The organism is Planomonospora alba (assembly GCF_039534085.1).
GTDB classification, from domain to species: Bacteria; Actinomycetota; Actinomycetes; order Streptosporangiales; family Streptosporangiaceae; genus Planomonospora_B; species Planomonospora_B alba.
In genome coordinates this window covers 113,541-154,108 of record NZ_BAAAUT010000010.1, presented here as the reverse complement: position 1 = coordinate 154,108, position 40,568 = coordinate 113,541, and the positions used below count along the sequence as shown (strand labels likewise).

At 73.3% G+C, this 40,568-nt stretch carries 35 protein-coding genes, 1 tRNA gene and 1 pseudogene (1 of these 37 only partly in view); 23 read left to right on the top strand and 14 right to left on the bottom strand.

Features of this window, described 5'->3' with window-relative positions:
• Positions 1 to 209: pseudogene (locus ABD823_RS08380) on the top strand (phospholipid carrier-dependent glycosyltransferase); the annotation flags it as partial.
• On the opposite strand, the gene ABD823_RS08375 reads toward ABD823_RS08380, so the two are convergent.
• Positions 184 to 1,692 carry a hypothetical protein gene (locus tag ABD823_RS08375; RefSeq protein WP_344857513.1) on the bottom strand — a complete coding sequence of 503 codons (1,509 nt, stop codon included), beginning with the start codon at positions 1,690 to 1,692 and terminating at the stop codon, positions 184 to 186. The pseudogene ABD823_RS08380 and the gene ABD823_RS08375 sit on opposite strands and share 26 nt — an antisense overlap.
• A gap of 100 nt (positions 1,693 to 1,792) precedes the next feature.
• On the opposite strand from ABD823_RS08375, the gene ABD823_RS08370 reads away from it, so the two are divergent.
• Both ABD823_RS08370 and metG read left to right on the top strand, forming a co-directional pair.
• On the top strand, positions 1,793 to 3,073 hold the full coding sequence (locus ABD823_RS08370) for a glycosyltransferase family 2 protein (protein ID WP_344857511.1): 1,281 nt from the start codon (positions 1,793 to 1,795) through the stop codon (positions 3,071 to 3,073).
• 87 nt (positions 3,074 to 3,160) lie between these two features.
• The gene (metG, locus tag ABD823_RS08365) at positions 3,161 to 4,939 is read left to right on the top strand and encodes a methionine--tRNA ligase (RefSeq protein WP_344857509.1); all 1,779 of its coding nucleotides are present in this window, start codon (positions 3,161 to 3,163) and stop codon (positions 4,937 to 4,939) included.
• A 78-nt stretch (positions 4,940 to 5,017) separates the two neighbouring features.
• On the opposite strand, the gene ABD823_RS08360 is transcribed toward metG, so the two are convergent.
• Positions 5,018 to 5,605, bottom strand: a complete 588-nt coding sequence (locus tag ABD823_RS08360; RefSeq protein ID WP_344857507.1) for a TetR/AcrR family transcriptional regulator — start codon at positions 5,603 to 5,605, stop codon at positions 5,018 to 5,020.
• A gap of 101 nt (positions 5,606 to 5,706) precedes the next feature.
• Here ABD823_RS08360 and ABD823_RS08355 point away from each other — a divergent pair, with 101 nt between their 5' ends.
• Positions 5,707 to 5,919, top strand: a complete 213-nt coding sequence (locus ABD823_RS08355; protein ID WP_344857505.1) for a hypothetical protein — start codon at positions 5,707 to 5,709, stop codon at positions 5,917 to 5,919.
• 95 nt (positions 5,920 to 6,014) lie between these two features.
• Positions 6,015 to 6,869 carry a TatD family hydrolase gene (locus tag ABD823_RS08350; protein ID WP_344857503.1) on the top strand — a complete coding sequence of 285 codons (855 nt, stop codon included), beginning with the start codon at positions 6,015 to 6,017 and terminating at the stop codon, positions 6,867 to 6,869.
• 121 nt (positions 6,870 to 6,990) lie between these two features.
• Here ABD823_RS08350 and ABD823_RS08345 read toward each other — a convergent pair whose 3' ends face one another.
• A complete protein-coding gene (locus tag ABD823_RS08345) occupies positions 6,991 to 8,499 on the bottom strand; it encodes a hypothetical protein (protein WP_344857501.1) in 1,509 nt (502 codons plus the stop codon).
• Complete coding sequence (locus tag ABD823_RS08340; protein WP_344857499.1) at positions 8,496 to 10,145, bottom strand: serine/threonine-protein kinase; 1,650 nt, start codon at positions 10,143 to 10,145, stop codon at positions 8,496 to 8,498. The genes ABD823_RS08345 and ABD823_RS08340 overlap by 4 nt, the downstream gene beginning before the upstream one ends.
• A 236-nt stretch (positions 10,146 to 10,381) precedes the next feature.
• Between ABD823_RS08340 and rsmA the strand changes: the two genes are divergently transcribed.
• The 3 genes from rsmA (at position 10,382) to ABD823_RS08325 (ending at position 14,069) form a co-directional block, all read left to right on the top strand.
• Positions 10,382 to 11,227, top strand: coding sequence for a 16S rRNA (adenine(1518)-N(6)/adenine(1519)-N(6))-dimethyltransferase RsmA (gene rsmA / locus ABD823_RS08335; RefSeq protein WP_344857497.1), 846 nt, complete (start codon positions 10,382 to 10,384; stop codon positions 11,225 to 11,227).
• Between the two features lie 83 nt (positions 11,228 to 11,310).
• The gene (locus ABD823_RS08330; RefSeq protein ID WP_344857495.1) at positions 11,311 to 12,213 is read left to right on the top strand and encodes a 4-(cytidine 5'-diphospho)-2-C-methyl-D-erythritol kinase; all 903 of its coding nucleotides are present in this window, start codon (positions 11,311 to 11,313) and stop codon (positions 12,211 to 12,213) included.
• A gap of 47 nt (positions 12,214 to 12,260) precedes the next feature.
• Positions 12,261 to 14,069 carry an ABC-F family ATP-binding cassette domain-containing protein gene (locus tag ABD823_RS08325; protein WP_344857493.1) on the top strand — a complete coding sequence of 603 codons (1,809 nt, stop codon included), beginning with the start codon at positions 12,261 to 12,263 and terminating at the stop codon, positions 14,067 to 14,069.
• Positions 14,070 to 14,157: 88 nt separating this feature from the next.
• Here the strand turns inward: ABD823_RS08325 and ABD823_RS08320 are convergent, their stop codons facing one another.
• Positions 14,158 to 14,688 carry a MarR family winged helix-turn-helix transcriptional regulator gene (locus ABD823_RS08320; RefSeq protein ID WP_344857491.1) on the bottom strand — a complete coding sequence of 177 codons (531 nt, stop codon included), beginning with the start codon at positions 14,686 to 14,688 and terminating at the stop codon, positions 14,158 to 14,160.
• 57 nt (positions 14,689 to 14,745) lie between these two features.
• Between ABD823_RS08320 and ABD823_RS08315 the strand changes: the two genes are divergently transcribed.
• Complete coding sequence (locus ABD823_RS08315) at positions 14,746 to 15,525, top strand: trans-aconitate 2-methyltransferase (RefSeq protein WP_344857489.1); 780 nt, start codon at positions 14,746 to 14,748, stop codon at positions 15,523 to 15,525.
• A gap of 64 nt (positions 15,526 to 15,589) precedes the next feature.
• Complete coding sequence (locus ABD823_RS08310) at positions 15,590 to 17,071, top strand: CYTH and CHAD domain-containing protein (RefSeq protein ID WP_344857525.1); 1,482 nt, start codon at positions 15,590 to 15,592, stop codon at positions 17,069 to 17,071.
• Positions 17,072 to 17,150: 79 nt separating this feature from the next.
• Here the strand turns inward: ABD823_RS08310 and ABD823_RS08305 are convergent, their stop codons facing one another.
• From ABD823_RS08305 to ABD823_RS08290, 4 genes are all read right to left on the bottom strand, one after another.
• Positions 17,151 to 18,029 carry an NUDIX hydrolase gene (locus ABD823_RS08305; RefSeq protein WP_344857487.1) on the bottom strand — a complete coding sequence of 293 codons (879 nt, stop codon included), beginning with the start codon at positions 18,027 to 18,029 and terminating at the stop codon, positions 17,151 to 17,153.
• Positions 18,022 to 20,085, bottom strand: coding sequence for an RNA degradosome polyphosphate kinase (locus ABD823_RS08300; RefSeq protein ID WP_344857485.1), 2,064 nt, complete (start codon positions 20,083 to 20,085; stop codon positions 18,022 to 18,024). Before ABD823_RS08300 ends, ABD823_RS08305 begins: the two co-directional genes overlap by 8 nt.
• A 158-nt stretch (positions 20,086 to 20,243) precedes the next feature.
• Positions 20,244 to 21,278: a TetR family transcriptional regulator gene (locus ABD823_RS08295; RefSeq protein ID WP_425566580.1), complete on the bottom strand. Its 1,035-nt coding sequence runs from the start codon at positions 21,276 to 21,278 to the stop codon at positions 20,244 to 20,246.
• A gap of 124 nt (positions 21,279 to 21,402) precedes the next feature.
• Positions 21,403 to 22,344: an acyl-CoA desaturase gene (locus ABD823_RS08290; RefSeq protein ID WP_344857481.1), complete on the bottom strand. Its 942-nt coding sequence runs from the start codon at positions 22,342 to 22,344 to the stop codon at positions 21,403 to 21,405.
• A gap of 292 nt (positions 22,345 to 22,636) precedes the next feature.
• Here ABD823_RS08290 and ABD823_RS08285 point away from each other — a divergent pair, with 292 nt between their 5' ends.
• The 13 genes from ABD823_RS08285 to ABD823_RS08225 all read left to right on the top strand — a co-directional run bounded on the left by ABD823_RS08285 (position 22,637) and on the right by ABD823_RS08225 (position 35,399).
• Positions 22,637 to 23,602, top strand: a complete 966-nt coding sequence (locus ABD823_RS08285) for a helix-turn-helix domain-containing protein (RefSeq protein ID WP_344857479.1) — start codon at positions 22,637 to 22,639, stop codon at positions 23,600 to 23,602.
• A gap of 50 nt (positions 23,603 to 23,652) precedes the next feature.
• Positions 23,653 to 23,725 (top strand) — tRNA-Gln (locus ABD823_RS08280).
• Positions 23,726 to 23,889: 164 nt separating this feature from the next.
• A complete protein-coding gene (gene glmU / locus ABD823_RS08275; RefSeq protein WP_344857477.1) occupies positions 23,890 to 25,344 on the top strand; it encodes a bifunctional UDP-N-acetylglucosamine diphosphorylase/glucosamine-1-phosphate N-acetyltransferase GlmU in 1,455 nt (484 codons plus the stop codon).
• On the top strand, positions 25,341 to 26,318 hold the full coding sequence (locus ABD823_RS08270) for a ribose-phosphate diphosphokinase (RefSeq protein WP_344857475.1): 978 nt from the start codon (positions 25,341 to 25,343) through the stop codon (positions 26,316 to 26,318). The genes glmU and ABD823_RS08270 overlap by 4 nt, the downstream gene beginning before the upstream one ends.
• Before the next feature lie 208 nt (positions 26,319 to 26,526).
• The gene (locus ABD823_RS08265) at positions 26,527 to 27,150 is read left to right on the top strand and encodes a 50S ribosomal protein L25/general stress protein Ctc (protein WP_344857473.1); all 624 of its coding nucleotides are present in this window, start codon (positions 26,527 to 26,529) and stop codon (positions 27,148 to 27,150) included.
• 55 nt (positions 27,151 to 27,205) lie between these two features.
• On the top strand, positions 27,206 to 27,820 hold the full coding sequence (gene pth, locus ABD823_RS08260) for an aminoacyl-tRNA hydrolase (protein WP_344857471.1): 615 nt from the start codon (positions 27,206 to 27,208) through the stop codon (positions 27,818 to 27,820).
• Between the two features lie 128 nt (positions 27,821 to 27,948).
• Positions 27,949 to 29,385, top strand: a complete 1,437-nt coding sequence (locus ABD823_RS08255; RefSeq protein WP_344857523.1) for a sugar transferase — start codon at positions 27,949 to 27,951, stop codon at positions 29,383 to 29,385.
• A complete protein-coding gene (locus ABD823_RS08250) occupies positions 29,385 to 30,149 on the top strand; it encodes a 3'(2'),5'-bisphosphate nucleotidase CysQ (protein WP_344857469.1) in 765 nt (254 codons plus the stop codon). The genes ABD823_RS08255 and ABD823_RS08250 overlap by 1 nt, the downstream gene beginning before the upstream one ends.
• Positions 30,150 to 30,182: 33 nt before the next feature.
• Entirely contained in the window at positions 30,183 to 31,097 is a 915-nt protein-coding gene (cysD, locus tag ABD823_RS08245) for a sulfate adenylyltransferase subunit CysD (RefSeq protein ID WP_344857467.1), read from the top strand.
• Positions 31,098 to 31,200: 103 nt separating this feature from the next.
• The gene (gene cysN / locus ABD823_RS08240) at positions 31,201 to 32,463 is read left to right on the top strand and encodes a sulfate adenylyltransferase subunit CysN (RefSeq protein ID WP_344857465.1); all 1,263 of its coding nucleotides are present in this window, start codon (positions 31,201 to 31,203) and stop codon (positions 32,461 to 32,463) included.
• Positions 32,464 to 32,575: 112 nt separating this feature from the next.
• Entirely contained in the window at positions 32,576 to 33,538 is a 963-nt protein-coding gene (locus tag ABD823_RS08235; RefSeq protein WP_344857463.1) for a sulfotransferase, read from the top strand.
• Positions 33,535 to 34,479, top strand: coding sequence for a glycosyltransferase family 2 protein (locus ABD823_RS08230; RefSeq protein WP_344857461.1), 945 nt, complete (start codon positions 33,535 to 33,537; stop codon positions 34,477 to 34,479). Before ABD823_RS08235 ends, ABD823_RS08230 begins: the two co-directional genes overlap by 4 nt.
• Before the next feature lie 50 nt (positions 34,480 to 34,529).
• Positions 34,530 to 35,399 (top strand): WecB/TagA/CpsF family glycosyltransferase, encoded by an 870-nt coding sequence (locus tag ABD823_RS08225; protein ID WP_344857459.1) that lies wholly within the window; start codon positions 34,530 to 34,532, stop codon positions 35,397 to 35,399.
• A gap of 147 nt (positions 35,400 to 35,546) precedes the next feature.
• Here the strand turns inward: ABD823_RS08225 and ABD823_RS08220 are convergent, their stop codons facing one another.
• The 5 genes in view from ABD823_RS08220 to ABD823_RS08200 are tightly spaced (each overlapping or abutting the next) and all read right to left on the bottom strand, a layout consistent with a single transcriptional unit that may run on beyond the window.
• Positions 35,547 to 36,488, bottom strand: coding sequence for a sulfotransferase (locus ABD823_RS08220; protein WP_344857457.1), 942 nt, complete (start codon positions 36,486 to 36,488; stop codon positions 35,547 to 35,549).
• On the bottom strand, positions 36,476 to 37,333 hold the full coding sequence (locus tag ABD823_RS08215) for a sulfotransferase family protein (RefSeq protein ID WP_344857455.1): 858 nt from the start codon (positions 37,331 to 37,333) through the stop codon (positions 36,476 to 36,478). The genes ABD823_RS08220 and ABD823_RS08215 overlap by 13 nt, the downstream gene beginning before the upstream one ends.
• Positions 37,330 to 38,295: a hypothetical protein gene (locus ABD823_RS08210; RefSeq protein WP_344857453.1), complete on the bottom strand. Its 966-nt coding sequence runs from the start codon at positions 38,293 to 38,295 to the stop codon at positions 37,330 to 37,332. The genes ABD823_RS08215 and ABD823_RS08210 overlap by 4 nt, the downstream gene beginning before the upstream one ends.
• A complete protein-coding gene (locus ABD823_RS08205; RefSeq protein ID WP_344857451.1) occupies positions 38,292 to 39,587 on the bottom strand; it encodes an O-antigen ligase family protein in 1,296 nt (431 codons plus the stop codon). The genes ABD823_RS08210 and ABD823_RS08205 overlap by 4 nt, the downstream gene beginning before the upstream one ends.
• Positions 39,584 to 40,568: the 3' portion of a Wzz/FepE/Etk N-terminal domain-containing protein gene (locus ABD823_RS08200; RefSeq protein ID WP_344857449.1), read on the bottom strand. The gene runs 539 nt beyond the window's last position; only the last 985 of its 1,524 coding nucleotides appear in the window; its start codon lies beyond the right edge, outside the window — the gene reads right to left on this strand; the stop codon is at positions 39,584 to 39,586. The genes ABD823_RS08205 and ABD823_RS08200 overlap by 4 nt, the downstream gene beginning before the upstream one ends.

The window sequence follows — 40,568 nt, the reverse complement described above, 5'->3', positions numbered from 1 at the left end:
TGCTGGCCATCACCCTGGCCGCCGGACTCGTCATCGGCCCCGCCACCGCCCCGCCCAACCGCAGGGCGCTCGGGGCCGCGCTGGTCGGCACCTTCACGCTGCTGGCCCTGGCCAACCTCTGGTGGCTGTATCCGGTGCTCACCGCGGAGAACATCCCCTACTCCGACTGGTACGCCCGCATGCTCACCCGCCGCTGGTACGAGCCCTGAGCCTGACCCCGCGGCGCAGCGAGATCGCCGCGGCGAGGCAGGCCAGCGGCACCGCGGGCAGCAGGTAGCGGTAGTCGAACTCGGCGGTCGCCGCGGGGGCCAGGATGAGGCCGAAGGCCGCCAGCCACGGCAGCAGCACCGGCCCGCCGAGCGTGCGCCAGCGCACCGCCACCCCGGCCAGGCCGATCAGCAGCAGCACGCCGAGCACGGTGCCGGGAAGCCGGACGATCCGCTGGTAGCCCTGCATGAAGGCGGCCCACGGGTCGTGCACGTCGGTGCCGATCACGCTCGGCTTGCCGCGGATCTGCGCAGTCGGCAGATCCGGGTCGTAGATCAGCGCGTCCCGGTCGGTGGTGCTGCCCTTGGGGGAGGACCAGGCGGGCAGCACCTTGTTCTCCGGGAGGAACTCGTACTGCCGGTAGGTGTTGGCGTCCGGGAAGCGCGGCCGGTCCCAGCGGAAGGCGCGGAAGAAGTCGCGGACCACGATGGCCAGGAAGTCGCCGGGCTGGGAGAGGATGGCCCGCTTGGCGAACTCCCCGGCGGTGGCGTTCATCTCCGGGGTGAAGGTCGTGCCCACCCCGAAGGCGTGGAAGCGCTGGCCGTTCTGCGCCCACCACAGGTACTTCTGCCCGGAGAAGGAGCGCTTGTCCGGCGGGTCGCTGATGCACAGCAGCGCCAGCTCCAGCTCCTTGCGCGGGTCGACCTCCATCTCGTTGCAGTCGGCGAACAGCGCGGTCCGCATGTAGAGGATCGCGCCGTCGCTGTTGGTCATCGCGAAGTTGCCGTGCGCCGAGGAGAACCAGGCCATGTAGCCGGCGACCGGGAGCGCGCACGCCGTCACCATGGCCGCGATCGGCTTCCACCCGGTCCGCTTGACCAGCAGGTAGACCGCGACCAGGGCGAGGATCGGCAGTCCGATCGACCGGGTCAGCGCGGTGAGCGCGAGCAGCAGGCCGACCACCGCACCCAGCCACCAGGGCATCCTGCGGTGCCACAGCACCAGCGTGATGACGCCCACGACCAGCAGCATGAACATGGTGTCGGACATGATCATGTGTTCGAGCTGGATCTGGTAGGCGTCGAACAGCACCGGCACCGTGGCCAGCGCCGCGCCCCAGCCGGGCAGGGCGAACCTGCACCGCAGCAGCGCGTAGACGAGCACGCCGACGCCCAGGCCCATCAGGTGCTGGCTGAAGGCCACCAGGGCGAAGCTGTGGAACGGCCGCAGCGCCAGCAGCCAGAAGGAATAACCGTTCGGGCGCAGGGCACTGGGCCTGTCGGGGTTGACCGCCCCGGAGACGTACTCGTAGGAGTCGTTGAACCACAGCGCCGGGCCGTACCCGAGCATGGTGACCATGCGCAGGAGGAACGCCGCCGCCAGGACGGCGGCGAACACGCGGTGGCGGCGCAGGAACGCCCGCAGGCGCGCGCGCACACCGGCCGGGGCCGTGTCCAGGCGTGGAGGATCCGCGACGGTCACCATGCATAACAGAATGCCAGCCCTTCGAGGGACCCGGCGCGGGCACCCGGAGGAGCGGGCATCATGGTTGGATTGCCTGTGCCGTGACGGAAGGGTTCGAGACGTGGAACTGACCGTGGTCATGCCGTGCCTCAACGAGGCGGAGACCGTGGAGACCTGCGTGCGCAAGGCCCTGGCCTGCATGCGGGAGCACGGGATCGACGGAGAGGTGCTCATCGCCGACAACGGCAGCACCGACGGTTCGCAGCAGCTGGCGCGCGACGCCGGGGCGCGGGTCGTGCACGTGGACGCCAAGGGGTACGGCAACGCCCTCATGGGGGGCATCCGCGCCGCCCGCGGCACCTACGTCATCATGGGGGACGCCGACGACTCCTACGACTTCACCGCGCTGATGCCGTTCGTGGAGCAGTTGCGCGACGGCGCCGACCTGGTGATGGGCAACCGCTTCAAGGGCGGGATCGCGCCGGGCGCGATGCCCCCGCTCCACCGCTACCTCGGCAACCCGGTGCTGTCCTTCATCGGCCGGCTGTTCTTCCCCAGCGCCATCGGCGACTTCCACTGCGGCCTGCGCGGCTTCCGGCGCGACTCCATCCTCAGGCTCGGCCTGCAGACCGGCGGCATGGAGTTCGCCAGCGAGATGGTGGTCCGCTCCACGCTCGCCGGCCTGGACGTGCGGGAGGTGCCGACCACGCTCTCACCGGACGGGCGCAGCCGGCCCCCGCACCTGCGCTCCTGGCGCGATGGCTGGCGCCACCTGCGCTTCCTGCTGCTGTACAGCCCGCGCTGGCTGTTCTTCATCCCCGGCCTGGTGATGATGATCCTCGGCCTGGCCCTGGGCACCGCCCTGACCTTCGGCCCGATCTACATCGGCAGGATCGGCTTCGACGTCACCACCCTGGTCGGCGCCTCGGCCATGGTCGTGATCGGCTTCCAGGCGGTGCTGTTCGCCCTATTCACCAAGGTCTACGCCGCCGAGGAGGGATTCCTGCCCGAGGACAGGCGGGTGCGCAAGCTCGTCGACATCGTCTCCCTGGAGAAGGGCCTGGTCGCCGGCGGCGCGCTGGCCCTGGCCGGCGTGGCCGGGCTGGCGGCCTCCCTGATCCACTGGCAGACGCACAGCTTCGGCCAGCTGATCCCCTCGCAGTCGCTGCGCATCGCGGTGCCCGCGGCCACCGCGCTGATCATGAGCTTCCAGACCATCTTCGCGGCGCTGTTCATCAGCATCCTGGGCATCCGCCGCACCAAGGAGACGCCGATCGACGTGGCGGCCTCCGCCGCGGAGGAGGCCGCCGAGGCGGTCAGCCGCCAGGACGCCGAGGCGCTCCAGGACGCCGGGGCGGCGGCCGTCCCGGTGGAGAACACCGCGGGCAACGGCCAGGCGTGACCCGGCGGGCGGGCGCACGGCCCGCCCGCCGGGCACCGGGCCAGAACGGGGCGGAAGATTCACAAGACAGGCTCTAGGCTGGTAACCATGTCCCAGCACATCCTGACCGCAGTTGCCTGGCCGTACGCCAACGGCCCCCGCCACATCGGGCACGTCTCCGGCTTCGGCGTGCCGTCCGACGTCTTCAGCCGTTACCAGCGAATGGCGGGCAACAAGGTCCTGATGGTCAGCGGGACCGACGAGCACGGCACCCCCATCCAGGTCCAGGCCGACAAGGAGGGCCTGGGCGTCCGCGAGGTCGCCGACCGCTACAACCGGCTGATCGCCGAGGACCTGACGGCCCTGGGCCTGTCCTACGACCTGTTCACCCGGACCACCACGGCCAACCACTACGCGGTGGCGCAGGAGATCTTCAAGGGTCTGTACGCCAACGGCTACATCTTCCCCAAGACCACGATGGGGGCGATCTCGCCGTCGACCGGCCGGACCCTGCCCGACCGCTACATCGAGGGCACCTGCCCGATCTGCTCCTACGACGGGGCCCGCGGCGACCAGTGCGACAACTGCGGCAACCAGCTCGACCCGATCGAGCTGATCAACCCGGTCAGCAGGATCAACGGCGAGAAGCCGGTCTTCGTGGAGACCGAGCACTTCATGCTGGACCTGCCCGCCTTCGCCGAGGTCCTCGGCACCTGGCTGCAGTCCAAGCAGGGCGAGTGGCGGCCGAACGTGCTGAAGTTCTCGCTGAACCTCCTGGGCGACCTGCAGCCGCGCGCGATCACCCGCGACCTCGACTGGGGCGTGCCGATCCCGCTGGAGGGCTGGGAGGACCAGCCGAACAAGCGGCTGTACGTCTGGTTCGACGCCGTCATCGGCTACCTGAGCGCCTCCATCGAGTGGGCCCGCCGCTCCGGCGACCCGGACGCCTGGCGGCAGTGGTGGCAGAACCCCGACGCCCGCGGCTACTACTTCATGGGCAAGGACAACATCGTCTTCCACGCGGAGATCTGGCCGGCCCTGCTGCTCGGCTACAACGGCCAGGGCGGCAAGGGCGGCGCGCCGGGCTCGCTCGGCGCGCTGAACCTCCCCTCGGAGGTGGTCTCCAGCGAGTTCCTGACCATGGAGGGGCGGAAGTTCTCCTCCTCCCGGCAGGTCGTCATCTACGTGCGCGACTTCCTGGCCCGCTACGACGCCGACGCGCTGCGCTACTACATCGCGGTCGCCGGGCCGGAGAACCAGGACACCGACTTCACCTGGTCGGAGTTCCTCAACCGCAACAACGGCGAGCTGGTGGCGGCCTGGGGCAACCTGGTCAACCGCTCGATCTCCATGGCGGCCAAGAACTTCGGGGTGATCCCGGAGGCGGGCGAGCTGACCGACGCCGACCGCGCGCTGCTGGCCCGCTCGCGCGAGGCGTTCGGCCCGGTCGGCGCGGAGCTGGGCCGCTCCCGGTTCAAGAACGCGATCGGTGAGGCGTTCGAGGTCGTCCGCGAGGCGAACAGATATCTCGCCGAGCAGGAGCCGTGGAAGCTCAAGGACGACCCGGAGCGGGTCAAGTCGATCCTCCACGTCGCGCTGCAGGTCGTCGACGACGCCAAGACGATGCTCACCCCGTTCCTGCCGAACTCCTCCAACAAGATCTACGCGATGCTCGGCGGCGAGGGCGTCTGGTCGGGCATGCCGGAGATGCAGGAGGTCGACGAGGACGGCCGGAGCTACCCGGTCATCACCGGGTCCTACGAGGGCGCCGCCCGCTGGGAGCACACCCCGATCCGTCCGGGCACCCCGCTGGCCCCGCCCACCCCGCTCTTCCGCAAGCTGGACCCTAAGATCGTCGACGAGGAGCTCGCCCGCCTCGGCGAGTGACCTCCCCGCCGTGGACCGCCCGGACCGTCTCCGTCCGGGCGGTTCTTCATGTCCCCGGCGCGTCCGGGCGCATCGGGGTCAGGCCGGCCGGGCGGGGGCGGGCAGGACGCGGGTGACCACCTCGGTCACCAGGTCGCCGATCCGCTCCTCCGGGAAGACGTCGGGCAGGGTGAGCCGCTCCAGGATCAGCCAGTTCAGGGCGAGGTAGAGCACGACCACCGTGGTCTCGTCACCGGGCATGCCGGACCGCAGGTGGTTGCCGATGTTGAAGTCGATGTCGGCGCGGATGCGCTCGGTGAGCAGGCGGCGCAGCTCCGGGCGGCGGGTGGCCTCCAGTCGCAGCTCCAGCAGGGCCAGGTAACCGGAGCGGAAGTCGCTGAGGCGCTCCACCATGTCGCGCATGAGCCGGGCGACGTGGTCGGGGTCCCGGGGGCCCTCCAGCATGGCCTCCAGGACGCCGGGCTCGGGCGTCAGCCGCTCGTAGAAGCGGTGGCCGACCTGGGTGAGCAGGTCGTCGCGGTTGCTGAAGTAGTTGGAGGCGGTGCCGTTGGGCACCTCCGCCTCGGTGTCGACGGCGCGGAAGGTCAGCCCGCGTATGCCCTCGCGGGCGAGGACCTCGATGGCGGCGTCGAGGAGCGCCGCCCGCCGTGCCGGGTTCTGCCGCATTGCGATCTCCCTGAAATCGATGTTGACACCACTCTAAGTGTAGTACTACGTTTCAACCACTACAAGCAAAGTACTTCACTGATAGTCCAAGAGGAGCACAGATGCGCGTCCACCCCGTCCCCCCGCTCGTCCCCGCGCTCCCGGCCGCCCTCGCGGTCACCGTCCCGGCGGTCCCGGTCCCCGCCGCCGCCGCGCGGGCCGCGGGGAAGGGCGCCCGGCCCTTCCCGCAGGGCAGGCCGGAACGCCGGCAGACGCCCCGGCCGCGCTCGGTCCCGCGCCCCCGGCCCCTGCCCAAGCCCGGCGGAGCCCGGTGACCCGTCCTCGGCCCGGCGGCCCGGGACGGCGGGCGGACCACCGGGAGCGGATCACCGCGCGGGGCCGCCGCGCCGCAGGCGATAGGTTGGGCGGCATGACCGCGATGCCCGTCCCGCCTGCGCCGCTGGCCGGCGAAGTGTTCGACAGCCACTGCCACCTCGACATCATGGTGGGCAACCGCAAGGCCTCCTCCGGGGACCCGGTCGCCCAGGCCGCGCAGGCGGCCGAGGCGAGCGTGGAGCGGATCACCGAGGAGGCGAGGGCGGTCGGGGTGACCCGGCTGGTCACGATCGGCTACGACCTGGCCTCCTCCCGGTGGAACGCCGACGTCGCCCGGATCCACCGCGACGTCTACGCCGGGGTGGCGATCCACCCCAACGAGGCGCACGCCGCGACCCCCGAGGTCCTCGCCGAGATCGAGGAACTCGCCGGGGAGCCGCAGGTACGGGCGGTCGGGGAGACCGGCCTCGACTACTACCGCGACTGGGCCTCCAAGGACGACCAGCACGCGAGCTTCCGGGCGCACATCGAGATCGCCAAGCGGACCGGCAAGGCCCTGGTCATCCACGACCGCGAGGCCCACGACGACGTGCTGCGCGTGCTGGCCGAGCAGGGCGCGCCCGACACGGTGGTCTTCCACAGCTACTCCGGCGACGCGGAGATGGCCGGGAAGTGCGCGGCCGCGGGCTACTTCATGTCCTTCTCCGGGCCGGTCACCTACAAGAACGCCGGCTACCTGCGGGAGGCCGCGGCGGTGGCCCCGCCGGAGCTGATCCTGGTCGAGACCGACGCGCCGTACCTGCCGCCGACCCCGCACCGGGGCAAGCCGAACGCGCCCTACCTCATCCCGCTGATCGTGCGCTGCCTGGCCGAGGTCAAGGGCATGACGGAGGAGGAGCTCGCCGCCTCCGTCAGCGCGAACGGGGAGCGCGTCTTCGGCGCCTGGTGACCTCGCGGCGCCGCACGTGGTGACCGGCGGTCGCGCACGTGGTGACCTCGCGGCCCCGCACCCGGTGACCGGCGGTCCCGCGCGTGGTGACCCACGGCGCCGGATCCCGGCCCGGGGCGGCTCAGCCGGTGGCCGCGCCGAAGTCGACGGAGGCGCCGCCGGTGACGGCCGGGACCCGGCCGTCACCGGGCAGGAGCAGGGTGACCGCGCCGTCGTTGCGGCCCAGCAGCGCCACCGCCCCGGAGGGGCCGTGGTCGGGGGCGCCGGCGACCAGCTTGTTGCCGCCGGAGGCCAGCGACCAGCCGAGGCGCCCGCCGGGCTCGGTCCCGCTCACCATCCGGGCCCGGGCGGGGTCGGCCACCGGGACCAGGTGGACGCCGCCCCGCCGGTCCGGCCCCCGGTGCGGCACGCCCACCGCCAGCCGTACGTCACCGCCGCCGGCGAACGCCAGCGCGGAGCCGTACCCGTCGCCCGTCGCGCCCGTCGCGCCCTGGCTGAGCGTGCCGCCGGGAGTGATCTCCGCCGTGCCGGACGCCTGGAAGAGCTGGACGGTCCCGGAGTCCTCCACCGACCCGCCGTCGCCGAGCGGGGCGCCCGCCGCGAGGTAGGCCGTGCCGCCCTGCTCGGCGTAGGCCAGGGCGTAGCCGAACCGGTCGCCCGCCTGCGCCTCCGCCAGGTCGCGCAGGTCCCACTTCCGGGAGGACCGCGCGCCGCTCCCGGCCCGCACGTCGAACACGACGGTGAGCGCCCCGGAGTCGGCGGTGCCCCCGTCGCTCTGCGCGCCCTGCCCGTCGTCGTTCTCGTACGGCAGGCCGACCGCGAGATCGAGCTCGCCGGCGGTCCCGCCCAGCCTGCCGAGCTCCACCGCCCAGCCGAACATGTCCCCGAGCTCGGCGTTGCCGGTGACGCCCTCGGTGTTCTGGGTGATCCGCCGGGCGGTGCCGGGCGCGGCCGCCTCGAACAGGTGGACCGCGCCGGAGTCGCGGACCCCGTCGGCGTCCTCGTGCGGCGCCCCGACGGCGACCAGGGGGCCGCGCGCGGCCAGGGACCAGCCGAAGTGGGCGTCGGCCTCCGGATCCGCGGCGACCAGGCGGGCGGGTCCGCGCCGGCCTCCGCCGTACACCGCGTAGACCGCGCCCGCGTCCCGCACCCCCGCCACGTCCGCGTACGGCGCGCCGACGAGCAGGTCGGCGCAGCGGTCCCCGTCGAGGTGGACGAGCCTGACCGACCAGCCGAAGCCGTCGCCCGCCGCGGGTTCCGGGGCGGTCACCACCGCCGGCGACCCGGCCCGGCCGGAGGAGCCGGGCAGGACGTGCACGGCACCGGAGCCGTCGGCGCCCGGGATGTCCGCGAGCGGGTCGCCGGCCACGACGTCGTCCATCCCGTCGCCGTCGAAGTCACCTCCCCAGCTGCCGCCCGAGTCGCCTCCCGAGTCGCCTCCCGAGTCGCCTCCCGAGCCGCCGCCGGTCGGGCCCGTGCCCGTCCCGGTGCAGGCGGCGGGGGAGGGCCCCGCGGGCCGCGCGGGGGCGGGCTGCGCGACGGCGGGGCGTTCGGAGACGGGGCGTTCGGAGACGGGCGCGGTGAGCGGCGGGAGCGCCAGCGCGGCGAGGAGGGCGGTCAGGAGCCTCACGAGAGCCTCACCTCGATCTCCGGGCCGTCCTCGGTCAGGCGGCCGGTCAGCCTGAGCGGCCCGCGGGCGGGCGGCAGGTCGTAGACGAGCACCCCGTCGGCCCGGCCGCCGGGTGCCAGGGCGGCCGGCGGGGCGGCGGAGCCGGGTGCGGGACCGTGGGCGGCGCCGCGGTCGTCCACCAGGGTGAGCGGGGTGCCGCTCAGCCGGACCTGCTCGCCGCCGGGGTTGAGCAGCGTCCAGCGGACCGTGCAGAAGCGGCCGCGGACCGGCGCGGCCCCCCGGTGGTCCGTCAGGCCGCAGACGGGAGCGCGGGGCACGACGAGGTACGGATCCCCGACGGCGGGGCCGAGCGGGACGCGCCGGCCGATGCCGGGGCCCGCGCCGGGGTCCGCGCCCCGGCCCGAGGCGGTCCCTCCGGCGGTCCGCGGCGGCGTGCCTCCGCCGCCGGCGGTGTTCGCCAGCACGACCCCCGTCACCGCGAGGGCCGCCACCACGGCCGCTCCGGCGAGCGCCCACCGCCACCGGGGCGCGGCGGGCCCGGAGGCGGCCGGACGGCCCGCCGAGGCCGTCGGAGAGGTCGGGGGCGCGGCGGCTCCGGGGGATCCGGCGGCGCCCGGAGCCGGATCCGGCCGCGCGGACGCGGCGGGACCGGAGGGGACGGCCGGTCCGCCGGGAGCCCGGGAGGGGTCCGGGCGGAGGGCGCCGAGGGTCAGGGTGGCGTCGGGCTCGACGTTGGGCGGGGCCTGCCACGACTCGGCCAGCACGTCGGTGGCGACCAGCGTGGGCGGGTCCGTGCGCGCCGGGGAGGGCGCCGCGATGCCCCCGCCGACCAGGGCGATCAGCAGGTCCTGCGCGGTGGGGCGCAGGTAGGGGTCCATCGCGGTGGCCAGGCGGACCAGGTCGTTCAGCGGGGCGGGCAGCGCACCGAGGTCGGGCCGGGAGTTCAGCAGCCGGGAGGCCATGGTGATCGCGTCGCCTCGGCCGTAGGGGTGGCGGCCGCTTCCGGCGTAGGCGACCAGGCAGCCCCAGGCGAACACGTCGGCCGCCGGGGTGATCCCCTGCCCCCGCACCTGCTCCGGCGCCCACCAGCCGGGACTGCCGAGCACCTCGCCCGAACGGGTGAAGCCGGAGGCGGAGTCCAGCGCGCGGGCGATGCCGAAGTCGATCACCCGGGGCCCGGACAGGGACAGGATCACGTTCGCCGGCTTCAGGTCGCGGTGGACCAGCCCCGCCACGTGGATCGCGGCCAGCGCCGCGGCCACGCCGAGCGCGACGCCGTGCAGCGGGCCCGGCTCCAGCGCGCCGTACCGGGAGATCTGCCGGGAGAGCGGGGTGCCCGCGATGTACTCGGTCACCATGTACGGCCGGCCGTCGTCGGCGTTGCCGTTGTCGAGCACCTGGGCGGTGCAGAAGGAGGCGACCCGCCGGGCGTTGTCCACCTCCGCGTGGAACCGCGCGGCGAACCCCTCCTCGATCGCGAACTCCGCCCTGATCACCTTGACCGCGACCGGCCGCCCGGTCGGGGCCGTCGCGAGGTAGACGGTGCCCATGCCGCCCTCGCCGAGGCGGCCGAGCAGGCGGTACGGGCCGATCCGCTCGGGGTCTCCGGCGCGGAGCCTGTCGACACCGGGCTGGTCCACGTCCACCTCACCGAAGAGATCCGCGCGCGAAGGCCGTTCCCCGCGGGACAACGGTAGCCGCAGTGGTGCCTCCCATGTCCAGGATGCGTCGGCGCACCGTGCCCGATGCGCGAAACTTGTGAGATGACGTGGGGAGAGCAGCGTGAGCGAGCGGGCCATGGGCACGGCGGCGCCGTGAGCGGACAGGACGGGCGGGCGGACCGGCGGGGCGCCGGCGCCGCGTCGCCGGACGGAGACGGGGCATGAGCCTGCTGGGGCCGGTGGAGATCCGCAATCTGGCGCAGAAGCTGGATGTCCGCCCGACGAAGAAGCTCGGCCAGAACTTCGTGATCGACGCCGGGACGGTCCGCAGGATCGTCCGGACCGCGGAGCTGCGCCCCGACGACGTGGTCATCGAAGTCGGGCCGGGCCTGGGCTCGCTCACTCTCGCGCTGCTCCCCGAGGTCCGCTCCGTGGTCGCGGTGGAGATCGACCCGGTGCTGGCCGGGCAGCTCCCGCTGACCGTGGCCGAGCACGCGCCCGAGCTGGCCGGCCGGCTCACGGTGGTGCGGGCCGACGCCATGCGGGTCACCGTGGAGGAGCTGCCGGACGAGCGGCCGACCGCGCTGGTGGCGAACCTGCCCTACAACGTGTCCGTGCCGGTGGTGCTGCACCTGCTGGAGATCCTGCCCACGCTGAGGAACGTCCTGGTCATGGTCCAGTCCGAGGTGGCCGACCGGCTGGCGGCCGCGCCGGGTTCGAAGGTCTACGGCGTGCCCTCGGTCAAGGCGGCCTGGTACGCCGACGTCCGGCGGGCCGGCCCGGTCGGCCGCACGGTCTTCTGGCCCGTGCCCAACGTGGACTCCGGCCTGGTGGCGATGACCCGCCGGGAGCCGCCCGCCACCGCGGCCGCCCGCGAGGAGGTCTTCGCGGTGGTGGACGCCGCCTTCGCGCAGCGCCGCAAGACCCTGCGCGCCGCCCTGGCCTCCTGGGCCGGTACGGCCGCCGCCGCCGAGAGCGCGCTCCGGGCCGCGGGGATCGACCCCTCGGCGCGGGGCGAGCAGCTCACCGTCGACGATTTCGCGCGCATCGCGGAGAACCGTCCGTAGCGTGATCCGTCGGCTCGGCGGCGTGGGGGCCCGGCGCTCCCGTTACCATCGGACGTCATGCACGAGCGAGTCCTGGGAGACGCATGAACTCCGTGACCGTCCGCGTCCCCGCCAAGGTCAACCTGCAGCTCGCGGTCGGGCCGCTCCGGGACGACGGCTACCACGACCTGGTCAACGTCTTCCACGCGGTCTCGCTCTTCGACGAGGTGACGGCGGCGGCGGAGACCGGGATGAGCGTCCGCGTCGAGGGCGAGTCCGCCGACCAGGTGCCCGAGGACGACGACAACCTGGCCATCCGGGCCGCCGTCGCGCTGGCCCGGCACGCGGGCCGTCCGTACGGCGTGAGCCTGGCCATCCGCAAGGCGATCCCGGTGGCGGGCGGCATGGCGGGCGGCAGCGCCGACGCCGCCGCGGCCCTGGTCGCCTGCAACGAGCTGTGGGGCCTGGGCCTGCCGCTCGACGACCTGATGGAGATCGCCGCGGACCTGGGCAGCGACGTGCCGTTCGCGCTGCTGGGCGGGACCGCCGTGGGCACCGGCCGCGGCGAGCGGCTGGCCCCGCTGGAGGTCGGCGGGACGTTCCACTGGGTGTTCGCCCTGGCCGACGGCGGCCTGTCCACGGCGAAGGTCTACGCCGAGTGCGACCGCATCCGCGCCGCCGACGGCCTGGCGGTCCCGGAGCCCCGGGCGGCGGAGCCGCTGCTGGCCGCGCTCCGCGCCGGGGACGCCGAGGCGCTCGGCGCCGAGTTGGCCAACGACCTGCAGCCGGCCGCGCTGCGGCTCCGCCCGTCCCTGGCGGCCACGCTGGAGGCCGGCCGCAAGCACGGCGCCCTCGGCGCGCTGGTCTCCGGCTCCGGGCCGACCTGCGCGTTCCTCGCCGCCTCCGCCGGGCACGCCGAGGAGGTGGCCGCGGCGCTGCGCGGTGCCGGGGTCGCCCGCGAGGTCCTCACCGCGCACGGCCCGGTCCCGGGGCCCGCGGTCGTGTAGGCGGAGCGGGGCTGGGGCCGCGCGGCAGCGGCTACCCTGGGGACACGATGAATCTGGTCAACCTTGAGTCGGTCTCCCACTCCTATGGCCCCAAGCCGCTGCTGAAGGACGTCTCCCTCGGCATCGAGGCGGGCGACCGGATCGGCGTGGTCGGCCGCAACGGCGGCGGCAAGACGACGCTGATCTCGGTGATCGCCGGCAGCCTCACGCCCGACGGGGGCCGCGTCACGCACACCCGCGGCCTGCACCTGGGCGTGCTGTCGCAGGGCGACGACCTCGATCCCGCGCGCTCGGTGGCCGAGATCGTGCTCGGCGACCGGGCCGAGCACGAGTGGATGGGCGACGCGGGCATCCGCGAGATCCTCGCCAACCTGCTCGGCGGCCTCGATCTGACCGCGCCGGCCGGGAGCCTGTCCGGAGGCGAGCGGCGCCGCACGGCGCTGGCGAGGCTCCTCATCGAGGAGCACGACCTGATCATCCTCGACGAGCCCACCAACCACCTGGACATCGAGGCCATCGACTGGCTGGCCCGGCACCTGGCGGCGCGCAGGAGCGCGCTGGTGGTCGTCACCCACGACCGGTGGTTCCTCGACGCGGTCTCCACCCGGACCTGGGAGGTCGTCGACGGCGCGGTCGAGCGCTACGAGGGCGGCTACGCCGCCTACGTGCTGGCCAAGGCCGAGCGCGCCCGGGTCGCCGCGGCCGCCGAGGCCCGCCGCCAGAACCTCATGCGCAAGGAGATCGCCTGGCTGCGGCGCGGCCCGCCCGCCCGCACCTCCAAGCCGAAGTTCCGGATCGAGGCCGCCCAGGCGCTGATCGCCGACGAGCCGCCGCCCCGGGAGAGCGTCGAGCTGGTGAAGTTCGCCGCCGCCCGGCTGGGCCGCACGGTCTACGACCTGGAGGACGTGACGCTGCACGCCGGCGGTCCCGGCCAGGGCCCGCTGGTGCTCGACCACTGCACCTGGCAGTTCGGTCCCGGCGACCGGATCGGCCTGATCGGCGTGAACGGCTCGGGCAAGTCCTCGCTGCTGCGGCTGCTGGCCGGCACGGTGCAGCCCGACTCCGGCAAGGTCGTGCGGGGCAGGACGGTGCGCCTGGCGCACCTGTCGCAGGAGCTGGCCGAGCTCGACCCCACCCGGCGGGTGCTGGAGACCGTCGAGGAGGTCCGCAAGTACGTCCAGGTCGGCAAGAAGGAGTGGACGGCCTCGGCGCTGCTGGAGCGCCTGGGCTTCAAGGGCGAGGCGCAGTGGAAGGTCGTCGGTGACCTGTCGGGCGGTGAGCGCCGCCGCCTGCAGCTGCTCCGGCTGCTCATGGACGACCCGAACGTGCTGCTGCTCGACGAGCCGACCAACGACCTCGACATCGAGACGCTGAACGAGCTGGAGGACCTGCTCGACGGCTGGCCCGGCACGCTGATCCTGGTCAGCCACGACCGCTACTTCCTGGAGCGGGTGGCCGACCGCTGCGTGGCCCTGCTGGGCGACGGGCGGCTCTCGCTGCTCCCCGGCGGCGTGGACGAATACCTCCAGCGGCGGGCGGAGGGCTCGGCCCTGTCGGCGCGGGCGGCCGCGGGCTCCGGCGCGGGCGGCGCCCCCGCCCAGGGCGCGGCGGCCCCGGAGGCGGGGCCGGGCCTGTCGGCGAAGGAGGAGCGGGAGCTGCGCAAGGAGCTGTCCCGCCTGGAGCGCCAGCTCGACAAGCTGGCGGGCCTGGAGACGAAGCTCCACGAAGCCATGGCCGAGGCGGCCGCCGACTATGAGCGGCTGGCCGAGCTGGACGCCGAGCTCCAGTTGGTCCAGGAGGAGAAGGACGAGATCGAGGCCGCGTGGCTGGAGGTCGCCGAGCGCCTCGGCGAGTGATCTCCTGGAGGTCTCCGCCGGATTTCCCGGCGGGGATCGCGCGGGAGGCGTTTATCCCCCGCAGGGAGGGCACAGAGAGCTCTGTGGTTCAAGGTGCTCCGGAGTCGGTCGCATCAAAGGGGATGAGCAGTGTGCGCAGCAGGCCCGCCAGGGCCTGCTGCTCGCGCTGTCCGAGCCCGGACAGCAGCTCGCGCTCGCGGCGGAGCAGGTCGGTGAAGGCGTCGTCCACGCGCTTGCGGCCCGCCTCGGTCAGTGAGACCAGCACCCCGCGCCGGTCCTCGGGGTCGGGGCGGCGGGTGACCAGCCCGGCCGCGGCGAGGCGGTCGATCCGGTTGGTCATCGTCCCGGAGGTGACGAGGGTCGCGCGCAGCAGCGCCCCCGGGCTCAGCTCGTACGGCTCGCCGGCCCGGCGCAGGGCGGTGAGCACGTCGAACTCCCAGGGCTCCAGCCCGTGCTCGGCGAAGGCGGCCCGGCGGGCGCGGTCGAGGTGGCGGGCCAGCCGGGAGACGCGGCTGAGCACCTGGAGCGGTTCCACGTCGAGGTCGGGGCGCTCCTTCCGCCAGGAGGCGACCAGATGGTCGACTTCGTCCTCTCGGCGGTCCGGGTCGTTCGAGGTCATGGCAGGAAGTCTATCTGTCTTGACATCGAGATATCTCTCTTGATAACGATTATCTTGATGTCAAGAGATATGTGGGACCCCGAGATCTACGCCCGCTTCACCGAGGAGCGGTCGCGGCCCTTCCACGACCTCCTCGCCCGAGTCGGTGCCGAGACCCCTTCCTACGTCGTCGACGCCGGGTGCGGCACCGGCGAACTCACCGCCGAGCTGGCCCGGCGCTGGCCGCAGGCCGAGGTGCACGGCTTCGACGCCTCACCCGCCATGATCGGCAAGGCCCGGCCGGGCGATCGGCTGACCTTCGCCGTCGGCGACATCCTGGACTGGCGCCCGGAGCGCCCGGTGGACGTGCTGGTGAGCAACGCCGTCCTGCAGTGGGTGCCGGAGCACCGCGTGGTGCTGCCGTACTGGGTCGAGGCGCTCGCGCCCGGCGGCTGGCTCGCCTTCCAGGTGCCCGGCAACTTCCACGCGCCCAGCCACGAGGCGGTCCGCGAGGTCATCCGGCTGAAGTGGTTCGAGTGGCTCGGCGACCTGCTCCGGGAGGACCCCGTGGGCGAGCCCGCCGACTATCTGGACCTGCTCGCGCGGCTGGGCTGCGCGGTGGACGCCTGGGAGACCACCTACCTGCACGTCCTGCCCGGGGAGAACGCCGTGCTGGGCTGGATCGCCGGCACCGCGCTGCGCCCCATGCTCGACCGCCTGCCGGAGTCCGAGCACGCCGAGTTCCTCGCCGACTGCGGGCGCCTGCTGGACGAGGTCTACCCGCGCATGCCGTACGGCACGCCGTTCCCGTTCCGGCGGATCTTCGTCGTCGCGCGCAAGCCCGCCGCCGGCAGCTGACGGAACGGCGATGAACACTGCGATAACGTGATGAATGGCCGGTAAGTGGGGTGGGCCTGTGGCGATGGAGATCGAGGACAAGTTCGACGTCCCGGAGGACTACCGGCTCCCGGACCTGACCGGGCTGCCGGGCTGCGACGAGATCGCCGGACCCAGATCCCACCGGCTCGTCGCGCTCTACTTCGACACCGCCGACCTCAGGCTCGCCGCCCGCGGCATCACCCTCCGCCGCCGCAGAGGCGGCCCCGACCCCGGCTGGCACCTCAAACTGCCCAAGGCCAAGGGCGTCCGGCAGGAGATCACCCACCCCCTCACCCCCAGCACCAAGACCGTCCCGGTGGAGCTGGCCGACCTCGTCCTCGCCCACACCCGGGGCGCCCCCCTCGTGCCCGTCGCCGAGCTCGACACCCGCCGCTCCGTCACCCACCTGCGCAACGGCGCCGGCGTGCGGCTCGCGGAGATCGCCGACGACCGCGTCAAGGGCACCGTGCCCGAAGGGGCCGACGGCATGCCGTACGTCGAACGCTGGCGCGAGGTCGAGGCCGAACTCGTCGAGGGCGACGCGAAGCTCCTGAAGAAGATCGGCAAACGGCTCCGCAAGGCCGGGGCCGAACCCGCGGGCTCGGCCAGCAAGCTCGCCCGCCTGCTCGGCGCCGCCCGTGAGATCCCCGGCCCCCGGCTCGCCGCGACCCGGCCCGGCAGCGCCGGAGAGGTCGTCGTCGGCTACCTCGCGGGCCAGCGCGACGCGCTGCTCGCCCAGGACCCCCGGGTCCGCAGGAACGAGGAGGACGCCGTCCACCGGATGCGCGTCGCCTGCCGCCGCCTGCGCAGCGCCCTGAAGTCCTTCAAAGGCGTCGTCGGCGGCACCCGGCCCCTCCGGGACGAACTGAAGTGGCTCGGCGAGGTCCTCGGCGAGGCCCGCGACCTGGAGGTCATCCGCGCGCGCTTCTCCCGCGCCCTCGACGCCCTCGACGACGACCTCGTCACCGGCCCGGTCCGCACCCGCCTCGGCTCCGACCTGCTCGACGCCGAGCACGAGGCCCTCGAACGGATCCGCGAGGCGCTGCGCGGCGAACGCTACTTCGCCCTGCTCGACGCCCTCGACGACCTGGTCGCCGCCCCCGCGCTCACCGAGGCCGCCGCCCGCCCCGCCGCCGAGCTGACCGCCGTCGCGGCCAAGAGCTGGCGCCGCGTCGCCCGCGCCCACGACGCCGCCGAGGCGGCCGAGGACGCCGCGGGGCGGCGCGCCGCCCTGCACGAGGTGCGCAAGGCCGCCAAACGGGCCCGCTACACCGCCGAGGCGATCGGCATGACCGCGCTCGCCGAGCGGGCCGAGGCCGTGCAGGAGGCGCTCGGCCTCCACCAGGACGGCGTGGTCGCGGCCGCCCGGCTCGCCGCCGAGGCCAGGACCGCCCGGCTCGCCGGAGAGGACACCTTCACCTACGGCGTCCTGACCGGCCTGGAACGGGCCCGCGCCGAGCGCGCCCGCGAGGAGTTCCCCGCCCTGTGGAAGAAGACCGCGAAGGCCGTCGCCGACCTCCTGTGACCGCCGGAACCGCCCGGGCGCACCCGGTTCCCGGCCGGGCCCGCCCGCGGACGGTCCCCGGCGGGCCCGTGCGGCGTCCCTAGACCGGGTGGCGCTCCGAGGCGACGATCCGGCCGCCCGCGCGGTGCAGCACCAGGAACGCGCCCTTGCCGAGCCGTACCTCCTCCGGCGCGCCGGTGAGAGCGGAGATCAGCTCGGGGAGCACCTTGCCGTGGCTGCACAGCGCCGCGGACCCGCCCGACTCCAGCACCGCCGAGGCGACCGCCAGCGACGGGCCGGGATCGTAGCCGCCCTCCGAGAGCAGCGGCTCGCAGCGGATCTCCACGCCCGCCCGCTCCGCGTACGGCCGCAGCGTCTGCACGCACCGCAGGCTCGGCGAGCTGACCAGCTCCGCCGGGCGCCAGGCGGCCAGCACGCCCGCCAGCGCCTCCGCCTGCGCCCGGCCGGCCCCGTCCAGCGGGCGCAGGTCGTCGTCGCCCTCCCAGCGGTCCCGCGACCCCGCCGTCCCGTGCCGGACCAGCACCAGCGGGGCCGTCACCAGCGGGGCCCCCGCGAGCGTGCGCACCAGCTCCGCGTCCCACGCGTAGGTCAGCCGCCGCCAGGCATCCTCCAGCGGGAGCCAGGCCACCTCGTCCACCTCGTCCGCCGCCGAGGGCTCCCCCTCCGCCACCGCGCGGGCCACCCAGTAGTCGACCCGCTTGGGCCGCCCGTCCACCGGGTAGCGGGCCGCCGGCAGCGGCCGGCCCAGCACCACGGCCGCCCCCGTCTCCTCCGCCACCTCGCGCAGCGCTCCCGCGACCACGTGCTCGCCCGGCTTCAGCTTGCCCTTCGGCAGCGACCAGTCCCCGTGCCGCGGCCGGTGGACGAGCGCGATCTCCGGAGCGGACTCCTCGCCCCGCCACACCACCGCCCCCGCCGCGCGGATCTCGCCGTCCGGCCGGGCCCGCCGCTCAGTCATCGACCGACCTCCACCGCCGCGAGGCGATCAGATGGCTCTGCAGGTCGTCACCCCGCTGCCGCGTCCAGGTGCCGTCCGCGTTGAGCCACCACGCCGCCGTCTCCTCCGCCATCGCCCGGTCCAGCAGGGCACTGAGGTAGAGCCGGTGCTGCTGGCTGGTGACCTTCACCAGCGCCTCCACCCGGCGGTCCAGATTGCGGCGCATCAGGTCGGCGCTGCCGATCCAGATCTCCGGCCGCCGGCCCTGCCCGAACTCGTAGATCCGCGAGTGCTCCAGGAACCGGCCCAGCACGCTCCTGACCCGGATGTTCTCCGACAGCCCCGGGACACCCGGCCGCAGCGTGCACACCCCCCGCACCCACAGGTCCACCGGCACGCCCGCCTGCGAGGCCCGGTACAGGGCGTCGATGACCGGCTCGTCCACCAGCGAGTTCGTCTTCATCCGGATCCGGGCCGGCCGGCCCGCCCGCTGGTGCGCGATCTCCCGCTCGATCCTGGCCAGCAGCCCGCCCCGCAGCGAGTGCGGGGCCACCAGCAGCCGCCGGTAGGCCGAGTGGTTGGAGTAGCCGGTCAGGTGGATGAACAGGTCCGTGACGTCCTCGCCGACCAGCGGGTCGGCCGTCAGCAGCCCCAGGTCCTCGTACTGCCGGGCGGTCTTCGGGTTGTAGTTCCCCGTCCCGATGTGGCAGTAGGTGCGCAGCTCCCCCGACGACTCCTGCCGGACCACCAGCGCCAGCTTGCAGTGCGTCTTCAGGCCCACCACGCCGTAGACCACGTGGCAGCCCGCCCGCTCCAGCTTGCGCGCCCAGCTGATGTTGGCGTGCTCGTCGAACCGCGCCTTGATCTCCACCACCACGACGACCTGCTTGCCCGCCTCGGCCGCGTCGATGAGCGCGTCCACGATCGGCGACTCGCCGCTCGTCCGGTAGAGCGTCTGCTTGATGGCCAGCACGTTCGGATCCGCGGCCGCCTGCTCGATGAAGCGCTGCACGCTCGTGGCGAACGAGTCGTACGGGTGGTGCAGCAGCACGTCCCGCTCGCGCAGCACCGCGAAGATGTCGTCCTCTACGTGCACGACCTCCGCGGGCACGAACGGGCGGAAGCTCAGCTCCCCGCGGTCCAGGTCCGCGATCGCGTGCAGCCCCGTCAGGTCCAGCGGGCCGGGCAGCCGGTAGATCTCGTGCTCGTCCACGCCCAGCTCGTCCACGAGCAGGTCCAGCACCTCGGGCGTGATGGTGTCCTCCACCTCCAGCCGGACCGGCGGACCGAAGCGCCGCTTGAGCAGCTCCTTCTCCAGCGCCTGCATGAGGTTCTCGGTGACGTCCTCGTCCACCTCCAGGTCCTCGTTGCGGGTGACCCGGAAGACGTGGTGCTCGACCACCTCCATGCCCTTGAACAGCTGGCCCAGGTGAGCGGCGATCACGTCCTCCAGCGGGACGAACCGGTCCTTGGACACCTCCAGGAAGCGCGGGAGCCTGCCGGGGACCTTCACCCGGGCGAACACCGTGTTGCCGGTCGCCGGATTGCGGACGGTCACGGCCAGGTTGAGCGACAGACCGGAGATGTAGGGGAAGGGGTGCGCCGGATCGACCGCCAGGGGCGTCAGCACCGGACGGATCCGCTCGCGGAACAGCTTGCGCATCTCGGTGCGCTCGTCACGGCTCAGATCGTCCCAGCGGATCGTCTCGATGCCCTCGGCGGTGAGCAGGGGCCGGATCCGCTCGTGGAAGCAGGCCGCGTGCCGGCGCGCCAGATCGTCGGCGATCGCGGCGATCCTGGCCAGCTCCTCGCGGGGCTTCAACCCGCTCTTGGTGCGCAGGAGAAGCCCGGTGGCCATCCGGCGCCGCAGCCCCGCCACCCGCACGCGGAAGAACTCGTCCAGGTTGCTGGCGAAGATCGCCAGGAATCTGACCCTCTCCAGCAGCGGCAGTGAGGGGTCCTCCGCCATCTCCAGGACGCGCTCGTTGAACTGGAGCCAGCTCTCCTCGCGGTTGAGGAAGCGCTCCTGGGGAAGGGGGAGCCCGTCCGAGACGGGGGATGCGGCTTCTGCGGACATATGACCACAATGCCCAATTTTATTGAACGGAACGTTAACTACGGCTCAACGGACGCTTTTGCTTTCCGGTGTCCATGGGATCCGATGACCTCGGGCCCCGACCCCGAGGATCTGCGACCCTCCACACCGGCCCGCACCCGGCCCTCCCGCCGGGCCCCTCACTCCCGCAGCCGCGACCCCTCCGGCTCACTGCCCCGCTCGGCCAGCTTCGCCAACCGCGCGGCCTCCCGCTCGGCCGCCTTCGCCTCCCGGAGGCGGACCCGCTCCAGCTCCTTCAGCTCCCGCTCCCGGGCCTTCTCCTGCTCCCGCAGCAGCCGCTCCTGCTCCTTCAGCTCCCGCTGCCGGGCCTTCTCCAACTCCCGCAGCTCCCGCTGCCGGGCCTTCTCCTGCTCCCGCGCCAGCTTCTCCGCCTCGCGCTGCTCGCGCTCCCGGAGCCTCTCCAGCTCCTTCAGCTCCCGCTCGCGCGCCTTCTCCCGCTCCCGGAGCTCCTTCTCACTCGGCTGCACCACCGCCGACCGCACCACCGCGGGGCGCGCCGCCACCGGACGAGGCACGGCCACGGCCGACCCCGCCTCCCGCGACGCCGCCGTCAGACGGGGGCGCGGATCCAGACCCGTCAGGCCGTTCCAGGACAGGTTCACCAGGTGCGCGGCCACCTCCTCGCGCGACGGCCGGCGCACGTCCAGCCACCACTGCCCGGTGAGCGCGACCATGCCGACCAGCATCTGCGCGTACATCGGCGCCAGCTTCGGGTCGTACCCCCGCCGGGCGAACTCGTCCACCATGACGTCCTCGACCTGGCTGGCGATGTCGTTGATCAAACTGGCGAACGTGCCCGTCCCGGACGCCGCGTGCGAGTCGCGCACCAGGATCCGGAACCCCTCGCTGTTCTCCTCGACGTAGGCCAGCAGCGCCAGCGCCGCCCGCTCCAGCTTGACCAGCGCGTGCGAGGCCGACAGCGCCTCCGTCACCATGCCCAGCAGCTTCTGCATCTCCCGGTCGACGACGACCGCGTAGACGCCCTCCTTGCCGCCGAAGTGCTCGTAGACCACCGGCTTGGAGACGTTGGCGTGCGCCGCGATCTCCTCCACCGACGTGCCGTCGAACCCCTTCTCCGCGAACAGGGACCGGCTGATCTGGATCAGCTGCTCCCTGCGCTCCTTACCGGTCATCCGCCGCCGAGGCTCGTTCACACGTCCCATAATGGCCCCAACGGCCGGCACGGCGGGCGCCGTACCGGCCCGGACCACCGGAGCGGCCCCCGCGGGCGGGCCGGGATCCACCGGCACCGGGCCCGCGGGGACGACCACCGCCCGGTCAGCCCCCAATGCGCTTCGCCGCCAACCGCTCCGGGCTCGGCCAGCGCACGCCGTACGCCCAGCCGGCCTTCTCGAACAGCCGGATCAGGGCCGCGCTGATGTCGATCTGACCCTTCAGCGCACCGTGCCGGGCGCAGGTCGGGTCGGAGTGGTGCAGGTTGTGCCACGACTCGCCGAAGGACGGGATCGCCAGCCACCACACGTTGCGCGACTTGTCACGGGACTCGAACGTCTCCTCGCCGAACACGTGGCAGATGGAGTTGATCGACCACGTCACGTGGTGCAGCAGCCCGATCCGGACCAGCGTGCCCCAGAAGAAGCCCGTCGCCGCACCCCACCAGGACCAGGTCAGCAGGCCGCCCAGGACCGCCGGGGCCACCATCGAGGTGATCGCCAGCGCCGGGAACCAGCGGTGCAGCTTCATGATGTCCGGATCCCGCAGCAGGTCCGGGGCGTACTTCTCGCGGTTGGCGCGGGTCGGCTCGAACAGCCAGCCCATGTGCGCCCAGAGCAGGCCCTTGGCCATCGACTTGAAGCCCGGCCCGAACCGCCACGGCGAGTGCGGGTCGCCCTCCTTGTCGGAGAACTTGTGGTGCTTGCGGTGGGTCGCCACCCAGTCGAGCACCGACATCTCCAGCGACAGGCTGCCCGCGATGCCCAGCGCCAGCTTCAGCGGGCGCTTCGCCTTGAACGAGCCGTGCGTGAAGTAGCGGTGGAAGCCGACGGTCACCCCCAGCCCGGACACCAGGTAGAAGACGACGGCGATCGCGACATCGGTCCATCCCAGGCCCCAGCCCCAGGCGAACGGGACGGCCGCGGCCAGAGCGACCAGGGGCGCGGCGACGACCACCCCGAAGGTGATCAGCTCTGGGCGGGTCTTCAGCTCGGGGTCGAACTCCGGCTTGGGTGCGGGAGCGGGGCGGTCGGATACGACTGTCATGCGGTACCTCGTGAAGATCGGCTGAAGCGTACGCCTTGGACGGCTACGGCTACGCAACCGTAACCTACGCAACGGTAAGTTAGAACCCCTAAAGAGCCAACGGGGTGAAGCCGAGTCTTTGCGGTCGATTTCCTGGCGCGACCATGACTTGCCTCCCGCCGGGTGCCCTGATAGGGGCTCGCATCCCGCCTGCCCCGTGAGGCGGCGGCTAATCCGCCCGGGTGCCCCGCAGTCGATGATTACTCTTTGCATCCACTTGAACGTGCAGTGTCATGGGAACTAGTGTTCCCCTATGGCGACGACTTCCGATCAGGCGATCCAACGCGAGGAGCTCCGCGCCCGGGCCGTGGCGCTGCGGGCGGCGGGCCGGACGCGGGCCCAGATCAAGGAGGCCCTCGGCCTGGCGGGCGACTGGACCATCAACGAACTGCTCGCCGGCGCCGTCCCGGCCGGTTCCCCGCTCCGCGCCAACGCCAAGGACGACCTGCGGCTCAGGGCGCGGGAGCTGCGGGCCCGGGGGTGGACCTACCAGGAGATCGAGCAGGAGCTGGGCGTCTCCAGGTCCTCGGTCTCCCTGTGGGTCCGGGACCTGCCGAGGGCCGGGCGGCTGAGCTGGGAGGAGGCCCGCAGACGGACCGCTGAGGGGGTGGAGCGTTACTGGGAGCGGGAGCGGGAGATCCGGCGGGCCGCCCGCCAGGAGATCTCCGACGCCGCCGCCGCCGCCGAGGTGGGAAGGCTGACCGACCGTGAGATCCTCATCGCCGGGGCCGTCGCCTACTGGTGTGAGGGCTACAAGAACAAGCCCCGTCGCGAGTCCAACCATGTCACGTTCATCAACAGCGATCCCGGCCTCATCCGCCTGTTCCTCCGGTTCCTGGAGGTCGCGGGCGTGTCTCGGGACCGCCTCTGCTTCCGGGTCCACATCCACGAGAGCGCCGACGTCGAGGCGGCCGAGCGGTTCTGGCTCGATCTGACCGGCGCGGACCCGGGTCAGTTCCGGCGGACGACCCTCAAGAGGCACAACGCCCGGACGGTACGGCACAACACGGGTGCCGACTACCGGGGCTGCCTCCGGATCGACGTGCTGAAGTCGATGGAGACGTATCGGAGGATCGAAGGGTGGGCGGCGGGGGTGGTGCGGGGGAGCCTCCTTCCGGCGGGGGAGGACGGGCGCCCCGTCCCGGTGCCGGTCGTCCGGCGGTCGGGGCGGAGCTGGCGTATCTCGATCAGCGGAGGGGCGCCTTCCCCGGTAAAGTAGAGGCGGGCTCGCCTGGATGGGACACCAACCCGCCAGGTCCGTCCGAACGATCCGCCGTGGGGTAATTGGCAGCCCACCGTCTTTTGGTGTCGGGATGTCCTGGTTCGAGTCCAGGCGGCGGAACTGTGATGTTTGTCTAGTTTGGCCCGTGTCGGGCCGACTGGGGGAGCCCCTCCGGGGAAGGTATCCTCACGTTGTCGAGCGGGTGACGGCGTGCTGCCCGGGCGGTAGCCGTCCGTCATCCATTTCGTCGTGTCTCAAGCCGCGATGCCGAGGGAGCCTCGCCCGTGAGTGTGCCGCGCCCGGCCGCCGTCATCGTCCTCGCCGCAGGCGAGGGCACCCGGATGAAGTCGAGAACACCCAAGATCCTGCACGAGCTGTGCGGCCGCGCGCTGGTCGACCACATGCTCACCGCCGCCAGGGGCCTGGAGCCCGAGCGGCTGATCGTCGTCATCGGCCACGAGCGGGAGCGGGTGCAGGCGCATCTGGCGGTGACCGCTCCCGACGCCCGGACGGTGGTCCAGGCCGAGCAGCGGGGGACCGGTCACGCGGTCCGGACGGTCCTGGAGGCCGTCGGCACCGTGAACGGCACGGTCCTGGTGACCTACGGCGACACGCCGCTGCTGCGCGCCGGCACGCTGGCGGGGCTGCTGGCGCGGCACGCCGCCGACGGCAACGCCGTCACCGTGCTCACCGCCGAGGTGCCGGACCCGCACGGCTACGGCCGGATCGTCCGTGACTCCTCGGGCGCGGTCCTGGCGATCGTCGAGGAGAAGGACGCCACCGAGGAGCAGCGGGCGATCAGGGAGATGAACTCCGGCGTCTACGCGTTCGACGGCCTGCTGCTGGCCGACGCGGTCAAGCGGGTCTCGGCCGCCAACGCCCAGGGGGAGGAGTACCTCACCGACGTGCTGTCGATCCTGCGGGAGGACGGCCACCGGGTCGGCGCGCACGTGGCGGCCGACCACGTCGAGGTGGAGGGGGTCAACGACCGGGTGCAGCTGGCCTTCGCGCGCCGGGTGCTCAACGACCGCCTGCTGACCGAGCACATGCGGGCGGGCGTGACGGTGGTCGACCCGGCCAGCACGTGGGTGGACGTGGACGTGGTGCTGGGGCGGGACGTGGTGATCCACCCGGGCACCCAGCTGCAGGGCCGTACGGTGGTCGCGGAGGGGGCGGAGGTCGGTCCGGCCTCGACGCTGACGGACACGGTGGTCGGCGAGGGGGCGGTGGTCCGCAACGCGGTGTGCGTGGAGGCGGAGATCGGCCCGGAGGCGACGGTGGGCCCGTACGCCTATCTGCGGCCGGGGACGGTGCTGGCGCGCAAGGCCAAGGCCGGGACCTACGTCGAGATGAAGAACGCCCGGGTGGGCGAGGGCTCGAAGGTCCCCCACCTGTCGTACGTGGGCGACGCCACGATCGGCGCCGGGGCGAACATCGGCGCCTCCTCGGTCTTCGTGAACTACGACGGAGTGAACAAGCACCACACGACGGTGGGCGACCACGCGTTCGTGGGGTGCGACACCATGCTCGTCGCGCCGGTGAACATCGGTGACGGCGCCTACACCGCCGCGGGTTCGGTCATCGACTCCGACGTCCCCGCGGGGGCGATCGGAGTGGCCCGCGGGCGGCAGCGCAACATTGAAGGGTGGACGGTGCGCAAGCGGCCGGGCACCAGATCGGCGGAGGCGGCGCAGCGGGCCGCCGAGGCCGGAGATCAGCAGGGGAGCACCTCCAAATGAGCAGCATCAAGCAGACCGGTGAGAAGAAGATGATGTTCTTCTCCGGGCGCGCCTATCCGGAGCTGGCGGAGGAGGTGGCCAGCCATCTGGGCATCGTGACGAGCCCGACGACGTTGCGCGACTTCGCCAACGGCGAGATCTACGCCCGCTACCAGGAGTCGGTCCGGGGCAGCGACGCGTTCGTCATCCAGAGCCACACCGGGCCGATCAACCAGTGGATCATGGAGCAGCTGATCATGGTGGATGCGCTGAAGCGCGCCTCCGCCAAGCGGATCACCGTGATCATGCCGTTCTTCGGTTACGCGCGGCAGGACAAGAAGGGCCGGGGCCGGGAGCCGATCACGGCGCGGCTGATGGCGGACCTGTTCAAGACGGCGGGCGCCGACCGGCTGATGTCGATCGACCTGCACACCTCGCAGATCCAGGGGTTCTTCGACGGCCCGGTGGACCACCTGTTCGCGATGCCGGTGCTGGTGAACTACCTGAAGGACAAGCTGGACCTGGAGAACACCACGGTGGTCTCGCCGGACACCGGCCGGGTGCGGCTCTCGGAGCGCTGGGCGGACACGCTGGGCACCCCGCTGGCGTTCATCCACAAGCGCCGCGACCTGGACGTGGCGAACCAGGTGAAGGTGAACGAGGTCGTGGGGCGGGTGAAGGGCCGGACCTGCGTGCTGATCGACGACATGATCGACACGGCGGGCACGATCTGCAAGGCGGCGGACGCGCTCTACGAGCAGGGCGCGACCGATGTGGTGGTGGCGGCGACGCACGCGGTCTTCTCGGACCCGGCGGTGGACCGGCTGAAGAACTCGCGCATCTCCGAGGTCATCGTGACGAACACGCTGCCGATTCCGGAGGAGAAGAGGTTCGACAACCTGACCGTCCTGTCGATCGCCCCGCTGTTGGCCCGGGCGATCACCGAGGTGTTCAGCGACGGTTCGGTGACGAGCCTGTTCGAGGGCGACAGCTAGAGAGGGCGGCCGGGGCCTTCCGCCGGGGTCTTCCCGGGGGTCCCGGGGCGCCCGCCGTGTGTCCCCGTGCGTTCCCGAGTGCCCGCGCGGGGACGGAGTCCCGCGCCGAGCCGGTAGGCTGTGCGGGTCGTGCGCTCGTAACGCCTTCCGCTAGGGCGGGTGAGGGGGAGCGCGCCTTTCCACCGTCGATGATCCCTAGGAGATCGCCGTGTCCGAAGTAGTCATCCAGGCCGAGCCGCGTACCGCCCTCGGCAAGGGCGCCGCCCGCAAGATCCGCCGCGCGCACAAGGTGCCGGTCGTCCTCTACGGGCACGGCACGGAGCCGCAGCACCTGACCCTGCCGGGTCACGAGCTGCTGCTGGCGCTGCGCACGCCGAACGTGCTGATCCGCCTGGAGGGCGCGGTCAACGAGCTGGCGCTGCCGAAGGGCGTGCAGCGGGACCCGATCAAGGGCTTCCTGGAGCACGTGGACCTGCTGCTGGTCAAGCGCGGCGAGAAGGTCACCGTGGACATCCCGGTCACCGTCACCGGCGAGGTCGCCGACGGCATCCTGGACCAGCAGATGGTCTCGGTCTCCGTCGAGACCGAGGCGACCCACATCCCCGAGGGCGTCGAGGTGAGCGTCGAGGGCCTGGAGGTCGGTGCCCAGATCACCGCCGGCGAGCTGAAGCTGCCGAAGGGCACCACGCTGGTCGCCGACCCCGAGTCGCTGGTGCTGGTCGTCTCCGCGGCGCAGACCGCGCCGGCCGCCGAGGAGGGCGGGGCCGCTGAGGCCGAGGCCGCCGCCGAGGCCGGGGTTCCGGAGGCCGCCGAGGGCGAGTCCGCCGAGTAGTTCTCTCTGCTAGACCTGTCAGGGCAGCCCGGGACCGGGCTGCCCTGACGCGCATATGGAAGGGGTGCCGGCCGTGGACCGCTGGCTGGTGGTCGGTCTGGGGAATCCCGGGCCGGAGTATGCCGGGAACCGGCACAACGCGGGCTTCATGGTGCTGGACGAGCTGGCCGCGCGGGCCGGGGGGCGCTTCAAGGCGCACCGGTCGCGGGCGGAGGTGCTGGAGGGCCGGGTGGCGGGGGCGCCCGCGGTGCTGGCCAAGCCGCTGTCGTTCATGAACCTGTCGGGCGGGCCGGTGAAGGCGCTGGCGGACTTCTACAAGGTGGAGCCGGCGCGGGTGGTGGTGGTCCACGACGAGCTGGACGTTCCGTACGGCGCGCTCCGGGCGAAGCTGGGCGGGGGCGACAACGGCCACAACGGGCTGAAGTCGATCACGAAGTCGCTGGGGTCGCGGGACTACCTGCGGGTGAGGTTCGGTGTCGGCCGTCCGCCGGGCCGGATGGACGTGGCCGCGTTCGTGCTGCGGGACTTCGCGACGGCGGAGCGGAAGGAGCTGCCGTTCCTGGTGGACCGGGCGGCGGACGTGGTGGAGTCGCTGGTGCGGGTGGGGCTGGAGGCGACGCAGAACGCCTTCCACGCGCTGGATCTGAAGCTCTCGGGCCCGCCTCGCTGACCGCCGGCCGGGCCCGGCGGTGCGGGTGGGCGTTCTGTCGATTCCTCCCTCTGGTGTTTCTGCTCGCCGATACCATTCCATGACTGTCGGTATACGAACGGTTACACGGAGGGGTGTGCGTGCGCGACGTGACCGCTCTCCACGTGGTGTCGGGGTCCGTGCCGGCGGCGCGCGTCCGGGAGCCGGGCTGGGTGCGGGATCACCGGGCGCGGGCCGTCGTCGCGGACTTCGGCTGCGCGTCCTTGTCGGCGGCCGCGGCGTTCTTCGTCCGGTTCGGTGAGGTGACGCCGTACGCGGTGCCGTACGCGGTGCTGAGTGCGGCGCTGCCGGTGGTGTGGGTGTGCGTGGTCGCGCTGAACCGGGCCTACGAGGCGCGGTTGATCGGGCTGGGGCCGGAGGAGTTCCAGCGGGTGCTGCAGTGCGGGTTCATGGTGACCGCCGCGCTGGCGGTCGGCGCGTACGCGACCAAGACGGATGTCGCGCGGGGGTACGTGGTGCTGGCGGTGCCGCTGTGCACGGTGCTGACGCTCCTGGCCCGGTACGGCCTGCGGCGGTCGCTGCACCGGAGGCGGGCGCGGGGGGCGTGCATGCGGCGGGTGGTCGCGGCGGGGCACCGGGCGGCGGTGGCCGAGCTGGTGGAGCGGCTGCGCCGGGAGCGCTACCACGGCATGGAGGTCGTGGGGGTGTGCGTGCCGCGCGGCGGCGGGGCCGAGGTGGCGGGCGTCCCGGTGCTGGGCGGGTTGTCGGACGTGCCGCTGGTGGTGGGGCAGGCGGAGGCGGACACGGTGGCGGTGCTGGCCTGTCCGGAGATGGACGGGGCGGCGCTGCGCCGGCTGGCCTGGCGGCTGGAGAAGACGTGCACGGATCTGGTGGTCGCTCCGGCGCTGATGGAGGTGGCGGGGCCGCGGACGTCGATCCGGCCGGTGGCGGGGCTGCCGCTGCTGCATGTGGACCACCCGGAGCTGGCGGGGCTGCGCCGGGTGCTGAAGTCGCTGTTCGACCGGGCCGGGGCGGGGCTGCTGCTGGTGGCGGGGCTGCCGCTGCTGCTGGCGCTGGCGCTGGCCGTGCGGATGTCGGGGCCGGGGCCGGTGCTGTTCCGGCAGACGCGGGTGGGCCGGGACGGCGCGGAGTTCACGATCTACAAGTTCCGGACGATGGTGACCGACGCGGAGCGGCGGAAGATCGCGCTGGTGAGCGACGACGGCGGGGTGCTGTTCAAGATCCGGCACGATCCGCGGGTGACGCCGCTCGGCGCCTGGTTGCGGCGGCACTCGCTGGACGAGCTGCCGCAGCTGATCAATGTGCTCCGGGGTGACATGTCGCTGGTGGGTCCGCGGCCGCCGCTGCCGGAGGAGGTGGCGCGGTACGGCGACGACGTCCGGCGGAGGCTGCTGGTGCGGCCGGGGATGACGGGTCTGTGGCAGGTGAGCGGACGGTCGGACCTGAGCTGGGAGGAATCGGTCACCCTGGACCTGCGTTACGTGGAGAACTGGTCCCTCATGCTGGACCTGCAGATCCTGTGGAAGACTTGGTCGGCTGTCGCGCGAGGGGCTGGAGCATACTGATGACGATTCGCGACGATCATGTCCTGGCCGGGGATCTGGCGACGGAGGCCGGTGAGCGGCTGCTGGCGCTGCGCAAGGAGGAGGGGTTCGGCGACCCGTCCGCGCTGCGGGCGAAGGGCGACGCGGGTTCGCACCGGTTCCTGACGGAGGCGCTGGCCCGGTTGCGCCCGAGTGACAGCGTGCTGTCGGAGGAGGCGACCCGGCAGGAGCGGCTGGCCTCCCGCCGGTCGACGGCCGACCGGGTGTGGATCGTGGATCCGCTGGACGGGACCCGGGAGTTCGCCGAGGAGGGCCGGGCGGACTGGGCGGTGCACGTGGCGCTCTGGGAGCGCGGCGCGCTGGTCGCCGGGGCGGTGGCGCTGCCGGCGCAGGGGCGGACGCTGTCGACGGCGGAGCCGCCGGTGCTGCCGGGGGAGCGGGAGGGCAGGCCGCGGATCGCGGTGAGCCGGACCCGGCCGCCGGAGTTCGTGCAGAGGCTGGCGTACCTCGTGGGTGCGGAGCTGGTGCCGATCGGTTCGGCGGGGGCGAAGATCTGCGCGGTGCTCACCGGTGAGGTGGAGGCGTACGTGCACGCCGGGGGGCAGTACGAGTGGGATTCGGCGGCGCCGGTGGCGGTCGCGCTGGCAGCGGGGGCCCACGCCAGCCGGATCGACGGCTCGGAGCTGACCTACAACCAGGATGACCCCTCGCTACCGGATATTCTGGTATCCCTACCAGGACTGGCGCCAACGCTGCTCGCCGGAATCCGGGATCTGCACCGTTAAGGGCATGCCCCCAATCCCCGATGGGAGAGTCAGATGCTTCAGCGCGACTACACCACGTCGCAGCTCGATGTCCTCGAGGCGGAGGCCATCCACATCATGCGTGAGGTGGCGGCGGAGTTCGAGCGTCCGTGTCTGCTCTTCTCCGGGGGCAAGGACTCCATCGTCATGCTCCGCGTCGCGGAGAAGGCGTTCTGGCCGGCGCCGATCCCGTTCCCGCTGATGCACGTGGACACCGGCCACAACTTCCCGGAGGTCATCGAGTTCCGCGACCGGCGGGTCGCGGAGCTGGGCGTGCGGCTGGTCGTGGCGTCCGTGCAGGACGCCATCGACGCCGGGCGGGTGGTCGAGGAGACCGGCCGGCGGGCCTCCCGCAACCGGCTGCAGACCGTGCCGCTGCTGGACGCGATCGAGGACAACGAGTTCGACGCGGTGTTCGGCGGGGCCCGCCGGGACGAGGAGAAGGCCCGCGCCAAGGAGCGGGTGTTCTCCTTCCGCGACGAGTTCGGCCAGTGGGACCCGAAGAACCAGCGGCCGGAGCTGTGGAACCTCTACAACGCGAAGATCCGCAAGGGCGAGCACATCCGGGTGTTCCCGCTGTCCAACTGGACCGAGCTGGACGTGTGGGACTACATCCGGCGCGAGGGCATCGAGATCCCGTCCATCTACTTCGCGCACACGCGCAAGGTCTTCGAGCGCGACGGCATGCTACTGGCCGACAGCGAGTTCGTCACCCGGGGGGAGGACGAGCCGCTGATGGAGAAGACGGTCCGCTACCGCACGGTCGGCGACGCCACCTGCACCGGCGCGGTGGAGTCCACCGCGGCGACCGTCGAGGAGATCATCGCGGAGATCGCCGCGACCCGGATCACCGAGCGGGGCGCCACCCGCGCCGACGACCGCGCCTCCGAGGCCGCGATGGAGGACCGCAAGCGGGAGGGCTACTTCTGATGGCCCGCCCGCCCGTCCTCGCTCGTCCGTCCGTCCTCCGCGCCCGCCCGGCGCACTCCTCCGCTTCCCGCGCACGCCGTACGACCCCTGGAGAGCAGCTGTAATGGACATCCTTCGTTTCGCCACGGCGGGAAGCGTCGACGACGGGAAGTCGACGCTGATCGGGCGGTTGCTCTTCGACTCCAAGGCGATCTTCGAGGACCAGTTGGAGGCGGTCGAGCGCACCTCCCGGGACCGCGGCACCGAGTACACCGACCTGTCGCTGCTCACCGACGGCCTGCGGGCCGAGCGGGAGCAGGGCATCACGATCGACGTGGCCTACCGCTACTTCGCCACGCCGCGGCGGAAGTTCATCATCGCCGACACCCCGGGGCACATCCAGTACACCCGGAACATGGTGACCGGGGCCTCCACGGCGGACCTGGCGGTGGTGCTGATCGACGCGCGCAAGGGCGTGCTGGAGCAGTCGCGCCGGCACGCGTTCCTGACCACGCTGCTGCGGGTGCCGCACCTGGTGCTGGCCGTCAACAAGATGGACCTGGTCGACTACTCCGAGGAGCGGTTCGAGGAGATCCGCGAGGAGTTCACCGCGTTCGCCTCGAAGCTGAACGCGCCCGACCTGACGTTCATCCCGATCTCGGCGCTGCACGGCGACAACGTGGTCGCCCGGTCGGAGAACATGCCGTGGTACAACGGCTCGTCGCTCCTGCACCACCTGGAGAACGTGCACATCGCCTCCGACCGGAACCTGGTCGACGTGCGGTTCCCCGTGCAGTACGTGATCCGCCCGCAGAAGGCGACCGATCCCGCCTTCCACGACTACCGCGGGTACGCCGGCCAGGTGGCCGGGGGCGTGCTGAAGCCGGGTGACGAGGTCGTGCACCTGCCGTCCGGGCTGACCACGCGCATCGCCTCGATCGACACCTACGACGGGCCGGTGGAGGAGGCGTTCCCGCCCATGTCGGTGACCCTCCGGCTGGAGGACGACATCGACATCTCGCGCGGCGACATGATCTGCCGCCCGAACAACCAGCCGCACGTCGCGCAGGAGGTGGAGGCCATGGTCTGCTGGATGACCGACGCCGCCAGGCTGGCTCCGCGCGCCAAGCTGACCATCAAGCACACCACCAGGACGGCCCGCGCGCTGGTGCGCGACCTGCACTACCGGCTGGACGTCAACACCCTGCACCGCGACGAGTCGGCCACGGCGCTCGGCCTGAACGAGATCGGCCGGGTCTCGCTGCGGATCACCCAGCCGCTGTTCGTGGACGAGTACGCCAGAAACCGCCTCACCGGCGGGTTCATCCTGGTGGACGAGGCCACCAACAACACCGTCGGCGCGGGCATGATCGTCGAGGCCCGGTAGTCCTCCGGGCCGATCGCCGCAGGTAGATCGTTTGACTGTTCACTGACCGCCAAGTTACTCTCCGCGATATCGTCGGCACGTTCCGTATCCGTAACGGTGAGGATTCGTGCCTGTGTCTGGTCGTCCGTCGCCCACCCGGGTGGTCTTCCTGGGTGGGCTGGGCCGCAGCGGCACCACGCTGCTGGAGCGCCTGCTCGGTGAGCTTCCCGGCTGCGCCGCCCTCGGCGAGGTGGTCCACCTCTGGGCGAGGGGCGTGCTGGCGGACGAGTCCTGCGGGTGCGGCGAGCCGTTCCACGCGTGCCCGTTCTGGCGGAAGGTCGGCGAGCGGGCGTTCGGCGGCTGGTCCGCCGGGCAGGCCGAGCGGGTGCTCGCGCTGCGGGCGCGGGTGGACCGGACCCGGCGCATTCCGGCGCTGCGGAGGCTGCTGGCCGAGGAGCGGGCGGGCGCCGGGGCGTGGCGGTCGCCGGCGGCGACCGAGGAGCTGGGCGAGTACGCCACCGCGTACCGCCGGCTCTACGAGGCGGCGGCGGAGACCGCCGGCGGTCCGGTCGTCGTCGACTCCAGCAAGCACGCCTCCCTGGCCTTCTGCCTGGCCGCGGCCGGGCTCGACGTGCACGTCGTGCACGTCGTCCGCGATCCCCGCGCGGTCGCGCACTCCTGGCGCCGCAGGGTCGCGCGCCCGGAGAACGGCGCTCCCATGATGAGCTGGTCGCCGGCCCGCACCTCGCTGCACTGGCTGGCGCAGAACCTCGGTCTCGAACTCCTGGCCCGCGAGGGCGTCCCCGTCACCCGGGTCCGCTACGAGGACCTGCTGGACTCGCCCGCCCGGACGCTGCGCCGGCTGGCCGCCGTGCTCGGCGTCCGGCCGGGCCTCGGCTTCCTGGGCGACGGTGCGGCGGAGCTGTCGACGGCGCACACCGTCTCGGGCAACCCCATGCGTTTCACCGTCGGGCGGATCGGCCTGACCCGGGACGACGGCTGGCGCACCGGCGCCCCGCCCCGGCAGGGGAGCCTGGTCACCGCACTGACCTGGCCCCTGATGCTCCGATACGACTATCCCTGGAGGCTCTCGTGAGTCCATCGGTGGGCGTGGTCATCCCCACGCGAGGACATCGGCCCGGCCAGCTGCGCGCGGCCACGTGCGCCGCGCTCGCGCAGGACTACCCGGGCGCCGTGGAGATCGTCATCGTCGCCGACGGAGGCGACCCGTCGCGGGTGGCCGGCCAGGTGGCCGACCTCCTCGCCGGGCGGGCCATGGCGGTCCGCGGGCAGCAGCCACCGCCCGCGCGCGGGGTGCGGGTGCTGCCCAACCGGCTCAGCCCCGGCCTGCCGGGGGCGCGCAACACCGGTATCGCCGCGCTCGGCACCGACCTGGTCGCCTTCTGCGACGACGACGACCAGTGGCTGCCGGGCAAGGTGTCCGCTCAGGTCGCGGCGTTGCGGCAGGAACCGGGGGCGGAGTTCGCCAGCTGCGCCATCGAGGTGGAGTACGGCTCCCGGCGGGTCCCGCGGCTGGCCGGCACCCGCCGGGTGACGCGCGAGCAGCTGGTCCGCTCGCGCATGGTGATGGTGCACTCCTCGACGTTCCTGTTCCGCCGCGGCTCGCTCTGGGTGGACGAGAGCGCGCCCGGCGGCCAGAACGAGGACTGGGACCTGGCGCTGCGCGCGGCCGCGCGCCGCCCGATCGTGCACGTGGACCGTCCTTACGTGCGGGTGCGCTGGGGCGGGTCGATGTACGCGACCCGCTGGGCCGACCGCATCGCCGGGCTGGAGTGGATGCTCGCCCGGCACCCCGATCTGGCCGTGGACCCGCGCGGCGCGGCGCGGATCTACGGCCAGCTCGCCTTCCACCACGCGGCCCTCGGCCACCGGAGGGAGGCGGGACGCTGGGCCTGGCGGGCGTTCACCGCCAGGCACGGCGAACCCCGTGCGCCGATCGCGCTCGCCGTGGCGGCGGGGCTGGTGTCCGCGCAGGCCGTGCTGAGCCGCCTGCACCACCGCGGACACGGCATCTGATGCGGGCCGGTGCAGGGCGGGCCCCTGTGGTCGCCGACGGGTGCCTCGCGATGGCGGTGGGGCCGACGGGACCGGCGGGGCAGGCCAGGCCCGCGCGGGCCCTGGTCCCACCGGTCCCGCGGCAGCGTCCCCGGCCCGACAAGGCCACCCGCAGGCGGCTCCGCCGCCGGGTGCGGGTGGCGGGCGTCGCGCTCGACCGGATGACCGAGAGCGAGGTGGTCGACCACGTGGTGGCCGCGCTGAAGCGGGGCGAGGGCGGCCACATCGTCACCCCGAACGTGGACATCAGCCGGGCCGTCGCCCGGGACGGCGCGCTGCGTCGGCTGGTGGAGGGCGCCGACCTCGTGGTGGCCGACGGCATGCCGCTGGTGTGGGCGGCGCGGCTGCTCGGCACCCCCGTGCCCGGCAGGGTCACCGGCGCGGACCTGATCTGGTCCCTGTCGGAGGCGGCGGCCTTCTACCGCTACCCGGTCTACCTGCTGGGCGGGCCGCCGGGTGTGGCCGAGCAGGCGGCGGTGCGGCTGGTGGACCGGTACCCGGGGCTGGTGGTCTCCGGGGTGGACGCGCCGCCGCACGGGTTCGAGGAGAGCGCCGACGGCTACGCCCGGGTCAGGGAGGCGCTCGTGGCCGCGGGGCCCCGGCTGGTCTTCGTCGGGCTGGGCTTCCCCAAGCAGGACCGGCTCATCGCGGCGCTCCGCGAGGACCTGCCGGGCACCTGGTTCGTCGGCTGCGGCTCGGCGATCTCCTTCGCGGCCGGCGCGGTGCGCCGGGCGCCGGAGTGGATGCAGCGCTCCGGGCTGGAGTGGCTGTTCCGGCTGCTGTGCGAGCCGGGCCGGCTGGCCCGCCGCTACCTGGCCGACGACCTGCCGTTCGCGCTCCGGCTGCTCTCCGTCTGCCTGCTCAAGCGGTTGTTCTCCTGACGCGGGCCCGACGACCGGGGCCCCCTCCCGCCGCCCGAGGGAGGGGGCCCCTCCGCCGTCTCGCGGGGCCCTTCCGCGGGCGCGCGCGTCCCCGCGCGGGCGCCCGGCGCCGCTGCGGACCTCCCGCCCGGTCGCCCTGGCGGGAGGTCAGGAGGAGGCGAGCTCCATGACCCGCCGGGCCTCCTGCGGGCTGAGCCGACCGCGTGCCTCGGCCGGGGCCCGGCGGGAGTCCATCGGCCGGTAGGCGGTGCGGGACAGGCCGTGCCAGGCGAAACCGGCCCGGGACGAGCCGGAGGCCGTGCAGGCGCGGCGGACGCGCCGCTCGGCCCGCGCCGACCAGGTCAGGCCCGCCCAGCCGTACAGGCGGCGGAAGCCCGCCACCGGGTCGGCGGCCAGGTCCTCGTAGCGGACCAGGAGGATCTGCGGGTGGCGGGCGGCGAGGTCGGCGGCGACGGCCGCGGCGACCCGCCACAGGGCGGTGTTCCTGACCAGGTGGTCCCGGCAGTCCACCAGCGGGCGCAGCTCCGCGATCCGGGGGTGGTCGCGGAGCAGCGCCGGCTGGTCCAGCAGTTCACGGAAGTCCACCGTCCAGCCGAGCCGCTTCCAGCTGCCGGCGAACGCCACCGGGTCGCGGACCAGGACGATCACCCGGCAGCCCAGCCGCTCGGCGAACCAGCCCGCGGACAGCAGCGCGAACGGGTCGTCGAGCAGGGCCCGGCGGCCGGTCAGCCGCCCGAAGGTGAACGCGGTGCCGTACCGGACCATGCGGGCCAGGTCGTACGGTGCGCGGTTGCGGCGCAGCTCGGCCGCGAACCGGTAGCGCAGCGTGGTGGTGTCGCGGAAGGCACGCAGCCACACCTCGTCGTCGCCGGCGTGGATGTACTGGAAGCGGTGGGTGACGTCGGCGTCGAGCACGCCGGGGGAGCGGCCCGGCCGGGGCAGCGGGTTGAGCGGCTCGTTGACGTAGACCAGTTCGCCGCCCGCGACGAGCATCCGGCCGGTCCAGCTCGTGCCGCTACGCGGTAGCCCGGTCACCAGGACGGGGGGCGCCGGCTCCGCTCCCGCGGCGATCCGCCTCAGGCCCGCCACGAGGGCTCCGCGCCGAGCCAGGAGGTGAGCAGGGCGTCGGACCGCTCGAAGTACGCGGTCAGCTCGCGGCGGAGCGGGGCGGGCATCGGCGCGGGCCGGGGGCGGGCGTTGTGCCGCTCGACCACCGCCTCGCCGAGGTGCGGCAGGCCGAGGAAGTCCAGCACCCGGTCGTAGGCGGCCCGCGGCCGGGTGAAGAGCTCGCCGCTGTCCAGCACGAGGATCCGGTCCCGGCCGACCAGCGGTTCCAGCCGGGCGAGCTGCTCGGCGTAGCGTCCCCGGGCCAGGTAGGCGTGGTGGCGGTGGGAGTGGTGCGCCGCATGCGGCGAGGCGGTCAGCGCCTCCTGGGCCCCGGCCAGCCGCTCGTCCTCCAGTTCCAGGGCGCGGGCGAAGCACGGTTCGGTCTCGAAGCCGCGGGCCAGCTCGTGGGCGTGCGCGGAGAAGGCGCGCTCGACCGGGTCGCGGACCAGCACGACGAGCTTCACGCCTGGCAGGTCGGCGGCGATCCGGGAGGCGGCCAGCGGGTGGAACAGGTAGTAGGGCGAGGACTCGAAGGCCTGGGGGCGGCGGCCGTGGCGGCGGGCCAGGCGCGCGGCCGTGGCGCGCAGCGGGAAGTGCGCCCGGTACCAGGGCAGGCCGCGGTGGTAGGCCATGTCGAAGTAGTGCACGCCCTTGTGCAGGACGGGTTTGAGCACGAGCGGGTGGCGGGCGAGCGCCCGGTAGAGCGAGGTCGTACCGGAGCGCTGCGCCCCGATGATCAGGAAGGACGGCAGGACCCGGCTGCCGGAGGTGATCCGGCCCGTGGTCCGCGACATGGCGTGCACCGGGCGTTTCAGCACGGGGTTCACGTCAGGACCTCCTGGGAGTCGACGACGGGCGTGAGCCAGGTGGCGGGCGGGCCGAGCGGTTCGTGGCCGTCGGCGGCGTGCCGGTCGGCCAGCACGGCCAGGTAGTGGACCGCGGTCAGCCGGGCCTCGCCCGCCGACAGGCCGAACGGGGCCAGCAGCGGCAGCGCCTGCGCGAGGCACGCGCGGGCGGCGGTGACCGGCCTCATCCGGCGCAGGGCCCGGTGGAAGAAGTGGTGGAGGGCGTCGAATCCGAGCGGCACCCCGGTGCCGAACCGCTCCCAGTCCCACACCAGCAGCCGGCCGTCCGGGCCGGGGGCGATGTTCCACGGGGAGAAGTCGCCGTGCCAGGCGAACCGCTTCCCGCCTCCGGGTGCGCTCTTCTCGCCCGGCGTGCCGCTCCCCGCGGGTGCGCCGTTCCCGCTGTTCCCGCCGAGCGCGCTGATCTCGTGGATCGCCGCGGTGCGCAGGTCCTCGCCGGGCGTGCCGCGCCGTACCGGGAGGGGGGACAGGGCCAGGACCGACAGGCCGCGCCAGGAGCCGTGGTGGAGAACGGCGGGCGCGACGACGGTCTTCAGCGGCGCCTCGGCGAGCATGCCGAGGGTGCGCGCTTCGTGGGCGACGAGTTCCCGGGCGCGGGGGGTGTCGCCGACCTTGACGAAGGCGACCGGCCCGCCGGGGCCGCGGGCCTCCAGGATCGGCTTGCGGTTGGCCCGCCGGGCGGGACGGACGTGCAGCGCCACCCGGACCGGGGTGCCCAGGACCTCGCTCAGGTAGGTCTCGATGGTGTCCCCGCCGGTGGGGACCATGACCTTCCCGCCGGGGTGCCACCAGGCGCGCGGCGCGAGCCTGCGCGGCAGCAGGGGGTGCGGCAGCAGACTGTACGGCCGGGCCTCGCCGGAGCCGGGGAAGAGCAGGCCGATGGTCTGCCGGAGATAGCGCAGCCGTACCCGGGTGTCGTTCATGAGATGGTCCCCCGTGCCATCGAGTTTCTCCAGAGCAGCGCGAACGAGATCAGATAGAGGCTGAGCGGTGTGACCAGCCCGTCGTAGACGAACATGTAGAGGAGGGTGAGGATCATCACCAGGACGCCGGCCATGCCGATCGGCGAGCGGTCGGCCCAGTGCCGCCGGACGGCTCCGGTGAAGAACGCGACGTAGAGCGCGGCGCCGACGAAGCCCTGTGTGATCATCAGGTGCCAGAGCTGGCCGTCGCTGCCCAGCGGCGGGTGGCCGCAGGTGTCGCACCAGTCGCTCTTGCCGGTGGTGATGGTCCGGTAGTTCCCCCGGGCGCTGCGGTTGTTGCCGTAGCCGATGACGGGCGAGGTGGTGGCGGCGGCGATGGTGGCCGAGACGGTGAAGGCGCGGATGTCGTTGCTGTGCGGGTTGTCCAGGCGCTGGGAGACCAGCGGCTGGAGGGGGCTCAAGGTGAAGGCCAGGGCTCCCGCCGCGACGGCCGAGCAGATCACCAGGCGCCGCCGCCGGTGCGTCCGCAGGACCAGGTAGGCGACGGCTATGCCGAGGCCGATCCAGAGGCCGCGGTTGAGCGAGTAGACGACGGGCACGGAGGCGAGGGCGAGCAGCGGGACCACGGCCAGGCGCCGGCGCGGCCCGCCGTGCACCCACCAGCCGACCACGAACCAGACGAGCAGCACCGAGAAGTTGCTGCCCCAGGCGTTGGCCCACTCGAAGGGGGCCTCGGGGCGGGGGGAGGCGTGGCCGAGGACCTTCTGCATCTGGGCGGCGGTGGGGTGGATGAGGTTCTGCACGAAGGAGTTGCCGCTGATCCAGCCGGGCAGCAGGCGCTCCACCGGTGAGGTGAACTGCACGTGCGGGGCGAGCACGCCCAGCAGCCCGCCCGCGACGGTCGTGAGGAACAGCACGCCGAGCATGCGCACCAGGGCGAGCTGCGGCAGCTCGTGCTCGGTGAGGTTCCCCAGGTAGAGGATCATGATCGTCAGGGAGACGTAGAGGGCCAGGCGCATCAGGTAGCCGATCACCCGTCCCGCGCCGAACTCGCCGTAGGTGTCGGGGGGCATCTCGGCGAGCATGAGCGCGCTGACCAGGTAGCCGGCGAGCAGCAGCAGCCAGAGCCCGAACCCGGACGGCACCTTTACCGGGCGGCGCCGCCACAGGACGACCGCCATCGCCGGGGCCAGCACGACCACGGCCAGCCCGCCGAAGCCCAGCGCCCACCAGAGGGGGTAGCCGACCAGGAACGCGGCGATGGGCAGGCTCGCCGGGGGCGGGAGCCTCACGGCGGGAACACCCGCTTGCCGACCGCGGGCACGTGCGCGAGCGGAGCGCTCTCCGGAGTGTCGTCCGGCGCGTCGTCCACGCCCGCGCGCCGGTCGGCGGGAGAGGGGCGGCGGAGCGCGCTGCGCACGTCGGCCAGGGCGATCTCGACGGTGGCGTCGGGCTCGGGCACGTCGTGGGGGAGCCCGCGGGGGGCGGTCCCGCGGGCGGCGCGGGCGCGCGGGCCGCCGCCCGCGCCCTCTCGGGCGGGGACGGTCCGGGACGGGCCGGTGGCGGCCTCACGGGCCGGGGTGCCCTCGTGGGCGGGGACGGTCCGCGAGGGGCGGGTGGCGGCCTCACGGGTCGGGGTGGTCCACTCCCCGTCTGCGGGGGGTTCCCGGTGGGCGGGGGACCTCGTTCCGGCCGCGGGCGGCCGTGCGGCGGTGGGGACCGGCGCGCCGTTGACGCGGCCCGCCGGAGGCCGGGCGCCGTTCCTGCTCCCCCCGCCTGCGGATTTTCCCGGCGGGTCACCGGGGGCGTCGTCGCGCGCGGCGGCGAGCGCGCCGAGCACCGGGACGCCGCCCTCCTGCAGCCGCCGTACGGCCAGCGCCACCTCCCGCGACGAGGTCCCGGGCAGCGGGACCAGCAGCACCGCGGTCCCCGCGGCCGCCAGGTCGGTGACCTGGCGCCCGCTGACGAGGTCGAGACCGGTCAGGCGGGGGATGTCGCCCGCCTCGCGGAGCCGGGTGTCGAGCCGGTCGCGGAGCCAGGCGAGCCCGACCCCGGTGAGCAGGCCGACCATGAAACCGCTGCCGAGGTACAGGGGCGGGATGGGGGCGCTGGGCTCCTCCGGGGCGGTCGCCTCGCTGATCACCGAGCCGGGGGTGATCGCGATGGTCTTGTGCGCGTCGTACTTGACGGTGAGGTTGTAGATCTGGCGGCTGAGCACGCTGCGCTTCTGCAGCGCGATGGTGTGGTCGGCGCTGCCGCGCTCCAGGCCGGGC

Bases quoted from the DNA above. Each gene is read 5' to 3' on its own strand.
- cysN (WP_344857465.1), top strand. From the start codon at position 31,201: ATGGACATCCTTCGTTTCGCCACGGCGGGAAGCGTCGACGACGGGAAG.
- ABD823_RS08290 (WP_344857481.1), bottom strand. From the start codon at position 22,344: ATGACAGTCGTATCCGACCGCCCCGCTCCCGCACCCAAGCCGGAGTTC.
- ABD823_RS08360 (WP_344857507.1), bottom strand. From the start codon at position 5,605: ATGCGGCAGAACCCGGCACGGCGGGCGGCGCTCCTCGACGCCGCCATC.
- ABD823_RS08250 (WP_344857469.1), top strand. From the start codon at position 29,385: ATGACGATTCGCGACGATCATGTCCTGGCCGGGGATCTGGCGACGGAG.
- ABD823_RS08300 (WP_344857485.1), bottom strand. From the start codon at position 20,085: ATGTCCGCAGAAGCCGCATCCCCCGTCTCGGACGGGCTCCCCCTTCCC.
- ABD823_RS08330 (WP_344857495.1), top strand. From the start codon at position 11,311: ATGAACTCCGTGACCGTCCGCGTCCCCGCCAAGGTCAACCTGCAGCTC.
- ABD823_RS08285 (WP_344857479.1), top strand. From the start codon at position 22,637: ATGGCGACGACTTCCGATCAGGCGATCCAACGCGAGGAGCTCCGCGCC.
- ABD823_RS08320 (WP_344857491.1), bottom strand. From the start codon at position 14,688: ATGACCTCGAACGACCCGGACCGCCGAGAGGACGAAGTCGACCATCTG.
- ABD823_RS08305 (WP_344857487.1), bottom strand. From the start codon at position 18,029: ATGACTGAGCGGCGGGCCCGGCCGGACGGCGAGATCCGCGCGGCGGGG.
- ABD823_RS08210 (WP_344857453.1), bottom strand. From the start codon at position 38,295: ATGAACGACACCCGGGTACGGCTGCGCTATCTCCGGCAGACCATCGGC.
- pth (WP_344857471.1), top strand. From the start codon at position 27,206: ATGGAAGGGGTGCCGGCCGTGGACCGCTGGCTGGTGGTCGGTCTGGGG.
- metG (WP_344857509.1), top strand. From the start codon at position 3,161: ATGTCCCAGCACATCCTGACCGCAGTTGCCTGGCCGTACGCCAACGGC.
- ABD823_RS08315 (WP_344857489.1), top strand. From the start codon at position 14,746: ATGTCAAGAGATATGTGGGACCCCGAGATCTACGCCCGCTTCACCGAG.
- ABD823_RS08325 (WP_344857493.1), top strand. From the start codon at position 12,261: ATGAATCTGGTCAACCTTGAGTCGGTCTCCCACTCCTATGGCCCCAAG.
- ABD823_RS08355 (WP_344857505.1), top strand. From the start codon at position 5,707: ATGCGCGTCCACCCCGTCCCCCCGCTCGTCCCCGCGCTCCCGGCCGCC.
- rsmA (WP_344857497.1), top strand. From the start codon at position 10,382: ATGAGCCTGCTGGGGCCGGTGGAGATCCGCAATCTGGCGCAGAAGCTG.
- ABD823_RS08225 (WP_344857459.1), top strand. From the start codon at position 34,530: ATGGCGGTGGGGCCGACGGGACCGGCGGGGCAGGCCAGGCCCGCGCGG.
- cysD (WP_344857467.1), top strand. From the start codon at position 30,183: ATGCTTCAGCGCGACTACACCACGTCGCAGCTCGATGTCCTCGAGGCG.
- ABD823_RS08350 (WP_344857503.1), top strand. From the start codon at position 6,015: ATGACCGCGATGCCCGTCCCGCCTGCGCCGCTGGCCGGCGAAGTGTTC.
- ABD823_RS08270 (WP_344857475.1), top strand. From the start codon at position 25,341: ATGAGCAGCATCAAGCAGACCGGTGAGAAGAAGATGATGTTCTTCTCC.
- ABD823_RS08310 (WP_344857525.1), top strand. From the start codon at position 15,590: ATGGAGATCGAGGACAAGTTCGACGTCCCGGAGGACTACCGGCTCCCG.
- ABD823_RS08375 (WP_344857513.1), bottom strand. From the start codon at position 1,692: ATGGTGACCGTCGCGGATCCTCCACGCCTGGACACGGCCCCGGCCGGT.